At 71.1% G+C, this 57,671-nt stretch carries 45 protein-coding genes and 1 pseudogene (1 of these 46 running past the window's edge); 25 read left to right on the top strand and 21 right to left on the bottom strand.

What is annotated here, in order from left to right; translation table 11 throughout:
- Positions 1 to 627 carry the 3' portion of a phosphotransferase family protein gene (locus ACZ7L5_RS22645; RefSeq protein ID WP_471518510.1) on the top strand. 477 nt of this gene lie to the left of the window's left edge, so the window shows 627 of its 1,104 coding nt (coding positions 478-1,104); the start codon falls outside the window, past its left edge; the stop codon is at positions 625 to 627.
- Positions 628 to 663: 36 nt separating this feature from the next.
- Here the strand turns inward: ACZ7L5_RS22645 and ACZ7L5_RS22640 are convergent, their stop codons facing one another.
- Positions 664 to 1,098: a hypothetical protein gene (locus ACZ7L5_RS22640; protein WP_362381302.1), complete on the bottom strand. Its 435-nt coding sequence runs from the start codon at positions 1,096 to 1,098 to the stop codon at positions 664 to 666.
- A gap of 268 nt (positions 1,099 to 1,366) precedes the next feature.
- Between ACZ7L5_RS22640 and ACZ7L5_RS22635 the strand changes: the two genes are divergently transcribed.
- The 4 genes from ACZ7L5_RS22635 to fxsA all read left to right on the top strand — a co-directional run bounded on the left by ACZ7L5_RS22635 (position 1,367) and on the right by fxsA (position 5,439).
- Complete coding sequence (locus ACZ7L5_RS22635; RefSeq protein ID WP_328429053.1) at positions 1,367 to 1,807, top strand: Lrp/AsnC family transcriptional regulator; 441 nt, start codon at positions 1,367 to 1,369, stop codon at positions 1,805 to 1,807.
- Positions 1,808 to 1,853: 46 nt separating this feature from the next.
- Positions 1,854 to 3,458 (top strand): amidohydrolase, encoded by a 1,605-nt coding sequence (locus tag ACZ7L5_RS22630; RefSeq protein ID WP_471518509.1) that lies wholly within the window; start codon positions 1,854 to 1,856, stop codon positions 3,456 to 3,458.
- Positions 3,459 to 4,015: 557 nt separating this feature from the next.
- Positions 4,016 to 4,831 (top strand): polyprenol monophosphomannose synthase, encoded by an 816-nt coding sequence (locus tag ACZ7L5_RS22625; protein WP_471518508.1) that lies wholly within the window; start codon positions 4,016 to 4,018, stop codon positions 4,829 to 4,831.
- Between the two features lie 53 nt (positions 4,832 to 4,884).
- Positions 4,885 to 5,439 (top strand): FxsA family membrane protein, encoded by a 555-nt coding sequence (gene fxsA / locus ACZ7L5_RS22620; protein WP_363039341.1) that lies wholly within the window; start codon positions 4,885 to 4,887, stop codon positions 5,437 to 5,439.
- 158 nt (positions 5,440 to 5,597) lie between these two features.
- Here fxsA and ACZ7L5_RS22615 read toward each other — a convergent pair whose 3' ends face one another.
- From ACZ7L5_RS22615 to yczE, 4 genes are all read right to left on the bottom strand, one after another.
- Positions 5,598 to 5,972 carry an RNA polymerase-binding protein RbpA gene (locus ACZ7L5_RS22615; RefSeq protein ID WP_003977404.1) on the bottom strand — a complete coding sequence of 125 codons (375 nt, stop codon included), beginning with the start codon at positions 5,970 to 5,972 and terminating at the stop codon, positions 5,598 to 5,600.
- Between the two features lie 278 nt (positions 5,973 to 6,250).
- Positions 6,251 to 7,636 (bottom strand): MFS transporter, encoded by a 1,386-nt coding sequence (locus tag ACZ7L5_RS22610; protein WP_471518507.1) that lies wholly within the window; start codon positions 7,634 to 7,636, stop codon positions 6,251 to 6,253.
- A gap of 66 nt (positions 7,637 to 7,702) precedes the next feature.
- Positions 7,703 to 8,473, bottom strand: a complete 771-nt coding sequence (locus ACZ7L5_RS22605; protein ID WP_363039337.1) for a glycerophosphodiester phosphodiesterase family protein — start codon at positions 8,471 to 8,473, stop codon at positions 7,703 to 7,705.
- Entirely contained in the window at positions 8,470 to 9,135 is a 666-nt protein-coding gene (gene yczE / locus ACZ7L5_RS22600) for a membrane protein YczE (protein WP_471518506.1), read from the bottom strand. The genes ACZ7L5_RS22605 and yczE overlap by 4 nt, the downstream gene beginning before the upstream one ends.
- Before the next feature lie 99 nt (positions 9,136 to 9,234).
- Here yczE and ACZ7L5_RS22595 point away from each other — a divergent pair, with 99 nt between their 5' ends.
- Positions 9,235 to 10,734, top strand: coding sequence for an SCO1417 family PLP biosynthesis transcription factor (locus tag ACZ7L5_RS22595; RefSeq protein ID WP_471518505.1), 1,500 nt, complete (start codon positions 9,235 to 9,237; stop codon positions 10,732 to 10,734).
- Positions 10,735 to 11,088: 354 nt separating this feature from the next.
- Here the strand turns inward: ACZ7L5_RS22595 and ACZ7L5_RS22590 are convergent, their stop codons facing one another.
- The gene (locus ACZ7L5_RS22590) at positions 11,089 to 12,729 is read right to left on the bottom strand and encodes an ATP-binding cassette domain-containing protein (protein WP_471518504.1); all 1,641 of its coding nucleotides are present in this window, start codon (positions 12,727 to 12,729) and stop codon (positions 11,089 to 11,091) included.
- A gap of 40 nt (positions 12,730 to 12,769) precedes the next feature.
- Positions 12,770 to 12,964, bottom strand: coding sequence for a hypothetical protein (locus ACZ7L5_RS22585; RefSeq protein ID WP_004002760.1), 195 nt, complete (start codon positions 12,962 to 12,964; stop codon positions 12,770 to 12,772).
- A gap of 348 nt (positions 12,965 to 13,312) precedes the next feature.
- Here ACZ7L5_RS22585 and ACZ7L5_RS22580 point away from each other — a divergent pair, with 348 nt between their 5' ends.
- The 5 genes and pseudogenes from ACZ7L5_RS22580 to ACZ7L5_RS22560 all read left to right on the top strand — a co-directional run.
- Positions 13,313 to 13,705 carry an ankyrin repeat domain-containing protein gene (locus ACZ7L5_RS22580; protein ID WP_328429059.1) on the top strand — a complete coding sequence of 131 codons (393 nt, stop codon included), beginning with the start codon at positions 13,313 to 13,315 and terminating at the stop codon, positions 13,703 to 13,705.
- Between the two features lie 301 nt (positions 13,706 to 14,006).
- Positions 14,007 to 15,425, top strand: coding sequence for a HEAT repeat domain-containing protein (locus tag ACZ7L5_RS22575; protein ID WP_328882964.1), 1,419 nt, complete (start codon positions 14,007 to 14,009; stop codon positions 15,423 to 15,425).
- 199 nt (positions 15,426 to 15,624) lie between these two features.
- A complete protein-coding gene (locus ACZ7L5_RS22570) occupies positions 15,625 to 16,755 on the top strand; it encodes a glycosyltransferase family 4 protein (RefSeq protein ID WP_471518503.1) in 1,131 nt (376 codons plus the stop codon).
- On the top strand, positions 16,752 to 17,963 hold the full coding sequence (locus ACZ7L5_RS22565; RefSeq protein ID WP_363039327.1) for a glycosyltransferase: 1,212 nt from the start codon (positions 16,752 to 16,754) through the stop codon (positions 17,961 to 17,963). The genes ACZ7L5_RS22570 and ACZ7L5_RS22565 overlap by 4 nt, the downstream gene beginning before the upstream one ends.
- Positions 17,960 to 18,784: pseudogene (locus tag ACZ7L5_RS22560) on the top strand (SGNH/GDSL hydrolase family protein); the annotation flags it as partial. The gene ACZ7L5_RS22565 and the pseudogene ACZ7L5_RS22560, both read left to right, overlap by 4 nt.
- Positions 18,785 to 19,173: 389 nt before the next feature.
- Here the strand turns inward: ACZ7L5_RS22560 and ACZ7L5_RS22555 are convergent.
- Genes ACZ7L5_RS22555 through ACZ7L5_RS22535 form a run of 5 tightly spaced genes read right to left on the bottom strand, consistent with a single transcriptional unit; the run spans position 19,174 to position 23,608 of the window.
- Positions 19,174 to 20,043: a 5-oxoprolinase subunit C family protein gene (locus ACZ7L5_RS22555; RefSeq protein ID WP_471518502.1), complete on the bottom strand. Its 870-nt coding sequence runs from the start codon at positions 20,041 to 20,043 to the stop codon at positions 19,174 to 19,176.
- A complete protein-coding gene (locus ACZ7L5_RS22550) occupies positions 20,040 to 20,657 on the bottom strand; it encodes a 5-oxoprolinase subunit B family protein (RefSeq protein ID WP_471518501.1) in 618 nt (205 codons plus the stop codon). Before ACZ7L5_RS22550 ends, ACZ7L5_RS22555 begins: the two co-directional genes overlap by 4 nt.
- A complete protein-coding gene (locus ACZ7L5_RS22545; protein WP_471518500.1) occupies positions 20,654 to 21,412 on the bottom strand; it encodes a LamB/YcsF family protein in 759 nt (252 codons plus the stop codon). Before ACZ7L5_RS22545 ends, ACZ7L5_RS22550 begins: the two co-directional genes overlap by 4 nt.
- A gap of 31 nt (positions 21,413 to 21,443) precedes the next feature.
- Positions 21,444 to 22,277 (bottom strand): putative hydro-lyase, encoded by an 834-nt coding sequence (locus ACZ7L5_RS22540; RefSeq protein ID WP_471518825.1) that lies wholly within the window; start codon positions 22,275 to 22,277, stop codon positions 21,444 to 21,446.
- A gap of 32 nt (positions 22,278 to 22,309) precedes the next feature.
- On the bottom strand, positions 22,310 to 23,608 hold the full coding sequence (locus ACZ7L5_RS22535; RefSeq protein WP_471518499.1) for an MFS transporter: 1,299 nt from the start codon (positions 23,606 to 23,608) through the stop codon (positions 22,310 to 22,312).
- Between the two features lie 149 nt (positions 23,609 to 23,757).
- Here ACZ7L5_RS22535 and ACZ7L5_RS22530 point away from each other — a divergent pair, with 149 nt between their 5' ends.
- From ACZ7L5_RS22530 to ACZ7L5_RS22510, 5 genes are all read left to right on the top strand, one after another.
- The gene (locus ACZ7L5_RS22530; RefSeq protein ID WP_471518498.1) at positions 23,758 to 24,462 is read left to right on the top strand and encodes a GntR family transcriptional regulator; all 705 of its coding nucleotides are present in this window, start codon (positions 23,758 to 23,760) and stop codon (positions 24,460 to 24,462) included.
- A gap of 215 nt (positions 24,463 to 24,677) precedes the next feature.
- Positions 24,678 to 26,204, top strand: a complete 1,527-nt coding sequence (locus tag ACZ7L5_RS22525) for a hypothetical protein (protein ID WP_471518497.1) — start codon at positions 24,678 to 24,680, stop codon at positions 26,202 to 26,204.
- Between the two features lie 31 nt (positions 26,205 to 26,235).
- Complete coding sequence (locus ACZ7L5_RS22520; RefSeq protein WP_471518496.1) at positions 26,236 to 27,117, top strand: hypothetical protein; 882 nt, start codon at positions 26,236 to 26,238, stop codon at positions 27,115 to 27,117.
- Between the two features lie 137 nt (positions 27,118 to 27,254).
- Positions 27,255 to 31,961 (top strand): hypothetical protein, encoded by a 4,707-nt coding sequence (locus ACZ7L5_RS22515; RefSeq protein ID WP_471518495.1) that lies wholly within the window; start codon positions 27,255 to 27,257, stop codon positions 31,959 to 31,961.
- Positions 31,962 to 32,063: 102 nt separating this feature from the next.
- Complete coding sequence (locus ACZ7L5_RS22510) at positions 32,064 to 32,456, top strand: hypothetical protein (protein ID WP_365063056.1); 393 nt, start codon at positions 32,064 to 32,066, stop codon at positions 32,454 to 32,456.
- A gap of 83 nt (positions 32,457 to 32,539) precedes the next feature.
- Here the strand turns inward: ACZ7L5_RS22510 and ACZ7L5_RS22505 are convergent, their stop codons facing one another.
- Positions 32,540 to 33,076 (bottom strand): hypothetical protein, encoded by a 537-nt coding sequence (locus tag ACZ7L5_RS22505; protein ID WP_471518494.1) that lies wholly within the window; start codon positions 33,074 to 33,076, stop codon positions 32,540 to 32,542.
- 421 nt (positions 33,077 to 33,497) lie between these two features.
- Here ACZ7L5_RS22505 and ACZ7L5_RS22500 point away from each other — a divergent pair, with 421 nt between their 5' ends.
- From ACZ7L5_RS22500 to ACZ7L5_RS22480, 5 genes are read left to right on the top strand one after another with little or no spacing between them, the layout of a single operon-like run.
- Positions 33,498 to 36,347, top strand: a complete 2,850-nt coding sequence (locus tag ACZ7L5_RS22500; RefSeq protein ID WP_471518493.1) for a nitrate- and nitrite sensing domain-containing protein — start codon at positions 33,498 to 33,500, stop codon at positions 36,345 to 36,347.
- A complete protein-coding gene (locus tag ACZ7L5_RS22495) occupies positions 36,344 to 36,781 on the top strand; it encodes a roadblock/LC7 domain-containing protein (RefSeq protein ID WP_062704455.1) in 438 nt (145 codons plus the stop codon). Before ACZ7L5_RS22500 ends, ACZ7L5_RS22495 begins: the two co-directional genes overlap by 4 nt.
- Positions 36,782 to 36,790: 9 nt before the next feature.
- A complete protein-coding gene (locus ACZ7L5_RS22490) occupies positions 36,791 to 37,186 on the top strand; it encodes a DUF742 domain-containing protein (RefSeq protein ID WP_365063049.1) in 396 nt (131 codons plus the stop codon).
- 24 nt (positions 37,187 to 37,210) lie between these two features.
- Positions 37,211 to 40,861, top strand: a complete 3,651-nt coding sequence (locus ACZ7L5_RS22485; protein WP_471518492.1) for a hydantoinase B/oxoprolinase family protein — start codon at positions 37,211 to 37,213, stop codon at positions 40,859 to 40,861.
- Entirely contained in the window at positions 40,842 to 41,447 is a 606-nt protein-coding gene (locus tag ACZ7L5_RS22480) for a GTP-binding protein (RefSeq protein WP_471518491.1), read from the top strand. Before ACZ7L5_RS22485 ends, ACZ7L5_RS22480 begins: the two co-directional genes overlap by 20 nt.
- 120 nt (positions 41,448 to 41,567) lie before the next feature.
- On the opposite strand, the gene glpK is transcribed toward ACZ7L5_RS22480, so the two are convergent.
- From glpK to ACZ7L5_RS22455, 5 genes are all read right to left on the bottom strand, one after another.
- Positions 41,568 to 43,088 carry a glycerol kinase GlpK gene (glpK, locus tag ACZ7L5_RS22475; RefSeq protein WP_363039306.1) on the bottom strand — a complete coding sequence of 507 codons (1,521 nt, stop codon included), beginning with the start codon at positions 43,086 to 43,088 and terminating at the stop codon, positions 41,568 to 41,570.
- Between the two features lie 19 nt (positions 43,089 to 43,107).
- On the bottom strand, positions 43,108 to 43,905 hold the full coding sequence (locus ACZ7L5_RS22470; protein ID WP_363039304.1) for an MIP/aquaporin family protein: 798 nt from the start codon (positions 43,903 to 43,905) through the stop codon (positions 43,108 to 43,110).
- Between the two features lie 491 nt (positions 43,906 to 44,396).
- The gene (locus ACZ7L5_RS22465; RefSeq protein WP_471518490.1) at positions 44,397 to 46,049 is read right to left on the bottom strand and encodes an EAL domain-containing protein; all 1,653 of its coding nucleotides are present in this window, start codon (positions 46,047 to 46,049) and stop codon (positions 44,397 to 44,399) included.
- Between the two features lie 165 nt (positions 46,050 to 46,214).
- Positions 46,215 to 47,405: a lipid-transfer protein gene (locus tag ACZ7L5_RS22460; RefSeq protein WP_471518489.1), complete on the bottom strand. Its 1,191-nt coding sequence runs from the start codon at positions 47,403 to 47,405 to the stop codon at positions 46,215 to 46,217.
- On the bottom strand, positions 47,402 to 47,827 hold the full coding sequence (locus ACZ7L5_RS22455) for a Zn-ribbon domain-containing OB-fold protein (protein ID WP_471518824.1): 426 nt from the start codon (positions 47,825 to 47,827) through the stop codon (positions 47,402 to 47,404). Before ACZ7L5_RS22455 ends, ACZ7L5_RS22460 begins: the two co-directional genes overlap by 4 nt.
- Before the next feature lie 191 nt (positions 47,828 to 48,018).
- Between ACZ7L5_RS22455 and ACZ7L5_RS22450 the strand changes: the two genes are divergently transcribed.
- A complete protein-coding gene (locus tag ACZ7L5_RS22450) occupies positions 48,019 to 48,825 on the top strand; it encodes a M15 family metallopeptidase (RefSeq protein WP_471518488.1) in 807 nt (268 codons plus the stop codon).
- A gap of 49 nt (positions 48,826 to 48,874) precedes the next feature.
- Positions 48,875 to 49,411, top strand: a complete 537-nt coding sequence (locus ACZ7L5_RS22445; protein WP_471518487.1) for an NUDIX domain-containing protein — start codon at positions 48,875 to 48,877, stop codon at positions 49,409 to 49,411.
- Here the strand turns inward: ACZ7L5_RS22445 and ACZ7L5_RS22440 are convergent.
- Positions 49,402 to 51,780, bottom strand: a complete 2,379-nt coding sequence (locus ACZ7L5_RS22440; protein WP_471518486.1) for a glycoside hydrolase family 31 protein — start codon at positions 51,778 to 51,780, stop codon at positions 49,402 to 49,404. The two genes, ACZ7L5_RS22445 and ACZ7L5_RS22440, sit on opposite strands and share 10 nt — an antisense overlap.
- Before the next feature lie 211 nt (positions 51,781 to 51,991).
- Here ACZ7L5_RS22440 and ACZ7L5_RS22435 point away from each other — a divergent pair, with 211 nt between their 5' ends.
- Positions 51,992 to 53,959, top strand: coding sequence for an acetoacetate--CoA ligase (locus tag ACZ7L5_RS22435; protein WP_471518485.1), 1,968 nt, complete (start codon positions 51,992 to 51,994; stop codon positions 53,957 to 53,959).
- Between the two features lie 109 nt (positions 53,960 to 54,068).
- Positions 54,069 to 54,962: a hypothetical protein gene (locus ACZ7L5_RS22430; RefSeq protein ID WP_471518484.1), complete on the top strand. Its 894-nt coding sequence runs from the start codon at positions 54,069 to 54,071 to the stop codon at positions 54,960 to 54,962.
- Positions 54,963 to 55,042: 80 nt separating this feature from the next.
- Here ACZ7L5_RS22430 and ptsP read toward each other — a convergent pair whose 3' ends face one another.
- Both ptsP and ACZ7L5_RS22420 read right to left on the bottom strand, forming a co-directional pair.
- A complete protein-coding gene (ptsP, locus tag ACZ7L5_RS22425; protein WP_471518483.1) occupies positions 55,043 to 56,713 on the bottom strand; it encodes a phosphoenolpyruvate--protein phosphotransferase in 1,671 nt (556 codons plus the stop codon).
- An 81-nt stretch (positions 56,714 to 56,794) separates the two neighbouring features.
- Entirely contained in the window at positions 56,795 to 57,244 is a 450-nt protein-coding gene (locus ACZ7L5_RS22420; RefSeq protein ID WP_471518482.1) for a PTS sugar transporter subunit IIA, read from the bottom strand.
- Positions 57,245 to 57,671: the final 427 nt, after the last annotated feature.

The following is a 57,671-nucleotide window of genomic DNA, read 5'->3' as shown; positions in this document are numbered from 1 at the left end:
ACCATCGGGCTCCTGGCCCGGCTGCACGATCAAGTCCCACCGCAGAACGCAGAGTTCCTCACCCTCCCGGGTGAGGGCGACACACTGCGGCGGCATGTCGCGGCCCAACGCGGCTACTACGAATGGGTGGTTGACGGACTCGCCCGCTCACCTCTCATCGAGGACGCCTTCGACCGCCTGGAGGACCTCTGGCCGAGCGATCCGGGCGCACCCGTGCTCAACTGGGGTGACGCGCGCATCGGAAACGTCATCTACGACGGGTTCGAGCCCGCTGCCGTCCTCGACTGGGAGATGGCGGCACTCGCCCCGCGCGAGGTCGACCTCGGCTGGACCGTCTATCTGCACCGCTTCTTCCAGGACCTGACGGTCGCCTTCGGACAGCGCGGGCTGCCCGGCTTCCTGCGCCGCGACCGCGTCGAGGCCCGCTACGCCGACCTCACCGGTCACACACCACGCGACATGGACTTCCACACGCTGTACGCGGCTCTGCGGCACGCCGTCGTCATGCTGCGGATCGCCTACCGCCAGGCCTACTTCGGCGAAGTCGCCGTCCCGGCGGACCCGGACACACTGATCCTGCACCACGGCAGCCTGCGAGCCATGGTGCAGGGCAGCTACTGGGATTGAGCGATGCGGCGGTGGCGCCGCGCGAGGCGGGCGCGCTCAGGCGGCCTGGCGCCGCATGTCCGGGACCCTGATGGGACGCGAGCCCGGGCCGCCGACGTGCGAGAAGGGCTGGGTCCGCCAGTCAAGCCCCTGAGGGAGCGTCAACAGCAGGGCGGTGTCCTGCTCGTGGGGCTCCTCCGACTCGTCCGCGGAGCGGGCCTCGGCCGCCCTGCGGCCCGTACCGGCGCAGACCGTGAGGCCGAACGGATTCCACGGAGAGGCGCACAGCGCGTGCTCCGGCAGAACCTCCTCGTCCGCCAGCAGGGCGATGGGCTGCGCGCAGTCCGGGCAGATGACCCGGTACATCTCGAACGTGTCGTACGCGTCGAGTTCGTCGTCGAAGGCGTCGGGTTCGACGCCCTCCGGAGCGGGCTCGTCGACCGGCTGGAGCCGCTTGGGTGCGGTACGACCAGGGCGCTTAAGACTCTGCATTGGGTTCTCCCCCTCGAGCTGGGCCGTGAAGGCACTGCGGCCTCGACCACAGCAAGCACTTCCCGTCCGGTCTCGGCGGTAATCACGAGAACATCACGGAGCCTGTTCGAGGCCTGTGGTGTTCGTCACATGCCGCTCGCAGGTGCCCGTGGCGGCCGGTTTGTCCCTCAGTCGGCTCACAGCAGCCTCTCGGAGACATCACAAACCGGGCATGACCTGGGCCGCTCAGGTATCCGGGGAGATCAGCCGCACTGTAGGTTCTTGCGCCATGGAGGAGCTGGACCGACAAATCGTGCAGCTGCTCGTCAAAGACGGGCGGATGAGCTACACCGACCTGGGCAAGGCCACGGGCCTGTCCACGTCTGCCGTGCACCAGCGGGTGCGCCGGCTCGAGCAGCGCGGCGTCATCCGTGGCTACGCCGCGGTCGTGGACTCCGAGGCGGTGGGACTGCCCATGACCGCGTTCATCTCGGTGAAACCGTTCGACCCCAGCGCCCCCGACGACATCGCGGACCGGCTGGCGGGAGTTCCCGAGATCGAGGCCTGTCACAGTGTCGCCGGTGACGAGAACTACATCCTGAAGGTCCGTGTGGCCACGCCGCACGAGCTGGAGGAACTGCTGGCCCGGCTGCGGTCGCTGGCGGGGGTTTCGACCCGGACCACCGTGGTGTTGTCCACGCCCTATGAGGCCCGGCCGCCCAAGATCTAGTGCCCGGTGTCCGGGGCGGTCCCGGTGAGGCGCGAGACTGTTCTCCATGAGTGAGCGCAGCGCCGAACCGAAGACCGTCCTTCTCCGCCGCGGAGAAGTCCACAGCCCCGCCGACCCCTTCGCCACCGCGATGGTCGTCGAGCGCGGGCAGGTCGCCTGGGTCGGCTCCGAGGGTGCCGCCGATGCCTTCACGGACGGCGTGGACGAGGTCGTCGATCTGGACGGTGCTCTGGTCACGCCCGCGTTCACCGATGCGCATGTGCACACCACCGCCACGGGCCTCGCCCTCACCGGCCTCGACCTGTCCGGCGCTCCTTCCCTGGAGGCGGCGCTCGCCCTCGTACGGGACTTCGCCGCAGCCCGGCCGAGCGACCGCGTCCTGCTCGGTCACGGCTGGGACGCCTCGCGCTGGCCCGGCGGGCGGCCGCCGACGCGTGCCGAGCTCGACGCGGCCACCGGTGGCCGCCCCCTGTACCTCTCCCGCATCGACGTCCACTCGGCGGTCGTCACCACGGCCCTGCTGGACCTGACGCCCGGCGACGTCGGCGCGGCGGACGCCCCGCTCGTCGCCGGCGCCCATCACGCCGTACGCGCCACCGCGCTGGGCGCCGTCACCCCCGCCCAGCGCATCGAGGCCCAGCGCGCCGCCCTCGCCCACGCCACCTCCCTCGGCATCGGCACCGTCCACGAGTGCGCCGGGCCGGACATCTCCTCCGAGGACGACTTCACCGGCCTGCTCCGGCTCGCCGCCGAGGAAGCCGGCCCGCGGGTCGTCGGCTACTGGGCGGAGCAGGACGTCGACAAGGCGCGCGAGCTGGGCGCGATCGGCGCGGCCGGTGACCTGTTCGTCGACGGCGCCCTCGGCTCCCACACCGCCTGTCTGCACCAGCCGTACGCCGACGCCGCCCACACCGGCACCGCCTACCTGGACGCGGCCGCCGTCGCCGCCCACGTCGCCGCCTGCACCGAGGCCGGCCTCCAGGCGGGCTTCCACGCGATCGGCGACGCCGCCGTGACCGCGGTCGTCGAGGGCGTCCGCGCCGCAGCCGAGAAGCTCGGGCTCGCCCGCATCCGCGCCGCCCGTCACCGCGTCGAGCACGCCGAGATGCTCAGCCCCGACACCATCGCGGCCTTCGCCGAGCTGGGCCTGACCGCCTCGGTGCAGCCCGCCTTCGATGCGCTGTGGGGCGGCGAGGAGGGCATGTACGCCCAGCGCCTGGGCGCCGAACGCGCCCGCTCACTGAACCCCTTCGCGGCCCTGCTGCGCGCCGGCGTACCCCTCGCCTTCGGCTCCGACAGCCCCGTCACGCCCCTCGACCCCTGGGGCACGGTCCGCGCGGCCGCGTTCCATCACACGCCCGAGCACCAGGTGTCCGTGCGTGCCGCGTTCACGGCGCACACGCGCGGCGGCTGGCGGGCGGTCGGGCGCGACGACGCGGGGGTGCTGGTGCCGGGCGCCCCCGCCGACTACGCCGTGTGGCGCACCGACGAACTGGTGGTCCAGGCCCCCGACGACCGGGTCGCGCGCTGGTCCACCGACCCCCGCTCCGGCACCCCCGGCCTGCCCGACCTGACCCCCGGCCGGGAACTCCCCACCTGCCTGAGCACCGTCGTGGGCGGACGAACGGTCTTCGTACGGCCGGGCGAGTGATCTCCCGGGGTGGCGCGAACCGGATCGATCCGCTCCACCCCGTCGCGCGACCTGGGCATCCTCTGCGCTGACCAGGGAATTGGGCGCATTTTCGCAGGTCAAACGGCTGTTGACAGGCGGAGGCCCGAGGCCGGTAGGTTCGGCCGAGTCCACCACCGGACGCCCGACCGGGGAACCGCGGAACTTCCGGGAACCCGTCGCAACGCCGCTGGGTCAGGGACGGTGTGCCGTACCGGGGCACCGTCACTGGGAGCCAGGCTCAGTGTCCGCGCGGCGACGACGGAACGTTCCGGCCGGTCGGGGAGGTGTGACCCGGGTGGGGCCCGGGCGCTCAGTAGACAACGGCTTTCGGTCGACCCGCAGCCAGCGGGTCCCAGGTCGGCCCGAAGGGCGCCGGGCCCCCATCCGCAGGAGGCGTACCCCGGCGTACCGACGCGCAAAATCTCATGCTTACCCAGCTCTTGCGCAATCGACACCGCCATACGAACGTGCTGTCACGTCAGCGCAGGCCGCGCCCACTATGGTGGACGTCTGCGTACGGATGTGAAGGGGCAGCAGTGAACGACGGCGACGGGACCCTCGCGGCTCATGACCGGGGGAAGCGGTTCGGGCCGCTCGGCACGGCGTTGGTGATCATTCCGACCTACAACGAGGCGGAGAACATCAAGAGCATCGTCGGCCGGGTCCGCAAGGCGGTTCCTGAGGCGCACGTGCTCGTGGCCGACGACAACAGCCCCGACGGCACCGGCAAGCTCGCGGACGAACTGGCCGCCGAGGACGACCACGTCCAGGTCCTGCACCGCAAGGGCAAGGAGGGCCTCGGCGCCGCGTATCTCGCGGGCTTCCACTGGGGCATGGAGAACGGCTACGGCGTCCTGGTCGAGATGGATGCCGACGGCTCCCACCAGCCCGAGGAACTGCCCCGACTGCTGACCGCCCTCAAGGGTGCCGACCTGGTCCTCGGCTCCCGCTGGGTGCCAGGCGGCCGGGTCGTGAACTGGCCCAAGTCCCGCGAGTTCATCTCCCGCGGCGGCAGCCTCTACTCCCGGGTCGCCCTGGACCTGCCCCTGCGTGACATCACCGGCGGCTACCGGGCCTTCCGCCGCGAGACCCTCGAGGGTCTCGGCCTCGACGACGTCGCCTCCCAGGGCTACTGCTTCCAGGTCGACCTCGCCCGGCGCGCGGTCAAGGCCGGCTTCCATGTCGTCGAGGTGCCGATCACCTTCGTCGAGCGCGAGCTCGGTGACTCGAAGATGAGCCGGGACATTCTGGTCGAGGCGCTCTGGCGGGTCACGTCATGGGGCGCCCGGGAGCGGGTGGGCAAGCTGCTGGACCGCTCGAAGTCGTCGCCGCCGCCGTCGCGACCGTCGTAGCGGCCGTCGGTCCGCTTATCCCGCTCTGAGCCGCGTCCAGGCACACTGGACGCATGACGACTGGCGCTCCGCCCCCCACCTATCCCACCCGGCCCCGGCGCTCCCGGCTGCGCACCTTCCTGCCGCTGGGCGTCGCCGCCTGGCTGGTGCTGGAGATCTGGCTGCTGACCGTGGTCGCGGACGTGGCGGGCGGGCTCACGGTGTTCCTGCTGCTGCTCGCGGGGCTCGTGCTCGGGTCGGTGGTCATCAAGCGGGCGGGGCGACGCGCTTTCCAGGCACTGAACGAGGCGCTGCAGCGCGGCGGCACCCCGGAGCGCGGCGGTGGCAACGGCCTGATGATGCTCGGCGGCCTGCTGATCATGCTGCCGGGCCTGATCTCGGACGCGCTGGGCCTGATCCTGCTGATTCCGCCGGTCCAGAAGGCGCTGAGCAGCTATGCGGAGCGGACCTTCGACCGAAAACTGCGTGAGGCGGGGCAGGGTTCGTTCGGCGATGCCTTCCAGCAGGCCCGTATGCACCGGCCCGACGGCAAGGTCGTGCAGGGTGAGGTCATCAGGGACGAGCCCGGGGATGCCCCGCAGGGCCCCAGGCCGCCGCTGAACAGCTGAGGTGGTCCGGGGCGGAGCCCCGCCCCCGGCCTCCTCCATCTGCCCCTCGTCGAGAGCAAACCGAGAGCGTCGAGAGCAACGCACGAAACCGCAGGTGCCGTACGTCTGAGTGACGTACGGCACCTGCGGTTATCGGCGCTTGTTGTTTGCGGCGTCCGCTACGCGGACTTGCGGCTGTCCCGGGGATGAACCGCGATGTTCATCGCCCCGGAACGCAGAACGGCGAGCCGTTCCTCGAGGACCTCTTCGAGTTCCTCGCGGGTCCGCCGCTCCATCAACATGTCCCAATGCGTACGCGCGGGCTTGGCCTTCTTCTCCTCAGGGCCGTCGCCGTCCACGAGGAGTGCCTGGGCCCCGCAGACCTTGCACTCCCACTCCGGCGGGATCTCCGCCTCGACCGAGAAGGGCATCTCGAACCGGTGCCCCTTCTCGCATGCGTACTCCACGGCCTGGCGCGGGGCCAGGTCGATGCCGCGGTCCGTCTCGTAGCTGGTCACCACGAGGCGCGTGCCGCGAAGAGCTCGCTCACTCATGAATCGTGCCTCCCGGGCTTGTCGCCCACAGGACAGGTGTCGCTGTCGTCGTCATCCGGTCAACGTCCGGTCGGCGGTAAAGATTCCCGTCCCGTGTCCCGTTCTGGGTGATGCGTCGCCGTCGTAGCCGCAGCCTTGCTGACCAATGTCGTACCCACCGGCGCCCGGTTTGTCACATCTGCTAGCAGATGTAACCCAGCGTTTCGGCATCTTTGACGCGCAGTAACGGTACGCCTGGCAGGCCAAACGCGTACACTACCGCCCTTTGACTCGGAACGCTAAATCGTGGTCGGCACCGGATTGCCCGCGTCGCTGATCGCCCGGCGTACCGGGACCCTCGCGAGCAGGGCGAATCCGATGACGAAGAAGGCCACCAGGGAAATGATCGCGTCCCGATAGCTTCCGGTCAGCTGGTAGGTGATCCCGAACAGCAATGGCCCGAGCCAGCTCATGCCCCGGTCGCTCATCTCGTACGCCGAGAAATATTCGGCCTCCTTGCCCGGCGGGATGAGATGCGAGAAAAGGGAGCGGGACAGGGCCTGACTGCCGCCCAGGACCAGTCCGATGCCGGCCGCCAGCACGAAGAACCACATCGGCGCCCCGGCCGGCAGGAAATACCCCGCCGCCAGCGTCACCGTCCAGGCCACCAGAGAGCCGAGGATCGTCCGCTTCGCCCCGTAGATCCGCGCCAGCCGCCCCATCGCCAGCGCCCCGACCACCGCCAGCACCTGGACCAGCAGCACGGCGCCGATGAGAGTCGACTGTTCGAGGCCCAGTTCCTCGGAGCCGTAGATCGACGCCTGGGAGATCACCGTCTGGATGCCGTCGTTGTAGACGAGGTAGGCCAGCAGGAAGGCGAGCGTCAGGGGGTGGCGGCGCATGTCGCGGATGGTCGCCGCCAGCTGCCGGAAGCCCTGGATGGTGGGCTTCCCGGCCGCCTCCGCGTTCTTGGCGCTCGACTTCGCCGGATCCGCTGCGGACCTGCGGTCGCGCAGGCGGCGCAGCGGGATGATCGCGAACGTGCCCCACCACAGGCCGGCCGAGGCGAGACAGATCCGGACGGCCATGCTCTCGGAGACGCCGAAGGAGTCGTGTGCCAGATACAGGACCAGGTTCATGACCAGCATCAGCGAGCCCGACGCGTAGCCGAAGGCCCAGCCCCGGGAGGAGACCGCGTCGCGTTCCTCGGGCGGGGCGATCTGGGGGAGGTAGGAGTTGTAGAGCATCATCGCGACCGACTGCGCCGCGTTCGCGACTATCAGGAGCAGCCCGCCGAGCACATAGCGGTCGCCGTCCAGGAAGAACATGGCCGTGGTCGCAGTGGCCCCCAGATAGGCGGCGGCCGCGAGAAGGGGCTTCTTGCGGCCGGTGCGGTCCGCTGCCGCGCCGACCAGGGGCATCACCAGGACGGCCACGATCACCGACAGGGACACCGAGTAGGCGAAGAAGGAGCCCGCGCGCACCGGGATGCCCAAGGGGTGGACGAACCCGTCCGCGTCCGCCGCCTCCTCGGCGACCGACGTCAGGTAAGGGCCCAGGAAGACCGTGAGCACGCTCGTGGAGTAGACCGAGCACGCCCAGTCGTAGAAGTACCAGCCGCGCTGCTCGCGCCGGCGCCCGGCGGCATCGTCGGCCGCCTCCGTCCGCACGGTGTCGGTGCCCACCCGCGCCCTCGCTCTTCCCTTGATCCCGCGCGCGGGTGGAGTCCGGACGGGGGCAGACCCAGACGGTCAGACCCAGACGTCCCGGTCCTCCATGACCTTGCGCAATGTGTCGATGTGATCGGTCATGATGCCATCGACTCCCAGGTCCAGGAGCCGGTGCATCGCATCGGGATCATTGATGGTCCACACGTGCACCTGCAGCCCGCGCGCGTGGGCGGCCCGTACGAAGCGGTGGTCCACCACCTGGATCCCGGACTGCGTCTCGGGCACCTGGGCGGCGACCGCCGAGCGGCGCAGCGCTGCGGGCACGCCCCAGGAGCGCAGCCGCAGATTGAGCACGCCCCGGGTGCCGTACGACGTCGCCAGGCGCGGTCCGGCCAGTCGCTGGGCGCGGATGACGCGGGCCTCGGAGAAGGAGCCGACGCAGATGCGGTCCCAGGCGCCCGTGCGTTCGATCAGGTCGAGAAAGGGGTGGAGCGACGGCTCCGCCTTGAGGTCGACGTTCCAGCGCACGTCGGGGAAGGTCTCCAAAAGCTCTTCGAAGAGCGGCACCGGCTCCTTGCCCGCCACGCGCGCCTGCCGTACGTCGCCCCAGGGCAAATCGGCGATCCGGCCGGCCCCGTCCGTCACCCGGTCCAGGGTCGCGTCGTGGAAGGCGACGAGCTTGCCGTCGCGCGTGGTGTGGACGTCGGTCTCGATGTACCGGTAGCCCGTGTCGACCGCGCGCCGGAACTGCAGCACGGTGTTCTCCAGGCCGTCCGCGGCCCCGCCCCGATGGGCGAAGGGGATCGGGCCGGGGTGGTCGAGATAAGGGTGGCGTATGCGCGTGGTGCTCACGGACGCAGTATCGCGCGCCGGGGTTGCCCGGTGGCAACGACCGCGCTGCCGTCCGATGCCGACGGGACGGCGAACACGCGCAGGAAGAGCTGGGCGAGCGGGCCTATGGACACCGCGTAGAGAAGGGTACCGACGCCGACGGTGCCGCCCAGGGCGAAGCCGGTGACGACGACCACGATCTCGACGGCCGTGCGCATCAGGCGGATCGAGCGGCCGGTGCGCAGGTGCAGGCCGGTCATCAGGCCGTCCCGGGGACCCGGCCCGAAGCGGGCGGCGATGTAGAGGCCGGTGGCGACGCCGTTGAGCAGGATGCCGGCCAGGAGGAGGGGGATCTGGACGGCCAGGGTGTGCGCCTCGGGGGTCAGGGCGAGCGTGCCGTCCATGGCGATGCCGACCACGAAGACGTTGGAGACGGTGCCGAGGCCCGGGCGCTGGCGCAGCGGGATCCACAGCAGCAGCACCGCCGCGCCCACGATGATCGAGACGACGCCGATCGTCAGGCCGGTGCGCTCGGCGAGGCCCTGGTGCAGCACGTTCCAGGGCTCCAGGCCCAGACCCGCCTCGACGAGGAGTGCCGAGCTCGCGCCGTAGAGCGCGAGCCCGATGTAGAGCTGTGTCAGCCGCCGTACGAGATGCCGCTTTGTGGTTCCTTGTGCGGACAAGATGCGCCCCCTGTGGTGGTAGTGGCCTGCTGCGTGACACCCTGTGGCTTGGGAGGCATCGCCCTCCATGGCCAATTTGGGGAAGGTGGACTGGAAATCATGGTGCAGTGGACTTCTGCCGTTGGTGCCGCGCAACTGGCCCGGCTTCTCACGTCCCAGCAGGACCGCCCCGCCGGCCCCGGCAGCAAGCGCCCGCCCGCCTACCGTGCGCTGGCCGACGGTATCCGGCTGCTCGTCCTGGAGGGCCGCGTCCCGGTCGCCGCGCGGCTGCCCGCCGAGCGTGAGCTGGCCCTCGCACTGTCCGTGAGCCGTACGACGGTGGCCGCAGCCTATGAGGCGCTGCGCGCCGAGGGGTTCCTGGAGTCCCGGCGCGGGGCCGGCAGCTGGACCGCCGTACCGGCAGGGAACCCGCTGCCCGCGCGCGGCCTTGAGCCGCTGCCGCCCGAGGCGCTGGGCTCCATGATCGACCTGGGCTGCGCGGCGCTGCCCGCGCCCGAGCCGTGGCTGACCCGTGCCGTGCAGGGCGCCCTGGAGGAGCTCCCGCCGTACGCCCACACCCATGGCGACTATCCGGCCGGGCTGCCCGCGCTGCGCTCAACGATCGCCGACCGGTACACCGCGCGCGGGATTCCGACCATGCCCGAGCAGATCATGGTGACGACCGGGGCGATGGGCGCCATCGACGCGATCTGCCATCTTTTCGCGGGTCGCGGTGAGCGGATCGCGGTCGAGTCGCCGTCGTACGCCAACATCCTCCAGTTGATGCGGGAGGTGGGCGCCCGGCTGGTGCCGGTCGCCATGGCCGAGGGGCTGGCCGGCTGGGACATGGACCGCTGGCGGCAGGTCCTGCGGGACGCCGCGCCCCGGATCGCCTACGTCGTCGCCGACTTCCACAACCCGACCGGGGCGCTGGCCGACGACGACCAGCGCAGGCGGCTGGTGGACGCGGCGCGGTCGGCGGGGACGGTGCTCGTCGCCGACGAGACGATGAGCGAGCTGTGGCTCGATCCGGACATCGAGATGCCGCGACCTGTGTGCGCTTTCGACCCCGCGGGGTCGACCGTCGTCACCGTCGGGTCGGCCAGCAAGGCCTTCTGGGCGGGCATGCGGATCGGTTGGGTGCGGGCGGCTCCGGATGTGATCCGCAGCCTGGTGGCCGCGCGCGCGTACGCCGACCTGGGGACGCCGGTCCTGGAGCAGCTGGCCGTGAACTGGTTGTTCGGCACCGGAGGTTGGGAGCAGGCGGTGGACCTGCGGCGCATCCAGGCCCGGGAGAACCGGGACGCTCTCGTCACAGCCGTGCGGCGGGAGCTGCCCGAGTGGGAGTTCGAGGTGCCGCGGGGCGGCCTCACCCTGTGGGTGCGGACGGGGGGCCTGTCGGGATCGCGGCTCGCGGAAGTGGGCGAGCGGGTGGGTGTCCGGGTGCCGTCCGGGCCTCGCTTCGGGGTGGACGGGGCCTTCGAGGGGTATGTGCGGCTGCCGTTCACCGTGGGGGGCGCGGTGGCCGAGGAAGCCGCGGTGCGGTTGGGGGCGGCGGCGCGGTTGGTGGAGAGCGGGGCTTCTGGGGGCGGCGATGCGGTGAGGCCGTTCGTGGCGTGAGTGGCGTGAGTGGCGTGAGTGGCGTGGGGGGTGGGAGCGGCGTGGGGGGTGGGACGCTCGCCCGCGCTTGCGGGGTGCCTTCTGCGCCCACCCGTGCCGCCCCGGCGGCTCGACTGCCCGCAGACGGGGCAGGCGCTGCGCGGGCTACGGCGGGCGGCTGACCGGCGGCAGCGCAGTCCGCGCCGGCCGCGAGGCTTCGATGGGTGGCTGCCCGGTGGCGCCTCTGTGCCCGTTCGCTGCGGAGGCTGTGGTGAGGGGTGCCCAGGCGGCGCCTCTGCCCGCGCTCGCTGCTGAGGCTCTGGCGGGCGGCCGCTCGGCTGCACCTGTGTCCGCGCCGGCCGCGTCCGTCCACTCCTACGAGGTCTCGGCCACCACGGCCTCCGCCGGCACCGGCTCCGGCTCCGGCTGCTGTTCCGGCTTCTCCAGCTTCGGGAGTGCCTCCGCCTCGACCGGCGTCGTCCGCTCCGGCAGCAGGTCCAGAACCGCCTGCCGGTGGGCGTCGCTCGTTGCGTCGTCGTACGGGTCCGGGGTCGCCGGGACCTGGATGCGGTGGACCGCGCCCGTGCCGAGGCGGGCGTAGCCGCGGCCGGGCGGGACGTCGGCGACCGGGGTGGTGTGCGGGGGAGCGCCCAGGACCGTCCGCAGTTGCTCAGCCGTCGCGGGGCCGAGCACGACACGCGCGCGTGTGTGCTGTCGTACGGCTTCGGACAGGGCGTCCATGGCGTCCCACTGCTCGGCCACGACCACCGTGACGCCCACCGCGCGGCCGTGTCTGAGCGGGACCTGGAGCAGGGACTGCGGGTCCTTGCGGTGGTCCGCCGCGGCGAGGTGGGTGAACGCTGTCGGGCGGTCAAGGAGGATCCACAGCGGGCGCTTGGTGTCGTCCGGGGGCGGGTTGCCCGCCTGACGGGCGCGGTTCACGGCGATGAGGCGCCGCTCCGTCTCCGTCGCCGCCCACTCCACGCTCGCCAGGGCCCCCGACAGACCGCACTCGACCGCCAGGACGCCGTCGCGCCCGATCAGACAGGCGTACTCGCCGGTGCTGCCGCCCTCGACGATGACGACGTCACCGTGCTGCAGGGCCTGCAGGGCGATCGAGCGCAGCAACGTCGAGGTGCCGCTGCCGGGCTGGCCCATGACCAGCAGATGGGGCTCGGTGGAGCGGATACCGGTGCGCCAGACGACCGGCGGTACGTCGCGCTGCTCCGCGCCGTGGGTGAGCGGGAGCGTGCGCTGGACGTGGGTGGGGTCGGTGAAGCCGAGGACGGTCTCGCCGGGGGTCGTGACGAAGCGCTGGGCGGCGATGTCGGTGGGCAGCGCGGCGAGCACGGTGACCGCCAGCTCGTTGCCCTCCTCGTCCCAGGCGAAGTGGTACTCCCGGCCGCGGCCGGACTTCGCGGTCAGCAGGTGCTCGATCCGCGCGCGGGACTCCGCCTCGCCGTCGGTGAAGTAGGCCGGGTAACGGATCAGCAGGCTGCTGACGCGGCCCGTGCCGTCGAAGTCGAACTCCGGGAAGGCCTTCTCCCACTCGCCGCCGTGGGTGTACAGCGGAGCCGGGTCCTCGGCGGCCGAGAAGTACGGGACCAGGGCCTCGTAGAGCGCCCTCAGCCGCTCCCTCTGGGACTCGTCGGGTCCCTCGGGCGTCGAGGGCTTGCGGTCCCGGCCCTGCCAGGCTGCCGCCGCCATCAGGCTGATGACGGCGAGCAGCGGTCCGTACGGAACCAGCGCCACGACCAGGATCACCGAGGCCACCAGGAAGAGCAGCGGTCCGCGTTTGTCCTTGGGGGTGTCGGCCCACTTGCGCCGCCCGGCCGAGGCCAGCCGGCGCAGACCACGGGTGATCGTGATCAGTGGGTGGAGGACGTCAGAGGCGCTGTCGCCCGCCGTCCGGGCCAGCTCCCGGCTACGGGCGAACTGCGCCCGGGCCAGCTCCCGGCTTCGGGTGATCTGCGCGCTGCCTGTGCTCAGGATGCGGGGGAGGGGGCGGCGGGCCACTGCTGTCTCCTACAGGTGCGTACGGGCGGGTGGGGCGGCGTCAGAACTGGATGCCGCCCAGCAGGCTCGCCAGGCTCTCGCCGCCGGCCTTGATGCTCGGGGCGATGGCCGTGCTTGCCAGATAGAAGCCGAACAGGGCCGAGATCAGGGCGTGCGACGCCTTCAGCCCGTCCTTGCGGAAGAAGATGAAGACGACGATGCCCAGCAGAACGACGCCTGAGATGGAGAGGATCATGTGAGTGCTCCTGGTTTGGTGGGGACAGTCACCATGAGTACTTCCAGGCTCACAGGATGTATCCATACTATAAAAGGTGCAACTGGGTGAAATTCGTCAGATTTCCCCCTGTTGGCGGAGTGTCCTGAGGCGGATGAGCTTGGGTGTTGCGTCCGGCCGTGTCTGCGATGATCTTTGCCGCGAGCGCATCAGGCCATGTGCCGCGCGAGCCAGTACCCTGGCGAATCACTCGTACGGCCGAGCACCGCTCGCGGTCGCACCTGTGCTCCCCGCAGTTCCCAGCAGTTCCCAGCAGTTCCCAGCAGTTCCCCGCAGTCCCCGTGTACGTAGTGAGAGGCGGTCCGGCCGATGACTGATGCCCCCGACCCGGAGGTCGTGGAGCTGGCGACCAAGATCTTCGATCTGGCCCGGCAGGGGCAGACCGAGGCGCTCGTGGCGTACGTCGACGCGGGCGTTCCGGCCAACCTCACCAATGACCGCGGCGACTCCCTCGTGATGCTCGCCGCCTATCACGGGCACGCCGAGGCGGTGCGCGCCCTGCTCGCCCGGGGTGCCGAGGCCGACCACGTCAACGACCGGGGTCAGACGCCGCTCGCCGGTGCCGTCTTCAAGGGTGAGACGGAAGTCATCAAGGCCTTGCTCGAGGGCGGCGCCGACCCCGCCTCCGGAACGCCGTCGGCCGTCGACACGGCCCGGATGTTCGCCAAGACAGAACTGCTCGAACTGTTCGGCGCACACTGATCCGAATGTTCTGACCAGCGAAAACGCGGAAAACGGGGGAGGCGGTACAGGGCCGCCGAAATTTCGGTCGCGGCAGATGGAAGTGCCGAGTCATCATGACGTCGTGATTCACGGACGCGATGGCTGGGCAGGTGTTGCCGCACCGCGCGGGCCGTGATGCGGTCCGCATGGGCCACCGACGAGAGGCAGAGGAAGATGGTCTACAGCAAGCAGGAAACGGCGGGCGCCCCGACGTGTTGTCACGCGGCCAGGTGAAGCAAGAACCCCGGTTGCGTCGACGCTTGATGTGAGGCTGTTTCCCATGTTCGAACCGGTCATAGCGCCCAGCGGTACGCTGCTCGGCCTGCTTCAGCGGGGCCGTGGCGACGGCACACTGCACGCGCTCACCGCCCCGCGCGCCGAAGCGCTCGCGGCCCTGAACCACTGTGTGCTGCGGGACCCCCGCCACGACTGGCAGGTGGAGAACCGCTCCCTGTACTACGCCCGTCTCTACCTCGACCTGAACGGCGAGCTTGACGAGATCGAGGCGCACCTCTTCGACGTCGAGGACGCCCTCGACACCGAGGAATCACGCACGGGGCTGGCCCTCGCCGTCCTCGGCCACCTCGCCTCCTACGGCAGGCTGGACGCGCTCGCCCTGCTGCGCAGGTACGCCGCCTCGGGCTCCAACTGGGCCTGGGCCCTGGACGAACTCGCGCTCAGGGACGACGACGCGGGGCTGCGTGCCCTCGCCGCGCCCGTGCTGGCGCGGTTCCCGGCCGATCCCGAGGGCGAGGCCGAGCTGGCCGCCGTCGTACGCGATGCTTTTGAGCCACGCCCGTGGCGGCTGTGGGCCGAGGATCAGCGCGAATCGATCGCCACACGTGTGCGTGCCGCTCACGAGGCCGGCTGCTTCGACCGCTGGCAGCGGCAGATGCGACCTACCGGGCCCCGTCCGGGGTGGAGCGTGCAGGCGGTCTTCGAATGGGCCCAGCAGGGCATGGAGCGCGGAGCCGCGCTCCATGTGCCGGCCGCGCGGTGCCTCATGGCCGTCGCGGGCCCCGAGGACCGGCCCGAAATCGTCGCTGCCGCCGAGGACGGCACCGACGGAGCCCGCTGCACCGCACTGCGCTACCTGGCCGACACCAACGATCCCGGCGCCCTCGACCTGATCGAGGCGGCCGTGATCACCGGCTCTTCGGCGGTCGTGGATGCGGCCCTCGACGCCTTCGAACGGATGCGCAGCGTCGCCGCCATCGACCGCGCGCGCGGCTGGGCCCGAAGGCCCGATCCGCTCGGTGCCGCCGCCGGACGCATGCTCGCCTGCCGGGGCGGGGCCGAGGACAAGGACCTGGTCCTGGCGGCGCTGCGCGAGGCCGTACGGGGCGAAGGTCCCGACGCCCCGACCCTGTGGACCCTGGTCGACGGCACCGGACGGCTCGGCATCGCCTGCGCGGCCCCCGTGCTGCGCCATATCTACCGCGAGACGGCGTCCTCCCATCTACGGGGCCGCACCGCTCGCGCCCTCGCCGCCACCGACCCCTCCTACGCCTCGGGATTCGCCGTCGAGTGCCTCTGGGACTGCGAGGAGACCACCCGCGAGATCGCCGCCCGGCACGCCGAGACCGGTGACACGCGCGTCGTCGAACGACTGCGCCGGCTCGCCGCCGATCCGGCCGAGGAGGCCGAGGTCCAGACGGCCGTACGCAGCCGGATCGGACCCGACGCAACCACCGGCTGATCATCGGCCGGGACATGTGACCGCACGGTGAACGTCCGCGGAGATCCGCCCGCAAGGTGAACTCGGGGTGGCCGACGGGTCAGGTGTGCATGGCCGGAACCTGACCCGCTCGGTCGCGGAGCGGAACGCTCATGGGACGTTTCTTGTTTGGAAAGATCCACGTTGACGCGGCCACGTCCAGCACGGCGACAACACGGGTATGCGTGTCGTCATCGTGACCGAATCCTTTCCCCCCGATGTGAACGGCGTGGCCCACTGCGCGCTCCAGACCGCCCGACACCTCGTCGACCGCGGTCACGCTCCCCTCGTCGTCACACCCGCTCCCGCTCCCGGGAACAAGGCGGCCGCCGCCCTGGCGCCCTGCCCCGTCGTCCATGTCCCCTCCCTTCCGCTCCCCGGCTATCCCCAGGTCAGGGTCGCCCTCCCCAGCCGGCGCCTGGCCGCCGCGCTGATCCAGCACCAGCCCGACATCGTGCACCTGGCCAGTCCCTTCGTCCTCGGCGTCCGCGGCATGGCCGCCGCCGCCCGGCTCGGCATCCCCGCCGTCGCCGTCTACCAGACCGACCTGGCCGGATACGCCCGCACCTACATGGGCGCGGGCGAGGCAGCGGCCTGGCGGCGCATAAGGTCCGTCCACTCCGCCGCCGACCTCACCCTCGTCCCGTCCAGCGCGTCCATGCACGACCTCGAGGCCCACGGGGTGCCCCGGCTCAAGCTGTGGGCACGCGGCGTTGACACCGCGCGCTTCCGCCCCGAGCTGCGCGACGAGAAGCTGCGCCGGGAACTCGCCCCGAACGGCGAGGTCATCGTCGGCTACGTCGGGCGGCTCGCCCCGGAGAAGCACATCGAGCTGCTCTCCGGCGTGTGCGGCCTGGCGGGCGTGAAGGTCGTGATCGTCGGCGACGGGCCGAGCCAGCCCGCGCTCGCCGAGGCGCTGCCCGGCGCGGTTTTTCTGGGCCGCCGCGGCGGGGACGACCTCGCCCGGATCTTCGCCTCGTTCGACATCTTCGCCCACACGGGGCCGTTCGAGACCTTCTGCCAGACCGTGCAGGAGGCCATGGCGAGCGGGGTGCCGGTCGTGGCGCCGGCTGCCGGCGGTCCGCTGGACCTGGTCGACCACGGCCGCACCGGGCTCCTGGTGCCGCCGCGCGACGCCGACGCCGTACGGGACGCGGTGGCCTCCCTGGTCGCCGACCCGGCGCTGCGGGCCGCGTACGGGGCCGCCGGACACGCGACGGTCGACGGCCGCACCTGGGCGGCCATCGGCGACCAGCTCATCGCCCACTACGAGGCCGTGCTCAAGGCGCGGAGGCCGGCGGTGGCGGTATGAACTCCTCGGTGAACTCCTCAGGCAACCCGTCCGTGAACCCGTCGACGAATACCGGGCTGCGGATCGTCCGGCTGGCGAACTTCGTCGCCCCCGCCTCCGGAGGGCTGCGGACCGCGCTGCGTGAACTGGGCAAGGGCTTCAAGCTGGCGGGCCACGACCCCGTCCTCATCGTGCCGGGCGAGAAGTACAGCGACTGCGAGACCGAGCAGGGCCGAGTGATCACCCTGCCCGGCCCGATGCTGCCCGGTACCGGCGGCTACCGCGTGCTCGTCGACAAGCGGCGGGTCGCGGCCCTCCTGGAGGAGCTCGCCCCCGACCGCCTGGAGGTCTCCGACCGGACGACGCTGCGGTGGACCGGCAAGTGGGCCCGCCGCGCCCGGGTCCGCGCGGCGATGGTCTCCCACGAGACCGCCGACGGCGTGCTGCGCACCTGGGGCCTGTCGGAGAACCTGTCCCGGCGGGCCGCCGACGCCCTCAACCTCCGTACCGCCCACACCTACTCGAAGGTCGTGTGCACCACCGAGTTCGCCGAGCGGGAGTTCGTGCGGATCGGCGCCCGCAACGTCGTGCGGGCTCCGCTGGGCGTCGACCTGATGAACCGGCGGCCCACCCTGCGGGACGCGGCGCTGCGCGAGACCCACGCGCGTGCGGACGAGAAGCTGCTCGTGATGTGCTCCCGGCTCTCCGTGGAGAAGCGGCCCGGCACCGCCCTGGACGCCCTGGAGTCGCTGCGTCGGCGCGGCGTGCGAGCGGTGCTCGTGGTGGCCGGCAACGGGCCCCTGCGTGCCGGCCTGGAGAAGCGGGCGCAGGAGCGCGACCTGCCGGTGACCTTCCTCGGGCATGTCGCCGACCGCAGCCTGCTCGGCGCGCTGCAGGCCTCCGCCGACATCTGCCTGGCCCCCGGGCCCGCCGAGACGTTCGGGCTCGCCGCCCTGGAGGCCATGGCCTGCGGCACGCCTGTCGTGGCGAGCGCGTCCTCCGCGCTGCCGGAGGTGATCGGCTCCGCCGGAGCCACCGCGGCGGACAACGGCGACGCCTTCGCGGACGCCGTGGAGATGCTGCTCGACCGTCCCGAGCGCGAGCGCCGCGAGGCGGCACGCGCGCGTGCGGAGTGCTTCGGCTGGGGCACGGCGGTGGACGCCTTCCTCGCCGCGCACGAAGCGGCGGTGCCGGTACGTCCCTTCGCCCGTGCGGAGGGCGCGGCATGAGACCGCTCCGCTACGTCGCCCTCGGGGACTCGCTGACCGAGGGGGTGGGCGATCCCGTCGGGAACGGGTGGCGCGGCTGGGCCGCGCTGCTCGCCGGCGGACTGTCCGAGCCGGCTGCCGAGTTCACCAACCTCGCCGTCAGCGGGGCACAGACGCGGGACGTGCTGGAGAAGCAGCTCCCGACGGCGCTGTCCCTGCGGCCCGACGTGGCGTCCGTCCTCGTGGGCGTCAACGACACGCTGCGCAGCACCTTCGACATCGAGAAGATCGCCGAGCGCCTCGACAAGGTCTACGCGTCCTTCACCCGTCAGGGCACGGCCGTGCTCACGGCATGCCTGCCCGACCCGGGCACGATGCTGGGCCTGCCGGGAATCCTGGGCAGCCCGCTGGCCCGTCGGCAGCGGGCCGTCAACACGGTGGTCCACACGTTGTCCGAGCGGTACGGGGCTCTGCACCTGCACGCGGTCGACGACGCCTGGATCATGGAGCGCGCGATGTGGAGCTCCGACCGGCTGCACCCCGGGGAGCGCGGGCACCGGCAGATCGCCCTGCGCTTCCACGCGATGCTCGCGCACCGGGGCCTCGCGACTCAGACGGCGCCCTCACCCGATCCCGAGTTCCCGCCGCCCACCAAGTCGGCGAGCCTGCTGTGGCTCGCCACCGCGGGTACGGCCTGGATGATCCGGCGCTGCAACGACCTGCTGCCCCAACTGGTCCGCCTCGCCGCCGTCGAGATGCGGCACCGCGCGAAGGGCACCAGCGACCGGCTCGACCTGCGCGCGGCACAGTCGGTGTCCAGGGCGCTGGCCGTGCTGTCGATGCCGGACCCGATGGCGCCGGCCGGGCACTGGTCGGTGTCCGAGTCGGTGGCGTTGGCCGGGCGCGGGCAGCTGTCCGATCCGGTGGCGGTGCCCGAGCATCCGATGGCACCGGAACACCGGTCGGTGCCCGATCACCGGTCGGCGGCCGAGCACCGGTTGGTCCCCGATCGTGGGTCCGTGCCCGAACACCTGTCACGGCCGGAGGGGCTGCCGGTGCCGATGCCGGTGCCCGTGCCCGGACAGCGCTCGGTCCAGGAGCAGCAGCCCGCGCCTGAGGCGGCGTAGCGGTCCCGGGACAGGGCTCGGCCTCCGGAGCGGCATCCCCCGCCGCCTGAGGCGGGCGCAACGCACGCGTGCGTGGCGGGAGGTGGTCGGCGCAGTGGCGGGCGTCAGCGACGGCGTACGGCCACGAAGCGGACCGGCGTGCCCGGTACCGCCTGTGCGGCGGCCGGGAGGTCGGCCGCGCGGACGACGGCGATCACCGGGTAGCCGCCCGTCGTCGGATGGTCGGCCAGGAACACGACCGGCCGGCCGTCGGGCGGGACCTGGACCGCGCCCAGGACCACGCCCTCGCTGGGGAGCTCGCGGGTGAGCGCGCGTTCCAGGGCGGGGCCCTCGGTGCGCAGCCCGATGCGGTTGCTCGCGGCGGACACGCGATAGGGGTGGGAGGTGAAGGCACGCACGGCCGCCGGGGTGAACCAGTCGTCGCGCGGGCCCGGCGTCACCCGCAGGACCAGTTCGGAGGGGGGCGCCGGCTGCGGGGCGACGTCCACGCGCGCGTGCGGCTGCGTCGGCCGGCCCAGGGGGAGCACCGTGCCGTCCGTGAGAGGCGCTGGGCCGAGGCCGGACAGCAGGTCCGTGGAGCGGCTGCCGAGGACCGGCTCGACGGCGATGCCGCCGGACACGGCCACATAGCTCCGTACGCCGGACCTGGCCCCGCCGACGCCCAGAAGCGCACCGGCGGGCACGCGCACCGCAGCGCCCCAGGCGACCGGACGTCCGTCCACCGTGACGCGGCAGGGCGCCCCGCCGACCGCCACGGTCACGGTCGAACGGGGCCGTACCGCACAGCCGTCGAGCGTGGTCTCCAGTACGGCTGCCTCCGGAGGGTTGCCGACCAGGCGGTTGACCAGCGCCGCCGCGGGCCCGTCCAGCGCACCCGAGCGGGGCACCCCGAGGTGGGCGTGCCCGGGCCGGCCGAGGTCCTGCACGGTGGTGAGCGCCCCGGCGCGTACGACGGACAGCGCGCGGTCGGTCATGAGCTCCCCACCGGAACGAAGCGCACGCGCGTGCCAGGCGACAGCAGCGCGGCCGGCACACGCGTGTGGTCCCACAGCACGGCGTCCGCGGTGCCGATCAGCTGCCACCCGCCCGGCGACGAGCGCGGATACACGCCCGTGTACGGGCCCGCCAGCGCCACCGCACCGGCGGGGACGGCCGTGCGCGGCGTGGCCCGGCGCGGGACGTCGTAGCGCGGCGGCAGGCCGGTCAGATAGCCGAACCCGGGGGCGAAACCGCAGAAGGCGACACTGAATTCGGTGTCCGCGTGGATGCGGGCCACCTCGGCCGGGGAGACGCCCCAGTGCGCGGCGACGTCGGTTAGGTCCGGGCCGTCGTAGCGCACCGGGAGCTCGACGACCTCACCCGCGCGCGGGGGAGCGTGCGGCACTTCGGAGGTGGTCAGTTCACAGGCCAGGCGGGCCGGGTCGGCGAGCCCGTCGAGCAGCACCGTACGGGCCGCCGGGACGATCTCGCGGACGGACAGCGAGCCCTGCGCGCGGCGGCGCAGCAGGTCGGCGTGGAGCGCCCGGGCCTCCTCGCCCGAGGCCACCTCGACGAGCAGGGCGTCGTCGCCGACGGGCAGCGCCCTCATACGAAGGCCTCCACGCGCACACCCGACTCCTCCAGCCGCGCCCGCACCCGCCGGGCGAGCTCGACGGCGCCGGGCGTGTCCCCGTGCAGGCACAGGGAACGCGCGCGTACCGCCACGGGAACGCCGGAGTGGGAGGTGACCACGCCCGAGCGTGCCAGACCCACCGAGCGCTCCACGACGGCCTCCGGGTCGGTGACCACGGCGCCCTCCTGGCCGCGCGGCACGAGCGTGCCCTGCTCGGTGTACGCGCGGTCCGCGAACGCCTCCTTGACGGCCGGGAGCCCGGCCTTGGCGGCAAGCTCCAGCAGCCGCGAGCCGGGCAGGCCGAGCACGGGCAGCGAGGCGTCCGCGAGGAGCAGGCCGTCGACGACCGCGCCGGCCTGTTCCTCGTCGTGCACGACGCGGTTGTAGAGCGCGCCGTGCGGCTTGACGTACGACACGCGCGTGCCCGCCGCCCGCGCGAAGACCGCCAGGGCGCCGATCTGGTAGGCCACTTCGGCCGCCAGCTCGGCGGGCGGCACGTCCATCGCGCGCCGCCCGAACCCCGCCAGGTCCCGGTAGGAGACCTGGGCGCCGATCCGTACCCCGCGCTCGGCCGCCTGCTCGCACACCCGCCGCATGGTGGCCGCGTCCCCGGCGTGGAAGCCGCAGGCCACGTTGGCGCTGGTGACGACCGACAGCAGCCGTTCGTCGTCGGTGAGCTGCCAGCGGCCGAAGCCCTCGCCGAGGTCGGCGTTCAGGTCGATGGAGGTCATCGGTCCGTCGTTTCTCCTGTCGGGTGACTTCTCAGGCGATGCGGTACTGCTCGTCACGGGCGTCGGTCAGGAACATCTGGCCCGGTGCGTGGGTGATGGCGAACGGCGGCCGCGAGGCCATCACGGCGGCCTGCGGCGTCACACCGCAGGCCCAGAACAACGGGATGTCGTCCGGCTCCGCCTCGACCGGGTCGCCGAAGTCGGGGCGGCCGAGATCGGCGATGCCCAGCGCCGACGGATCGCCGCAGTGCACGGGGCTGCCGTGCACCGCCGGGAGGAGACCGGTCTCCCGCAGCGCCGCCGCCACATGCTCCGGCGGCACCGGCCGCATGGACACCACCATCGGGCCGTGCAGCCGTCCCGCCGGCCGGCACTGGCGGCTGGTCACGTACATCGGGACGTTGCGGCCCTGCTCGATGTGGCGGATCGGGACGCCGGCCTCGGCCAGCGCCCACTCGAAGGTGAAGCTGCAACCGATGAGGAACGACACCAGGTCGTCGCGCCAGTGCGCACGCACGTCCTTCGGCTCGTCCACCAACTCGCCGTCCCGCCACACCCGGTAGCGCGGCAGATCGGTCCGCAGGTCGGCGCCGTCGGCGAGGACGGTCGTCCAGGAACCGGCGTCCGTGACGTCCAGGACCGGGCAGGGCTTGGGATTGCGCTGGCAGAACAGCAGCATGTCGTACGCCCAGTCGGCGGGCACCGAGATCAGGTTGACCTGGGTGTGCCCCGCGGCGACCCCGGCGGTGGGCCCGGCGAGGCCTTCCCGGAAGCGGGCGCGTGCGTTTTGCGGGCTCCACGCGTGCGCGTGATTGTCGACGAGGGTGAGGGGGCGGTCCGCTTCGAGGCTGAGCGGACGGTCCACCGTCAGGGCGGGCGGACGGTCCTCCGTACGGTTCACGCCAGCTCCTTCCCGCGCGTCTCCGGCAGCCCGAACAGGGCCAGTGCGGCGATGCCGTAGCCGATCGCGCCGAAGACCAGCGCGCCGCCCACGCCCCAGCTGTCGGCCAGGAAGCCGACCATGGTGGGGAAGACGGCACCCACCGCGCGCCCGGTGTTGTACGTGAAGCCCTGTCCCGTGCCGCGCACCGCCGTCGGGTACAGCTCGCTCAGGTAGGACCCGAAGCCGCTGAAGATCGCCGACATGCAGAACCCGAGCGGGAAACCGAGCACCAGGAGCAGGGTGTTGGAGCCACTGGGGATGTTCGCGTACGCCAGGATGCAGCCGGCCGACAGCAGCGCGAACAGCCAGATGTTGCGCCGACGGCCCAGCCGGTCGGTGAGGTACCCGCCGGTGAGGTAACCGATGAAGGCGCCCGAGATCAGGAACGTCAGATAGCCGCCCGTACCGACGACCGACAGGTCGCGCTCGGTCTTCAGATAGGTCGGCACCCAGGTGGCGAGGGTGTAGTAGCCGCCCTGGACGCCCGTGGAGAGCAGTCCGGCGAAGATCGTCGTACGCAGCAGCCCGGGCTTGAAGATGGCCGCGAACGAACCCTTCTGGGGGCTCTGTTCACGTACGGCGACGGCCTCGGGGGCGTCGTGCACCCGGCGCCGCATCCAGATGACGAGCAGCGCGGGCAGTGCGCCGGTCCAGAACATCACGCGCCAGGCCAGGTCGTCGTCGACGAGCGAGAAGACGACGGTGTACATGATCGCGGCCAGGGCCCACCCGACGGCCCACGAGCTCTGGATCGCGCCGAGCGTGCGGCCACGGTGCTTGGCGCTCGCGTACTCGGCGACCAGGATCGCGCCGACCGCCCATTCGCCGCCGAAGCCGAGGCCCTGGAGGGCGCGGAAGACCAGCAGCCACTCGTAGTTGGGGGCGAAGCCGCAGGCGACGGTGAAGACCGCGTACGTGATGACCGTGATCATCAGCGCCTTGACCCGGCCTATTCGGTCGGCCAGCACGCCGGCGAGTGCGCCGCCGATCGCGGAGACCACCAGCGTGACGGTGGTGAAGAGGCCGGTCTGGCCGCTGTCCAGGCCGAAGTACGCGGCCAGCGCCACCATGCTCAGCGGCAGTGTGAAGTAGTCGTACGAATCCAGGGCATAGCCGCCGAAAGCGCCCGCGAAGGCGCGGCGGCCACGCGGGCCGAGGGCGCGCAGCCAGCCGAACGCGCCGTCGTCGTCGGCGCGTTCGTCGGTGCTGGCCTGGGTGTCTTTCAGAGCCTGCGGTGGAGGGGTCGTGCTCATGGGCACCTCGCAGAGAGGGGACGGGGGTGCGGAACTGAGCCGAACGGAGCTGAACTGAGCTGAACGGTGAGCAGCAAGGTAGAGGATCGTTGAACGATCCTTCAATACCCCTGTTGTTTCGTTCTCGGGTCTGCGGTTGAATTCCGGGCATGGCAGAGCAGCTGGGCGGACTGGCCGACGACCGTGCCCTCCTGGGTCGTACGAGCACGGCGGAGCGGGTCTCGGACATCCTCAGAAGCCGCATCGCCGAGGGCTACTTCGCACCCGGCACCCGGCTGTCGGAGGACAGCATCGGAGGAGCGCTGGGTGTGTCCCGCAACACACTGCGCGAGGCGTTCCGGCTGCTCACCCATGAACGGCTCCTCGTCCACGAGCTGAACCGGGGCGTGTTCGTGCGGGTCCTGACGGTGGAGGACGTCGAGGACATCTACCGCACCCGTCGCCTCGTCGAGTGCGCTGTCGTCCGCGGGCTCGGCGAACCGCCTTACCCCCTGGAGGGGCCCGCCGAAGCCGTCGCCGAGGGGCAGCGCGCGGTGCGTGAAGGTGACTGGAAAGGGCTGGGGACGGCCAACATCCACTTCCATCGCGAACTGGTGGCGCTCGCGGGCAGCGAACGCACCGACGAACTCATGCGCAGCGTCTTCGCCGAGCTGCGGCTCGCGTTCCACGTCGTCGACGATCCGCACCGGCTGCACGAGCCGTACCTCGCACGCAACCAGCAGATCCTCCGGGCCCTGGAGGCGGGGGACCGGAGCGGGGCCGAGAAGTTGCTCGCGGTCTATCTCGAGGACTCGCTGGAGCGGGTGGTCGAGGTGTACCGGCGGCGGGTGGGGGAGGGCGAAGCACTCACCTAGGTGAAGCCCTTGCTCACGTGGCTGAAGCCCTTGCTCACGGGGCTTTGTCGGCATGGGGCTGGGGGCGCGGGGCCGAGTTGACATGCGGCGCCGCCGCGACGGCGCTCCCGCCTCCACCGGCCCGCAGACGAGGGCGACCGTGGTCGCCGGGCCACCGCAGGGGGCGATCGGCGTCGTTTGGGTCGTTGTCAGACCTAGGACCTAGTCTGTGCACCGTGACTTCACCCGCATCGACGGACCGTGTTCCGCCCCAGCTCAGCGCGGGGTCGCGCCCTGCTCCGGGCCCGGCCGCCGACGAAGGGCTGGCGCGACGGCTGCGTGCGCTGGCCTGCACCGCGCCGCTGCACGACCTCGATGCGCGCAAGGCCAACCTCGCCGGGGAGTACTCGGTGTACGGCATGGCGGAGGTGGCGCTCGCCGCCATCGACCTGGTCACGCTGAACATGGACTTCGACACGGGTGCCGACCACGACCAGATAGTCGCCAGGCTCATCCCCCGCATCGCCGCCCAGGCCCCGCGGCGGCCCGTCGCCGAGCACGAGCGAGTGGCCCGCTGGGTCCTGGAGAACCTGATCAATGTCGGCAGTGTGGACCGCGGCTTTCGTGCCGTTTACGGCACGTTCGCGCCGGACGGCAGCTATGTCCGCCGTGACTACGACTTCAAGCTGATCGAGGAGGTGCCGGGCCCTGGCGGCACGGTGTATCTCCGTACGACCGACGAGGCGGTCAACGTCCTTGTCGGCGCCCTCGACACCGACGTCACCAGCGCCCAGATCGCCGCCGAGGTCAAGCTCGAAGTGCTGATCAACCGCGGGCGGCTCGCCGATGCCCAGCTGGCCGCCGAGCAGGCCCGGTACCGGACCGTGCAGTACTCGGAAACGCTCCGCAGGGCCCTGGACGCGACCCGGCGCAACGTACGGGCGGTCGACTGGCTGAACGCCGTACCGGACATGATCGCCGAGGCGCTCGACCATGTCGCCGACCGGTACCGCCATGAGAACGCGATCCTGACCAACATCCGCAAGGCGCGGGACGAGACCGAGGACCCCGAGCACAAGCGCCGTGCGGCCGAGCTCGTCGACATCGTCAAGGACTGCATCCGACGCCACACCCAGCTGCAGTCCCGCCTGCTGGAGGCCGGGCCGCTGTTCCGCGCCGAGCAGGACCGGCAGGCCTTCGCAACGCCGATGACGACATCGGGGATCGACCTGTACGGCCATCTCCTCGCCCCCGTCCTGCCCTTGCCCCTGGAGCAGTCCGTCCGGGTCACGGACGCCTTCTTCGCGCGCGGGACCGGGCTGCGTACGCCGGTGTCGGTCCGGGTGGGTGATCTCGTCGACATACTGCTGACGCCGTCCGTGGAGCGGGAGCACCTGGGCGCCGAGATGCCCGAGCCCGACCTCATCGCGACACCGGACGACAGCCGGTTCAGCGAGGAGCAGTTGGCCTCGGCGATGGAGCTGCTGGACCTGCCGGCCGACGCCCCGCGCAGACTGTCGGGGCTGTTGGCCCAGGCACGTCGGCAGGATCCCGAGCTGCCCTACCTGGTGGCTCTGCTGGCGGTCCACGCGGCCAGTCCGCCGGTCGGTACGGCCTACCGGCAGGGCGAGGAGAAGCTGCTGTTCGCCGTGGACGACGGGACGGAGCTGGAGGATCCCGAGTTCGGCGGCGCCGACCTGATCGTGGGGACGGCCCTGCTGGACGCGGCCGGGATGGCGGCGGACAGGACGGAAGCAGCATGAGTGAGCAACAGCGCAGCAAGGAGCCCGGACCGTGAGCGAGCACGCCGAGTGGAGTGACACCGAGGCCCCCGCCCCGTCGGCGACCGCCGCCGTGACTCCCGCCGACGCGGCCGACGCGGCCCGGCTGGTCGCCTTCGGGCTGCAGCCGAAGTTGCAGCCCGCGCGCGATCAGGAGTACACGGAACTGCTGCGGCGATACCGGGAAGACCCGCCGTTCGCGCGGCTCGCGGACGCCGTGGCCGCCGGGCTCGGGCTGGTGGTGCTGGAGGTGTCCCCGCGCGCGGGGATGGCCGTCACGGCCGCCGAGGACTCCGTGTTCGCCGTCCGCATGGGCGACTACGCGCGTCGTACGTCGGCCGACGGCAGCGACCGCTTCCTGCACGGGCTGGCCCATCTCGCCATCGCCGCCATGGCGTTTCCGCGGCCCGAGGACCTGGCCGACGACGGCTACATCGGGCGCGTGACGGTCAACGGCGTCGACGCCTTCGTCCGGCAGGCCTGCCGCCGGCTGGAGGAGCGCGCGGACGAGCAGGGGGAGAACACCGACCCCGCCACGGACGCGCCCGGCCTGGAGGCCGCCTGGCGAATCTGGGTGAGACGCAGCGCGACCGGCGCCACCAAGGACGCGCGCAGACTCGCCGGGTCGACGACCGGCATCGTCGGCAAGGCGGCCGCGTTTCTGACCGACTCAGGGTTTCTCCAGCGGACGGGCGACGACAGCGGCGGCACCTTCCGGACGACCGCCCGTTATCAACTCCAGGTCCGTGACATGGCGGGCAGCGCTGCCATGGCCGAACTGCTGGAGCTGGGCGTGGTCTCGGTCACCGACGGCACACCGACGCTGCTGGCCGCCGAGCACACGGACGACCTGGAGCTGGTGGCCGACGCCGGGCTGCCGTTCCATTCCGCCTGAATCTCCGAACCGGTCTGAGCTCCGATCCACCTGAATCTTCGATTCCGCCCGAAGCCCCGAAGCCCCGAAGCCCCGAAGCCCCGAAGCCCCGAACCCCCGAACTTCCCCGATCTGACGAAGACTTACGAGAGTCCGCCATGTACGAGCTGTCCCGGGTCCGCCTCTACTCCATCGGGCCGGCCGGTGCGCGCTACGCCGACACCGTGCTTGACCTGCGCGGTGTCGGCGAGCCCGTCCCCGATCCCGCGCCCATGCAGGCGGAGTTCTTCGAGGAGGAGCCCGTCGGACCGCCGCGTCGGCCCGCTCCCGCGGGGGTGCTCTTCCTGGAGAACGGCGGCGGCAAGTCGGTCCTCCTCAAGCTGATCTTCTCCGTGATGCTGCCGGGCCACCGCAACACCCTCGGCGGCGCCAGCTCCGGCGTGCTGCGCAAGTTCCTGCTCGCCGACGACTGCGGGCACGTCGCGCTGGAGTGGCAGCACACGCTCACCGGCGAGTGCGTCGTGGTCGGCAAGGCCAGCGAGTGGCGCGGGCGCCAGGTCTCCAACGACCCGCGGAAGTTCGCCGAGGCCTGGTACTCCTTCCGCCCGGGACCCGGGCTGAGCCTGGACAACCTGCCCGTCGCCGAGTCCACCGCCGTGCGGCCGCCCGCTGAGGGCCAGTCGGGCGCGCGGGGCCGGCGGCGCACCATGAAGGGCTTCCGGGACGCCATCACGGAGGCGGGCAAGACGTATCCGCATCTGGAGGTGCACTGGGAGGAGATCCACGACCGCTGGATCGAGCACCTCGGCGACCTCGGCCTCGACCCCGAACTCTTCCGCTACCAGCGGGAGATGAACGCCGACGAGGGCGAGGCGGCCGGCCTCTTCGCGGTCAAGAAGGACTCCGACTTCACCGACCTGCTGCTGCGGGCCGTGACAGACACGCGCGACACCGACGGCCTCGCCGACCTGGTCGGCGGCTTCGGCAACAAGCTGGGCCGGCGGGCCGAGCTGATCGCCGAGCGGGACTTCACCGCCGGTTCCGTCGACCTGCTCGGGCGGATCGTCGAGGCCGCCGAGGCCCGCTCACGCGCGCGTGACATCCACGCCGGGGCCGAGCGGCGCACCCGGACCCTGGCCAGGCGGCTGTCGGCGCGGGGCGTCCAGGAGCGCGTGCGGGCCGGCGACCTCGCGCAGCGGGTCACCGCCGCCGCCTCCGCCGTCACCCACGCCGAGGCGGGCCGGGACCGCAGCGCGCTGATCGCGGCCGAACTGGCCTACCGGCACGCCTCGCTGGCACTCGCGGCTGCCGAGAAGTCGGCGGCGGCGCAGAAGCGCGAGCTCGCCGACGCCCGCACGCTGCACTCGGCCTGGCAGGGCGCCGAGGCCGTCCTGCGGCACCGCGCCGCCGCCGACCGCGTCACGCGCGTGGCCGCCGCCATCCAGGAGGCCGAGCGCGACGCGGCGCCCGCCCTGGCCGCCCGCGCCAAGGCCGCCGTCGATCTCGTACGGGCCCTGCACGCGGCCGCGGAGAGTGCCGAGACCCTCGCCAACGAGGGGGAGGAGCGGTCCGCCGCCCTCCAGGAGGTCAGCGAGTCCGCGCACCGGGACTCCACCGCCGCGGCCACCGAGGCGCAGCGCGCCCGAAGTGAGGTCGGGCATCTGCGCCAGCGGCTGTCCGAGGTCGAGCAGGAGACCGCCGAGGCCGTGCGGGCGGGCTGGCTCGACGACAGCGCGCCCGACGCCGACCCCGCCCGCGCGGCCCTTGCGGCGAGCGACGCCGAGAAGACGGCCGTCGCGGCCTGGGACACCGCCCGTGAGGCCTCCCGGCGTGCTTCGGAACACGCGCGCGAGGCGGCCTCGGCCGAGTCCCGCGCCGAACTGACGGCGGCCCGCGCGGCGGACGCGGCAGCCGGCGCGGAGCGTTCCTACGACGCAGAGCGCCGCCTCGCCGAGGGGCTCGCGGCGGAGGAACGGCTCGCGGAACTGATCGGCCTGACCGGTGAGTCGGGCGCGAAGCGCCGCGCCGCTCTTGCTCCCGGAGCCCTTCCCGCTCCCCGCACGGGTGACGACGGCGAGGGGCACACGGCAGCGCAGAACGTCGCGGAGGCGGTCGCCCAGGGCTCGGTCGACGAAGGCGCCCTCACGCCGGAGGAACTGGACCGGTTCGCCGACGAGTTGCGCGAGCTGCTCGACGACAGCGTCTCCACCGCTGAGCGGCAGTTGTTCGAGCTGCGTACGGCAGCCGCCGACGACTCCCGGATCCTGGGCGCGCTCGGCGACGGCGGGCTGCTGCCGCCCGGACCGGACGTGCTGGCCACCGTGGAGTTCCTCGGCGAGCAGGGCATCCCGGCACTGCCGGGCTGGCGTTACCTCGCGCAGGCGGTCGACCCGGCCGACCACGCGCGAGTGCTGGCCGCCCGACCCGAACTGGTCGACGGCGTGATCATCACCGACCCCGCCACGCACGCGCGTGCCCGCGAGGTGCTGAGCGACGCCGCCCTGCTGCCCCGGTCCGCCGTGGCCGTCGGCACCGCAGCCGCCCTGCTCGCCCCGACCCCGGCGCCGGAGTCCCCGAGCGGCGCCTCTCCTGACGTCTTCCTCGTGCCGCCGAACCCCGCCATGCATGACGAGCACGCCGCCGACGAGGAACGACAGGCGCTGCGTGCCCGGGCCACCGAACGGGACGAGGAGATCCGCGCCCTCGCCGCACGGCTCGGCAAGGACCGGGAACTGGCGGCGCGCCTCGCCTCGTGGCGGACCGGCTGCCCGGCCGGCCGGCTGGTCGAGCTGGCGCAGGCTGCCCGGGACGCGCGCGCGTTCGCCGAGGAGTCCGAGGCGGAGCTGGCCGAGGCGCGGACCGTGCGGACCGAGGCCGACGAAGCCGCCGCCGAGGCCGCGCAGGTCCGCGACGAGCGGCAGGAGGCCGCCCAGAAGGCACGGCGAGCCGCCGACGCCCTGGCCGGGCTGGCGTTCCGGCTGCGCGAGCGGGCCGGCTGGCAGGTCAAGTTGCGTGAACTCGCCGACGAGGCCACCGAGTCCGAGGCCCGCGCGCAGACCTGCCTGGAGCGCGCTCGCGCCGCCGACGAGGACCGTCGCGCCGCCCAGCGCGCCGCCGACGACGCGCGCCGCACCGCGCGTGCCCTGCGGGCCGAGCGCTCGGAGATCGCAGGCGCCCCCGACGACGTGCCGGAAGCCGACGCGGAGGCCCCGAGGGCGTCCCTGCCCGCGCTGCGCGAGGCATACCGGGCAGCCTCCCAGGTGTACGAGAAGGTCGGCGTCGGCGCCGATCTGCGCGCAGAGCAGGCCCGCGCGGAGAGCGACGAGAGCGCGGCACGCGCGGAACTGGACCGGCTCAGCAACAAGGTCCGCACCCGGGCCGAACAACTCCTTGAGTCGACCGACGGCTCCGACGGGCCCTCCCGGCAGGCGGCTGCCTCGCGTGCGGAGGAACTCGTCCAGCTCCTGGAGACCCGGATGTCCAGCGCGAGCGAGCAGCTCGGGCGGTTTCGAGGCGAGGCCGAACGGCACGCGCCCGAGGACGGCGACACCCACACTGACCTGTCCGAGGAACTCCAGCCGCGTGACGCCGAGCACGCGCAGGTCCTGCTGCGCACGTTGACCGCCGAACTCGCCTCCCGCACCGAGGCGTTGACCCAGGCCCGCGAGGCGCACGCAGAACTCCTCGACGCCCACCGCGCCGCCGAGGACGCGGCCGGCGGCTTCGACGAGATCGCCGCAATGCTGCGCGACCTGCTGCGGGAGCACACCTCGGACGAGGAACAGGAGGCGCCGGAGCCGTACCCCGGCAGCACTGAGGAGGCCCGGCACTCCGCCGCCGAGGCCCGCCGGTCGTTGCGCGGCTGCGCCGCCGATCTCTCCGCCGCCGAGGCCGCCGTCCGCGAGGCGAGCGACGTGCTCGTGCGGCACGCCAACTCCACGCGCTACGAACAGGTCCGCACACCGGCCCGCCAGCAGATCCGCGAACTGCCCGCCTCCGCACTGCCTGAACACGCGCAGAAGTGGGCGGACGCCTTCGCGCCCCGGCTCCGCGTGCTCACCGACGAGTTGGCCCAGTTGGAACGGAACCGGGACTCCATCGTGGACCGCCTGCGCGGCCTGGTCGAGTCGGCGCTGACGACCTTGCGGTCCGCGCAGCGGCTGTCCCGCCTGCCCGAGGGCCTCGGTGAGTGGTCCGGACAGGAGTTCCTGCGCATCCGCTTCGAGGAGCCCGACCAGGCCACCCTCACGGAACGACTCGGCGAGGTCATCGACGAGGCCACGCGCGCGGCGGTGAAGAAGAACTCGGACTTGCGGCGCGACGGTATGTCCCTGCTCCTGCGCGGCGTTGCCGCGGCGCTTCAGCCCAAGGGTGTCGCCGTCGAGATCCTCAAGCCGGACGCCGTGCTGCGTGCCGAGCGGGTGCCCGTCGGGCAGATGGGCGACGTGTTCTCCGGCGGCCAGCTGCTGACGGCTGCCATCGCCCTGTACTGCACGATGGCCGCCCTGCGGTCGAACGACCGGGGCCGGGACAAGCACCGCCACGCCGGCACGTTGTTCCTGGACAACCCCATTGGACGCGCCAACGCCACCTACCTCCTGGAGCTGCAGCGAGCCGTCTCGGACGCCCTCGGTGTCCAACTCCTCTACACGACCGGCCTGTTCGACACGACCGCCCTGGCCGAGTTCCCGCTGGTCATCCGACTGCGCAACGACGCCGATCTCAGGGCGGGCCTGAAGTACATCAGCGTGGAGGAGCACCTCCGCCCGGGATTGCCGCAGCAGCCCCAGGCGGGGGAGGCGGTGCGCAGCGAGATCACGGCCACGCGGATGTTCAAACGCCCGGCGGCGCCTGCGACCCCCTAGCCCCGCGGCCGGAGCCGGGAAAACAAGCGGTGAAGTCCCTTTCCTCTCAGGTAGGTTCAGGCAATCGATCAGATGTCCGAAGAGAGGAACCTTGCCTTGCGCATGACCTACCGTCGTCTGACGACCGTTCTCGGGATGGCTGCGGCCTCCGCGTCGGTTCTCGTCCTGGGAACCGCGCCGGCACAGGCCGCCGGCAACATCTTCGACGCCTACAACGCGATCAGCTCACCGAGCGCGAAGACCGAGTTCGCCGAGGACGGCGAGCTTCTCTCGGCGCTCGACCTGAAGCGTGACGGCCATGGCGTCGCCGCCCAGTGGCGCTACAACTCGAGCTCCGCCACCCACTCCTACTACCACGGCGGCGGCTACGCCACCGTCGGGAAGTGGAACCTCTCCTTCGCGGAGGGCACAACCCTGCAGATTCGTGCCTGCCTCCAGGACACGTCCAGCGGGACCCCGTACAGCTGCGGCGGCTGGGAGTACGCCAGGGCCTGACCGTCACAAGTCGGTGAACAGGCGGGCCTTCGGGCCCGCCGCTTTCTCTATCGCGGCCTACTGCTCGTCTGCGTCGGCCACCACTAAGGGTGCGACAACTGCCCCGTCCCGCCTTGCCGGCGTATGCGCTCCTGAGCCCGCTCCACAGCGCGCGCCTGCCGTCGTGCCCTGCGCCGCTCGCGCCGCAGGGACCGGGCTGTGCTGCTGGGCGCCGACACCACGCCGTTGCGCTGGTTCCACACCTGGCGCGTCACCCAGACGTCGAGCGCGGCCCATGTCGCCACCACGGTGCTCGTCACGCTGCTGATGACCATCGGGAACGCCAGCCATGATCCCGCCAGCGTGCACAGGAACGCCACCATTGCCTGGATCAGCGTCAAGGCGATGATCAGAACGGCTCGGACCGCGGCTGTACGCACCGGATCGGGCATCCGGCGCCGCCGCGCGGGCTCCTCGATCCACAACGGCTGGTAATGCGGCTGATCCTGAGCCGCGGCACTCCCGAAGGTCCCGCCTCCGGGTGCCGGAATGTCGCGATCCAGTGCCTCGGAGTCCTGTCGCGCTGTCCGGCGCGCCGCCTCGCCGTCCTCAGGCGCCACGCGCCGCTCCACCGTGTCCATCACCGTGCCACTCCCCACCGTCAGCAGACCGCTCGCACGCATCCGAAGACTCAGCTCCCCAGCGGTTGCCCGGCTTGCGCTGTTTTACGCTGCCCGGGGGCTGGATGCGGCTCCTGTGGCCCAATCCATCCCCATTTCCCGTAGAGAAGGACGATCGGCACGTCCTGAAGATTCCCAAGGAAGGTAGATTTCCGGCCAACTGGCCGGACAGACCGGCCTGATCCGTCCTCCGGGGCGCCCCGGGTTTGCGGGAGGCAATCTCCCGCAATGGCCGGACAACTCCGCATGTCTCGTCACCAGTGCGGAAGTTCAGATTCCGGTTCTCTCTTCGAGTTACGTGTGCGTCGGTAGTAGGCTCGCGCCGATTGTTGACGCACATGTGTGCCCCCTGTCCGGGTGGGGGTTTGAGCTGGGGGAGGCCATGCGCTTTCGCGGGACGTCGATCCGCCGGAAGATGGTGGCGCTACTTCTCGTGCCGCTGGTGTCCCTCACCGCGATCTGGGGTTTCGCCACGGTAATCACGGGGCGGGGTGCGGCGCAGCTCTTCACGGTGTCGTCCCTCGTCGAGAAGATCGGCTACTCCACTGAGGACGCCGTCCGCGTTCTCCAGCAGGAACGCCGCCAGGCGCTGGTCTATCTCGCCGACCGCCGGGCCTCGGACGCGCTGTCCGCACTGCGGGTCACCCGCAACGCGACCGACGCCGCCGTCGCCGAGATCCGCAAGAACGCCAAGGACCCCGACGTCCGCGACGGGCTGGACCAGGGCGACAGCGAGCGCCTCACCGCCGTGCTGGACGCCTTCGACGGCATCAACCCCCTGCGTCGCAGCGTCGAGGACGCAACGGTGAGCCGCGCCGACGCCCTCCACCAGTACAACCTTCTCGTGGACCCCTGCTACACCCTCCTGGCCTCACTCGACGGCGTCGACAACGTGGCGATGGACAAACAGGCCCGCGCCCTCCTCAACGTCACCCGCGCCCGCGAACTGCTCTCCCGCGAGGACGCGTTGCTCAGCTCCGCCCTCGTGGTCGGCAAGCTCTCCGGCGACGAGATACGCGACGTCTCCGATCTCATCGCCCAACGCACGCTCATGTACGAGGTCAGCCTGACCGACCTGCCCTCGGCCGAGCGCGCCCGCTTCGAACGCTTCTGGAAGAACGCCTCCACCGCCCCGCTGCGAGTCGCCGAACAGGACGTCATCTCCTCCCAGGCGGGCAGGCCCAGCGCGGTCGACGCAAAGCGCTGGGACACTGTCGCCGGCAGCGTCCTGGATGAGCTCAGCAAACTCAACGACGAGGCGGGCGCCCGCTATCAGGACCGCGTCAGCCCCGTCGCGATGAGTGTCATCGTCAAGGCGGCCGTCGCCGGGGTCCTCGGTCTGCTCGCCCTGTTGTTCTCCCTCTTCCTCTCCGTGCGCATCGGCCGCAGCCTCGTCCGCGACCTGCGGCAGCTGCGCCTGGATGCCCACGAGGCCTCGGGCGTACGACTGCCCAGCGTGATGCGCCGCCTCTCCGCCGGAGAACAGGTCGACGTGGAGACCGAGGTCCCGCGTCTGGAGTACGACAAGAACGAGATCGGCGAGGTCGGACAGGCCCTCAACACCCTGCAGCGCGCCGCCGTCGAGGCCGCAGTCAAGCAGGCCGAACTGCGCGCCGGGGTCTCCGAGGTCTTCGTCAACCTCGCCCGCCGCAGCCAGGTCCTTCTCCACAAGCAGCTCACCCTCCTCGACACCATGGAACGCCGGACCGAGGACACCGACGAACTCGCCGACCTGTTCCGCCTGGACCACCTGACCACCCGTATGCGCCGGCACGCCGAGGGCCTGGTGATCCTCTCCGGCGCCGCCCCTTCCCGGCAGTGGCGCAAGCCCGTGCAGCTCATGGACGTCGTGCGCGCCGCGGTCGCCGAGGTCGAGGACTACGAGCGCATCGAGGTCCGCCGCCTGCCCCGCGTCGCCGTCACGGGCCCGGCCGTCGCAGACATCACCCACCTCGTGGCCGAACTCCTGGAGAACGCCACGGTGTTCTCCCCGCCGCACACCGCCGTCCAGGTGCTGGGCGAGCGCGTCGCCAACGGCTTCACCCTGGAGATCCACGACCGCGGCCTGGGGATGGCGGCCGACGTGCTGCTGGACGCCAACCTCCGACTGGCCGAGACACCCGAGTTCGAGCTGTCCGACACCGACCGGCTCGGCCTGTTCGTCGTCAGCCGGCTCGCCCAGCGGCAGAACGTCCGCGTCTCGCTGCAGCCCTCGCCGTACGGCGGCACCACGGCCGTCGTGTTCATCCCCGACGCGCTGCTCACCGACGACGTCCCGGACACCAACGGCATCGGTTTCCGTCTCGACCGGCCCACGCCCGCCAAGGAGGCCGAGCTGGAGGAGTCGCGCCGGACCGCACTCTCCCAGGTGCCTGCCCGCCTGCCCGGCCTGCCCGCCGCGCTCCTCGACGGCCCGGTCGAGCTTGAGGCCCCGGTCGATCTCGACGCCCTCAGTGACTTCCCGGACACCCTCGGCGACGAGGACGGCGAACGCGGCGGCCTCTTCCGCCCACGTCGTACCCTCGCCCCCATGGAGGACGAAGCGACGGTCCCGCCCGGCACACAGCACCCGGTCTCCGGTATCCACGGCGGACCGGACCACGCCGAGCCGGACAACGACCCGAGCGCGCCTGTCCCGCTGCCCCGCCGCGGGACGCCCAAGCTGGTCAGTTCCCACGGACGTCCGGTCACCGAGCAGCGCTCCCGGTGGGAGAAAGCAGACGCGGAATCGCCGACAGGCGCGACCCGTCCGCAGCCGAACGGCCTCGCTCCGCTGCCGTCCCGCCGCCGCGGAACGGGACCACATGGTGAGGGAGCGGGCGCGCCCGACCGGATCGGTGACCACACCGACGCAGCGCCCTCTGCCGGGTACGACCACGCTGAGCCGTCGGAGCCCCCGGCTCTCCCGAGGCGCACCCGGCGTCCCGCGATCGCCTCGAGCAACCCCGGCCCGGCCCCGAATCCGACCGACCCGCCGAAGGAGGCCGGCTCCGGCGCGGGAGCGCTGCCCCGGCGCGTACGCCAGGCCAGCCTGGCTCCGCAGCTCAAACAGGGCCCGGCACCGCGCTCCGAGGAGAAGCCGGAGCTCGCCGAGCGGGACGCGGACGAGGTCCGCAGCCGCATGGCCTCCCTCCAGCGCGGCTGGCAGCGCGGCCGCCAGGAGAACGCCGCGGGCGACGACGCCCACAGCGGCACAGCACCACAACGAACGACTAAGGGGGACGGTCGATGACCGCACCGAAGGCGACCGGCCACACCGCGACCAACCAGTCCGGAGAGCTCAACTGGCTCCTCGACGACCTGGTGGACCGGGTCGCCAGCATCCGCAAGGCCCTCGTGCTCTCCGGCGACGGCCTGCCGACGGGGGTGTCCAAGGACCTGACCCGCGAGGACAGCGAGCACCTGGCCGCCGTCGCGTCCGGCTTCCACAGCCTTGCCAAGGGCGTGGGCCGCCACTTCGAGGCGGGCAACGTCCGGCAGACCGTCGTCGAGCTCGATGACGCCTTCCTGTTCGTGACGGCCGCCGGTGACGGCAGCTGCCTCGCGGTGCTCTCGGACGCCGACTCCGACGTCGGTCTGGTCGCGTACGAGATGACCCTCCTGGTCAAGCGTGTCGGCGTGCATCTGGGTACCGCTCCGCGCACCGATCTGCCCGCGGGCGGGTAGTGGGATGGCATGAGCGCTGACGGTCAGGGAAGAAGCCACTGGTTCGACGACGAGGCCGGCCCGGTCGTCCGTCCGTACGCCATGACGCGCGGCCGCACCAGCAGTGCGGCCCAGCACCGCCTCGATCTGATCGCGGTGGTCGTCGCGGAACCGCAGGCGGACGATCCGGAAGCGGACTCGACGCTGTCCCCGGAACACGTGGACATCGTCGGACTGTGCCGTGACGCCCCGCAGTCCGTGGCCGAACTCTCCGCCGAGCTCGACCTGCCCATCGGCGTCGTACGGGTCCTCGTCGGAGATCTCGTGGACTCGGAATTCGTCCATGTGAACCGGCCGGTACCGCCTGCCGAGATGGTGGACGAGAGTATTCTGCGCGACGTGATCAACGGCCTGCGGGCGCTGTGAGCGGCGCGGAAGCGGGGTAGTGACGTGACAGGCTGGCAGTTCTGGGTCGACCGAGGCGGCACCTTCACGGACATCGTCGCGCGACGCCCGGACGGCCGTCTGCTGACGCACAAGCTGCTGTCGGAGAATCCGGCGCGATACTCCGATGCGGCCGTGGCGGGCGTGAGTCAATTGCTGGACGGCTCCGAGGACCCCATCGAGGCCGTCCGCATGGGCACCACGGTCGCCACCAACGCCCTCCTCGAGCGCAAGGGCGAGCGGACCCTGCTCGTCATCACCAGCGGCTTCCGCGACGCCCTGCGCATCGCCTACCAGAACCGCCCGCGCATCTTCGCTCGCCGCATCGAGCTGCCCGAGCTGCTGTACGAACGAGTCATCGAGGTCGACGAGCGCATCGCGGCCGACGGCAGCCTCCTGCACGCTCCCGACCTCGACGCCCTCACCGGCCCCCTCCAGGAGGCCTACAACGACGGGATCCGCGCCGTCGCCGTGGTCTGTATGCACAGCCACCTCCACCCCGCGCACGAGCAGGCCGTCGGAGAGCTCGCCGCCCGCATCGGCTTCCCGCAGATCTCGCTGTCCAGCGAGGTCAGCCCGCTGATGAAGCTGGTCCCGCGCGGGGACACCGCCGTCGTCGACGCCTACCTCTCGCCCGTCCTGCGCCGCTATGTCCAGCACGTCGCCGACGAACTCGAAGGCGTGCGGCTGATGTTCATGCAGTCCAACGGCGGCCTCGCCGAAGCCGGACAGTTCCGCGGCAAGGACGCCATCCTCTCCGGGCCCGCCGGCGGCATCGTCGGCATGGCCCGCATGTCGCAGCTCGCCGGCTTCGACCGCGTCATCGGCTTCGACATGGGCGGTACGTCGACTGACGTCTCGCATTTCGCGGGCGAGTACGAACGCGTCTTCACCACGCAGATCGCCGGTGTCAGGCTGCGCGCCCCCATGCTGGACATCCACACCGTCGCGGCCGGCGGTGGCTCGGTCCTCCATTTCGACGGGTCCCGCTACCGCGTAGGGCCGGACTCGGCGGGCGCGGACCCGGGCCCTGCCTGCTACCGGGGCGGCGGGCCGCTCGCGGTCACCGACGCCAACGTCATGCTCGGCCGCATCCAACCCGCCCACTTTCCCCAGGTGTTCGGACCCGACGGGGACCAGCGCCTCGACGACGCCCTCGTCCGTGAGCGCTTCACCGCCCTCACGAACGAGATCCGCGAGCAGACCGGCGACGACCGAACGCCCGAGCAAGTCGCCGAGGGCTACCTGCAGATCGCGGTCGCCAACATCGCCAACGCCGTGAAGCGGATCTCCGTCCAGAAGGGCCACGACGTCACCCGCTACACCCTCACCACCTTTGGCGGCGCGGGCGGCCAGCACGCATGCATGGTCGCCGACTCGCTCGGCATCCGCACGGTCCTCGTGCCTCCCATGGCCGGCGTCCTCTCCGCGCTCGGCATCGGCCTCGCCGACACGACGGCCATGCGCGAACAGTCCGTCGAGGCACCTCTGCGAGCCGCCTCGATGCCCGGGATCCTGAAGACGGCCGACGACCTGGGAGCTGTCGCCCGCACCGAACTCCTCGACGAGGACATCCCCGAGGACCGCATCCAGGTCACCCGCCGCGCCCAACTCCGCTACGACGGCACCGACACCACCCTCACCGTCGAGCTCACCGAGCCCGATGCGATGAGGCACGCCTTCGAAGAACGTCATCGCGCCACGTACTCCTTCACCCTCGACCGCCCGATCGTCGTCGAAGCCCTCTCCGTCGAAGCCACCGGCATCACTGAACCCCCCGATCTCTCCGCTCTCGCCCCTCACGAAGCCGCCCCTGAAGGCAGCCCGGCCACTCCGGGAACCGTCCGCCTCCACACGGGCGGCACCTGGCGCGACGTACCCCTCCACCGCCGAGAGCACCTGCCTCCCGGCGAAACCGTCACCGGCCCGGCGATCATCACCGAGGCCAGTGCGACGACCGTCGTCGACGACGGCTGGCAAGCCGCGACGACCGACGACGGACATCTGGTCATGGAACGCGCGGCGATTACACAGAGTTCCGATCTCGACACGAAAGCCGACCCGGTTCTCCTTGAGGTGTTCAACAACCTCTTCATGTCCATCGCCGAACAGATGGGCGCCCGCCTCGAATCCACCGCCCAGTCCGTCAACATCAAGGAACGCCTGGACTTCTCCTGCGCGCTCTTCGACCCGGACGGAAACCTGGTGGCCAACGCCCCGCACATCCCCGTCCACCTAGGCTCGATGGGCACGAGTGTCCAGGAGGTCATCCGGCGCCGCGGCTCCCGGATGCGTCCCGGCGACACCTACGCCGTCAACGACCCGTACCACGGCGGCACCCACCTGCCCGACGTCACGGTGATCACCCCGGTCTTCGACACGACCAGCCCGACGAACACGGAGGGTGAGCCGGAGATCCTCTTCTACGTCGCCTCACGCGGCCACCACGCCGAGATCGGCGGCATCGCGCCCGGCTCCATGCCCGCCAACAGCCGCACCATCGACGAGGAGGGAATCCTCTTCGACAACTGGCTGCTCGCCGAGAACGGCCGCTTCCGCGAGGAGGAGACGCTCGGCCTGCTCACCCAGGCGCCCTACCCGTCGCGCAACCCCCAGACCAACCTCGCCGATCTGCGCGCCCAGATCGCCGCCAACCGGAAGGGTGTCGAGGAAGTCGCCCGGATGATCGACAACTTCGGCCTCGACGTCGTCCAGGCGTACATGAAGCACGTCCAGGACAATGCCGAGGAAGCGGTGCGCAGGGTCATCGACGCCCTGGACGACGGCGAGTACGCCTACGAGACCGACTCGGGGGCGATCATCCAAGTCCGCGTGCGCGTGGACCGCGAGAACCGCTGCGCCACGGTCGACTTCACCGGCACGTCCCCGCAGCTGACCACGAACTTCAACGCCCCCTTCTCGGTCGTCAACGCGGCTGTCCTGTACGTCTTCCGCACTCTCGTCGCCGACGACATCCCGCTCAACGACGGCTGCCTGCGCCCTCTGGACATCGTCGTGCCGCCCGGCTCCATGCTCGCCCCGGAACCCCCGGCAGCGGTCGTCGCGGGCAACGTGGAGACCTCCCAGGCCATCACCGGCGCCCTCTACGCCGCGCTCGGCGTCCAGGCCGAGGGCTCCGGCACCATGAACAACGTCACCTTCGGCAACGAACGGCATCAGTACTACGAGACCGTGGCCTCCGGGTCCGGAGCGGGCGACGGGTTCCCCGGCGCACCCGTGGTCCAGACCCATATGACCAACTCGCGGCTCACCGATCCCGAAGTGCTGGAGTGGCGACTGCCGGTACAGCTCGACGAGTTCGCCGTACGGCGCGGCAGCGGCGGGGCCGGGCAGTGGCGGGGCGGGGACGGCGCCGTGCGCCGCATCCGCTTCCACGAGCCCATGACCGTCTCCACCCTCTCCCAGCACCGCAGGGTCCCGCCGTACGGCATGGCGGGCGGAGAACCCGGCGCGCTGGGAGCCAACCGCGTCGAGCACGCGGACGGCACGGTCACCGCGCTCGGCGCCAGCGACTCGGCTGACGTCGGAGCCGGCGACGTACTCGTCATCGAAACCCCTGGCGGCGGAGGCTACGGCCCACCGTCGCGCGACCCCCATCAAGCAGGAGAAGAGATCGATGATCTTCGGGCGTTCTGAGCGCGGGAAGCCTCCGGTCGAGCCCGTCACGCTCAAGATCCTGGTGGCCGGCGGCTTCGGCGTGGGCAAGACCACCCTCGTCGGCGCGGTCAGCGAGATCAGGCCACTGCGCACTGAGGAACTGCTCACGGAGGCCGGACGGCCGGTCGACGACACGAGCGGTGTCGAGGGCAAGCGCACCACCACCGTGGCCATGGACTTCGGGCGCATCACCCTGCGCGAGGACCTGGTGCTGTACCTCTTCGGCACGCCCGGCCAGGAGCGGTTCTGGTTCATGTGGGACGAGCTGTCCGAGGGTGCGCTCGGCGCCGTCGTGCTCGCCGACACCCGGCGTCTCGAGGACTGCTTCGCGGCCGTCGACTACTTCGAGCGGCGCTCCATACCCTTCCTCGTCGGCGTCAACTGCTTCGAGGGAGCCGACCGTTACCCGGCGGAGGACATCCGGCAGGCCCTCGATCTCGACGACGGCGTACCGCTGCTGCTGTGCGACGCCCGCGACCGGGAGTCCGTCAAGGAGACCCTCATCGGTGTCGTCCAGCACGCGATGGCCTACCAGGCCGACCACCGGCAGACCGTGGCCACCTGACGCCCGGACGACGGGCACGGCCCGTACCCCCGCCGACCGGGGTACGAGCCGTGGGTCATGGCGGCTCGCGCGTGCCTCACGCCGAGTGCACGCACGCGTGGACCGCTTTGAAGGCGGCGGTCAGCTATCGCCGTCCTCCAGCCAGCCGAAGCTCTTCTCCACCGCCTTGCGCCATTGGTGGTACTCGCGGTCCCGCTCCTGGGCGGTCATGCTCGGCGTCCACTCGACGTCCTTCGCCCAGTGCGCCTTGAGCTCGTCCAGGTCGTTCCACACGCCGGTGGCCAGCCCCGCCGCGTACGCGGCACCCAGGCAGGTTGTCTCGGAGATCTTGGGCCGGATCACCGGCACGTCGAGCACGTCCGCCTGGTGCTGCATGAGCAGGTTGTTCTTCGTCATGCCACCGTCGACCTTGAGGGTCGTGATCTGCACGCCGGAGTCCTGGTACATGGCGTCCACGACCTCGCGCGTCTGCCAGCTCGTCGCCTCCAGCACCGCGCGCGCGAGGTGCGCCTTGGTGACGTACCGCGTCAGTCCGGTGACCACTCCGCGCGCGTCGGAACGCCAGTACGGCGCGAAGAGGCCGGAGAAGGCGGGCACGATGTACGCGCCGCCGTTGTCCTCGACGCTCGCCGCAAGGGGCTCGATCTCGTCGGCGGTGCGGATGATGCCGAGCTGGTCGCGGAACCACTGGACCAGCGCGCCCGTTATGGCTATTGCCCCCTCCAGGCAGTACACGGGCGCTTCGCTGCCGATCTTGTAGCCCATCGTCGTCAGCAGCCCGCTCTTCGACGGCACCGGCCGGTTGCCGGTGTTGAGCAGCAGGAAGCTGCCCGTGCCATAGGTGTTCTTCGCGGTGCCGACGTCGTAGCAGGCCTGCCCGAACACGGCTGCCTGCTGGTCGCCCAGGGCCGAGGCGACCGGCACCCCGGCCAGCTGTCCGACGGCGGTCCCATACACCTCCGAGGACGACTTGATCTCCGGGAGGACGGCTTCGGGGACGTTCATGGCCGACAGGATGGAGGGGTCCCACTGGAGGGTCTCGAGGTTCATCAGCATGGTGCGTCCGGCGTTCGTCACGTCGGTGACGTGCTGCCCGCCGTTCGTGCCGCCCGTGAGGTTCCAGATCAGCCAGGAGTCGATGGTTCCGAAGGCGATCTCGCCGCGCTCGGCGCGGTCCCTGAGGCCCGGCACGTTGTCCAGCAGCCAGGCAGCCTTGGGGCCGGAGAAGTAGCTGGCCAGCGGCAGCCCGGTCTGCTCACGGAATCGGTCCTGACCGTCGGAACCCCCCAGCTGGTTGCACAGCGCCGCCGTACGGGTGTCCTGCCACACGATCGCGTTGTGCACCGGCTTGCCCGTCGCGCGGTCCCACAGAACCGTCGTCTCGCGCTGGTTGGTGATCCCGAGCGCGCTGAGCTGGTCGGCACGCAGGCCGGCCTTGGCTATCGCGCCGGCGACCACCGCCTGCACCTTGGACCAGATCTCGGTGGCGTCGTGCTCCACCCACCCGGGCTTGGGGAAGATCTGGCGGTGCTCGCGCTGGTCGACGGCGACGATGGCGCCGCTCTGGTTGAAGACGATGCAGCGGCTGGAGGTGGTGCCCTGGTCGATCGCGGCGACGTACTTTTCGGCGTTGTCCGTCATGGCTACCCCTTGGGCTGATTCAGAAGGCTGCGTTGTAGATGAGGCCACCGAGCAGGCCGCCGATCAGTGGACCGACCACCGGGATCCACGAGTAGCCCCAGTCGGACGTGCCCTTGTTCGGGATCGGCAGGAAGGTGTGGATGATGCGCGGTCCGAGGTCACGTGCCGGGTTGATGGCGTACCCGGTCGGGCCACCCAGCGAGAGGCCGATACCGACGACCAGCAGTGAGACGAGCAGGATCGCGATGCCGGAGCCGTAGATGCCGTCGGCCTGACCCGCGATCTGCCCGATGCCGATGCCCTCGACGTGCCTGTTGTTGCCGACCAGCGCCAGGAGGGGCAGCACCAGGGCGATGGTGGCCAGGATCTCGGTGATCAGGTTGGCGATCGGGTTCCGGATCTCCGGGATCGTGGAGAAGATGCCGAGGGTCGGAACCGGTTCGTCCAACGTACCTTCTGTGGTGCCCGTCTTCCGCACGTTGGCCTGGAACTGGGCGAAGTACGTGAAGTAGCACAGCACCGCGCCGATCATGGCGCCGGTGATCTGACCGAGCAGATAGACCCAGACCTTGTCCCACACGCCGGTGTCGACGGCGAGACCGAAGGTGACGGCCGGGTTGAGCACGCCGCCGGAGAGCGGCGCGGCGGTGTAGGCGCCCGCCAGCACACCGAAGCCCCACCCGAACGCGATCACCACCCAGCCTGCGGCGCGTGCCTTGGAGAATCTCAGGGTGACGGCGGCGCAGACGCCGGCGCCGAACAGGATCAGGATCGCCGTGCCGATCATCTCGCCGACGAATATGTCTCCGTTGGTCATGGCGGCTCCTTGGCCGTGGCCCGGGGTGATCGACCCCGAACCTCCGTGCAGGGTGCGTTTCCCTTGGCTACTTCAGCCGAAGGCAAAGGCAGGGAAGGGTCCCGCGCCCCGCCCGGCGTCCGTGACGAGCGTGCCGTCGCAGCCGACTCGCCCGTGGGGAATGGGCTCTGGTCCAGGCGCAGCCGCGTGGCGCAGTGCGTGGATACGCCGAGAATGTACGGCGATGTCGACTGACACCGGGAAGTGTTCACCGGCGTCCAGGGGGCGTCAAGGTCGCGGACGTCAACGGTTGAGGGCGTGCCCACGGTCACGGACCGTCGTCGACCGGGCTCGCGGCACGTCCACTCGCGGGCGGGACGGGTTCCGGGGTCCCGCTGAGGCCGGCAGGGAGGCCAGTTCCTGCTGGTCCCGACGGGGCCGATGATGATGTTTTGCGGCTGAGGCCGTACGGACACCGCCTCGGCCTCCGCCGACCTGGTAGGAGAAGCGTCTCACCCTCTGCCCGGCTCCGCCACCGCCCACTCGGCGGGGGCCGTCGCCTCGTCCACCCCGCGCAGGATCTCGTGCCCGGGGAGCCCTGCCCGGCCCAGCACCCAGCTCGCTCCGCTCAGCGACTTCGCGGCCTTCTTCAGTGGCGCCAGACAGGCGGCCGCCTGCCGGTGGTCCGTCACGCTGCCCGGCTCGCACAGGACCGTGGCCAGGGACAGCGTGATGGCAAGTCCACCCGCGGACCAGGGCGCGTCCAGCACCGACGAGGCCAGCGGGTCCAGTCCCTCCGGATCAGCCAGCACCAGGAAGTCGTCCCCGCCGATGTGGCCCACGCGGGTACTGTCCGTAGCCGCGTGCTGCAGCACCCGTCCGACCGACCGGATCAGCTCGTCGCCCGCCGCGAACCCGGCGCCGTCGTTGACCTGCTTGAAGTGGTCCACATCCAGCCAGCTCAGCGCGAACCTCCGGCCGTCCGCGATCCGCCGGTCCACCTCACCGGTGATCGCGTCCGAGCCGGGCAGCCGCGTCAGCGGGTTGAGCGCCGCAGCTTCCTCGACTCGATTCTCGGCCAGTGCCCGTACGAGGTCCGCGAGCCGTACGACGCCCACGCAGCGGCCGTACCGGTCGACCACCGCCACGTCGTCGGACGTACGGTTACGGCCGCCGTCCGCGACCACGTCCAGCACCTCCCACGCGGTGGCGTCGACGCCGACGGTGCGTGGGGGATCTCCGAGCTTGGCCGCGGGCCGGTCCGCGTACAGGGCATGGCCGTAGCGGCCCGACATCGACAGCAGGAAGCGGGAGCGGTGCACCGACCGCACCGGAACGCCGCTCCGGTCCACCAGCAGCACCCCGGACACCTCCGGCGACCCGGTCAGCAGCGCCCGCACCTGACCCGCGGACGCGGTGGCGGGTAACAAGGCGGCCGGCCGCACGAACTCCCGTACCGAAGGTCCTGACCGTGGCGTCACCGACAGTCCGGGGGAGCGTGGCGGAACGTATACCTCCGCGGCGGGCAAGCGAGCCGGCGGGGCGAACAGCTCACCCTGAGCCAGCTGCGCACCGGCCGACCGCGCGGACGCGCACTGGAGCTCCGTCTCCACGCCCTCGACGCACAGGAGTGCTCCCTGCTGCTCGCAGAGCGTCCGCATCGCCCGCACCGCGGCCGGCCGCGCCAGCAGGGACATGTCGAGTTTGACTAGATCCGGCGCCATGTCCGTGAGCAGGCGCAGCGGGAGGTCTCCGTCTCCGACGCCGTCCGCGCTGATACGGAAGCCCTGGTTCCGTAGCGCGCCGATCGCCTCCAGCAGCGCGTGCTGCGGCACGTGCGTGTACGGGGGACCGATGTCGATCGTCACCTCCCACGGCAGGCGACCCGCCGCGCGCACGGCATCGTGCAGCGGAGTGAGCCCGCCGAGGTCGGCGAGGGTGCCGGCGAACACGTTGACGTACAGGGGCAGCAACGTCTCCTTGCGTGCCGCCGCACGGAACGCCAACACGGCGAGCCGGCCGTCGAGTTCGGGATCGCGGCGCGCCTCGGCCAGGACGTCACCGGTCTCCGGGCGGGCGAGTATCTCCAGCCCCGCGACTCCACCGGTCGTCAGATTGACCACCGGTTGGAAGGCGAAGCGGAGAGTATCCGTCCAGGAGTCCACGGGAGCATGATGGCGCCGCCGAAGCTGGCCCGAGCCCAGTTCATGAGACGTTCACGCAGGATTCCGGCTTGCTCACGGAGTGTAGAAACGCCACGTCGTCCGTGGTGGTACGACGGTGACGCCACCCTCACAACCGCGTGTCCGGGCCCGACGAGCCCTCACGACTCATCGCACCGCGACCACGGCCGAGCCGTGCCCGAACAGTCCCTGGTTGGCGGCGATTCCCACACGTGCCCCGGTGACCTGCCGGTCGCCTGCAACGCCTCTCAACTGCCAGGTGAGTTCGCATACTTGGGCGATCGCCTGGGCCGGAACCGCCTCCCCGAAGGAGGCAAGACCGCCGCTCGCGTTCACCGGTATTCGTCCACCCAGTGATGTAGAGCCCTCCCGCAGCAGCTTGGCGGCGTCTCCCTGGCCGCACAGCCCCAGATCCTCGTACCACTGCAACTCCAGTGCGGTGGACAGGTCGTAGACCTCCGCGAAGGAGAGATCATCGGGGCCGATGCCGGCTTCCTGATAGGCCGCGCGCGCGATCGACTCCCGGAATGTCTCGGCCGCCGGTTGCACTGCCACCGCCGAGTCGGTTGCGATGTCGGGCAGATCCAGGACGGTGTTGGGGTAACGCGGTGTCACGGTGGACACGGCCCGGATCCGCACCGGATCACTGACCCCGTGCCGACGTGCGAACTCCATGCCGGCCAGCACCAGCGCCGCCCCTCCGTCCGAGGTCGCGCAGATGTCGAGCAGCCGCAGGGGATCGGCGACCACCGCGGAGGCGGCGACGTCCTCGGCGGTGACCGGTTTGCGGTAGCGGGCGTAGGGATTGAGCGCACCCACGGTGGCGTTCTTCACCTTGACCTGCGCGAAGTCCTCCGGTGTGTCCCCGTGCACGGCCATCCGCCGACGCGCGTACAAACCGAAGTACGTCGGATTGGTCGCACCGAGAACCCGGAAGCGAAGCCAGTCCGGATCGTCGGGCCGATCGCCGCCCGCAGGCCGGAAGAAGCCTTTGGGAGCCGCGTCGGCGCCCACCACCAGCACCACGTCGGCGAGTCCCGAAAGTATCTGCGCCCGCGCGGTGTTGATGGCCTGCGCCCCGGACGCGCACGCTGCGTACACGCTCGCAACCCGGGCCCCCTGCCAGCCGAGCGCTTTCGCGAACGTCGCCCCCGCCACGTACCCCGGATAGCCGCCCCGCACGGTGTCCGCACCGACGATGGACGTGATGTCCCGCCACTCAAGTCCCGCATCGGCGAGTGCTGCGCGAGCCGCCACCGCACCGTACTCGACGAAGCTGCGCCCCCACTTGCCCCACGGGTGCATGCCCGCGCCCAGCACCGCCACGTCGTCCGTCATGCCGTCACCCCCGCCGGCCGCCACTGCCACGTCGTCCAGGTCGTCTCCGCGTCCTCGTGCAGCACTGCCGGGACGACCTCCACCTCCATGCCCACCGTCAGGTCGGCGACGGTGATCCCGGGAACCGTCTGTCCCAGCACCACGAGGCGCTCGGACTCCAGCTCCACAGCGATCAACGCGTAGGGCTCCCAAGGAAGTTCCGGGTTGGTCACATAGGGTGACGGAGGCCGGTATCGGCTGTCCGTGTACGACCACACGCGCCCCCGCCGCGAGAGCGGAACCTCCTCCAGGTCACCGCCCGGGCAGTCGGGGTTGCGGCAGTGAGCGTCCTCGCGCGGAAAGAAGACCGACGTGCAGGCCGAGCAGCGGGTGCCGAGGAGGCGGAAGTCGGTCTCGTCCCCGGCGAACCACCCGGCGACCACCGGTGTGCGCGTGCGTGGCATAGCCCCTCCCGATCGTCAGATCTGACGGAACGTCAGAAGTCTGCCATGGTCGACGGAAAAGCGGCAGGGTCGCCCGGACTCACCGGCGGCGGCCTTCCTGTCCGGCTTTCGGGGTGGAATGCATCAGATCGCTTCCGCGACGGAGCAGACTCCTGATAGATGCAGGAGACATGACACGACTCTCGACCGCGGTACGGGGACTGGTCACCACCCTCGCCACCCTCCTCGCCGTGACCGCCGCCCCAGCAGCTGCCCAGGCGAAGCCGGAGCCCAAAGCGCCGAAGGACTTCGTGGCGCTGAGATCCGTGGACCCGACCATCCTTCAGGAGATGCGCTACTTCACCCCGCACAACTTCGTGGGCGAGCGCATCGACGGCTACCGACAGCCCCTGTGCATCCTCACCCGACCCGCCGCGGAGGCCCTCCACAAGGCCCAGAGGCGGCTGTTGCGCCAGGGCTACACGCTCAAGGTGTACGACTGCTACCGCCCGCAGCGCGCCGTCGACCACTTCGTGCGCTGGGCCGAAGACCTCGACGACGAAGCAATGAAGGACGAGTTCTACCCGAACGTCGACAAGACCCTTCTGTTCGCGGACGGCTACATCGCCGAGAAGTCCGGGCACAGCCGCGGCTCGACCATGGACCTGACGATCGTCGGACTGCCGGCGAAACCCACCAGGCCGTACGTACCAGGAGAGCCCCTCGTACCCTGCTTCGCAGCGCGGGCCGAGCGCTTTCCCGACAACTCCGTCGACATGGGCACCGGGTTCGACTGTTTCGACACTCTGTCCCACACCCTCGACCCGCGCATCCAGGGCGAACAACGGACCAACCGGCTGCTGCTCAAGAGCACCCTCGAAGCCCTCGGATTCGTGAACCTCGCCGAGGAGTGGTGGCACTACACGTTCAAACCGGAGCCCTACCCGGACACCTACTTCGACTTCCCCGTGTCCAGGAAATCCCTGACCAGGCACTAGTGACGCCCCCCGGAAGACGCCCCTCCACTGATCGGATACAGTCCGCAGCGTGTCCGAAACTCAGCACTCCGCCCCCAACTCCGCAGCAGATTCCCACTGTTCAAGCTGCGGCGCGCCCTACGGAGAGGGCGTCTCCGGCTGGCCCCGCACCTGCTCTGCGTGCGGCGCCGTGGCCTACCGCAACCCGCTGCCGGTAGCGATCGCGCTCCAGCCCGTGTACGACGAGCAGGGCACCGCCCTGGTCGTCATCACCCGAACCGTCGCCCCCGCGCGCGGAGGCATCGCCCTGCCCGGTGGCTACATCGACGACCGCGAGGACTGGCGGCAGGCCGTCGTCCGCGAACTCTGGGAAGAGACCGGCATCGACGCGGCCGGCCGCGACGTACGTCTCGTCGACGCGATGAGCTCTCCCGACGGCCACCTGCTGCTGTTCGGCCTCCTTCCGGAACGGCCGGCCGACCGACTGCCGACCTCGGCCGCCACGGACGAGACCGAGGGCTGGCACCTCCTGCGCAGGCCGGAGGAGCTCGCCTTCCCGTTGCACACCGTGGCCGTCAGGGCGTTCTTCGAGGGCCGCTACATCTGAGCCGAACCCTGATCGAGCCCTCGTATGCGCACCGGACGGGGCGAGGCGATCATGCCGTCCTCGCGCTCCAGCTCGACGACCAGCTTTCGGCCTTCCCAACGGGTGGCATACCGCTCGATCTCCGGTTCGTCCTCGCCGTCACCCGTGTCCGGCACGACCAGCCCGCCCCCTGTGCGTCCGGGGGCGGGTGCCCACACCTCCAGTTCCAGCCCGCCGTCGTCGGCGCGCACGGGGACGACGGCACCCGAGCGCGCCAGCACCGGCAGCCGCGACATGGGCGCGTCCAGCAGGATCTGCCCCGGCCCCTCGTACGCCCGCCCCGTCGCCGTGTCGTACCAGCGCCCTCGCGGCAGCTGCACCGCACGTCGGTCGGCGCCCGGATCCAGCACCGGCGCCACCAGCAGACAGTCGCCCAGCAGGAACGCATCCTCGCAGTCACGCAACGCGCGGTCCTCCGGTGCCGACCACCACAGCGGACGCACGTACGGCGCCCCTGTCCGCCGGGCCAGATGCGCCAGCGTCACGAAGTAGGGCAGCAGCCTGCGACGCTCGACGAGCGCCACGCGCGCGTGCTCCAGCACCTCGGGGCCGAACTCCCACGGCTCCCTGCGCCCCGCCCGCAGACTCGCATGCGTACGGAACAGTGGCAGATACGCGGCCAGCTGGAACCAGCGCAGATACAGCTCCGGTGAGGGACTCCCGTCGAATCCGCCCACGTCCGGCCCCGAGTAGGGCACCCCGCACAGCCCGAGACCCATGACCAGCGAAAGCGACGCCCGCAGCCCGGGCCAGCCTGTGGCCAGGTCCCCGGACCACGTGCCTCCGTAGCGCTGCATGCCGGCCCATCCCGAGCGGGAGAAGACGAAAGGCCGCTCCCGGGGCGCCAGTTCGAGCAAGCCCTCGAAGCCGGCCCTGGCCATGCACAGACCGTAGACGTTGTGCGCCTCCCTGTGGTCCCCGCCCCGCCCTTCCAGCGCGTGCCGGGCCGAACGCGGCAACGTCGACTCTCCGAAGGCCGCGAACGAAGTCGGCTCGTTCATGTCATGCCAGAAGCCTGAGAAACCCTGCCCCACCCGCTCCTCGTAGAGCCCACCCCACCACTTGCGCACGCGCGCGTGCGTGAAGTCCGGGAAGACCGCTTCCCCGGGCCAGACGACTCCCCGCACGAGTTGTCCCAAGGCGTCCCGCACGAACGCGTCCTCCGCCGTCCCGCTGTCGTACACGGCATTGCCGGGCGCGGCCTTGACTGCCGGATCGACGATGGAAACCAGGCGGACCCCGTCCCGGCGCAAGTCCTCGGCGAGCTGCGGCAGCTTGGGGAAGGCGTCCTGATCGACCGTGAACACCTGGTGCTCGTCGTAGTGGTCGATGTCCAGGTGAACCGCGTCCAAGGGCAGGCCGCGCTCCTGGTAGCCCGAAACGATCCGCCGGACCTCGTGCTCGCTGCCGAAACCCCATCGCGCGTGATGGTGGCCCAGCGCCCATGCCGGAGGCAGAGCGGGCGCACCGGTGAGTGCGGCCCAGGCGCGCAGCACACGCGCGGGGGTACCCACCATGACCCAGCAGCGCAGCGGACCGCCGTCCATCCGCATTTCGCACGTTCCCGCCCGGTCGTGCCCCGACCCAGCGCCCTCCTCGCCCTCCCGCAATGTCACCGTGCCGTCCCACGAGGTGTCGTGGAACACCAGGTGCGTGGCCGCGTCGGCAACCACCACCTGCACGGGCATGGTGATGTAGAGCGGGTCGTCAGCAGGACCGAACGCAGGGCCCGGGTCGGTGTTCCACAGCCGATACGTTCCGTCCTTCAGCCGGGGGCCGGACGCACGCCCCCCGAGCCCGAAGAACCGCGCGTCCGCGGCCACCTCCGACCGCTGCATCCACCGCGCCGCCCCACCGTCGACGGGCTCCCACCAGCGCGGTGGCAGGTCGCGGCGCAGCGTCACGCCACCGGGCGTCTTCACCTCCACGGCGCCGTGCCGTGAGATGACGACCGTGACCCGCTCGGCCACGACCCGCCAACCACCGTCCTTGTCGGGCTCCAGCACCGCCCGCGGATCCGGTTCCGGACAGCTGCCCGCGAGCGCGTACGACGGCTCCGGAGAGACCCCGTCCCAGCCCCAGAACACCGCGCCGTTCACGGCGACGGTGACGCGCAGCTCGGACCGGCTGAACCGGACGACACCACCGCCAGGACCGGGCCGCACCTCCTGCACCGGCCCAGGCACCCGGGCACGCTCCGCACCCCGCGGCGGCAGTCCCACAGCGTCGGCACGCCTCCTGCGCCACGCCGCTCGCACGGTACGCAACCCCTGGGCCGCTCCCACAGAACCGACCACCTTCATCGAACGCACCAGGTCACGACCGTTCATGCTGCTCAGCCTGCCACCGACCGCCCCACACGCGTGTGTCGTTCAACTTCCGTTCACCCGTGCCGGGACCACATCTTCACGACACGGACTGTGTGGGGGGCACCCTGGTGTAGAAGTCGATCACATGGCATCGTCCCTGTCAGCCGCGTAGCGCGCACACCCAGCCGTGCGCGGAAGACGCACACGACGCGCACAGTCCGGGAGCCGCCCCATGTCGATCGCGAACCCTCAGCCGCTCTGGCAGCCAGATCCCCAGCGCATCGCCGGGGCTCAGGTCACCAAGTTCCAGGCCTGGGCCGCCGAGCACCACGGCGCCCCCTCCGAGGGTGGCTACGCGGCACTGCACCGCTGGTCGGTCGACGAACTGGACACCTTCTGGAAGGCCGTCACGGAGTGGTTCGACGTCCGCTTCTCCACCCCCTACGCGCGCGTGCTGGGCGACCGCTCGATGCCGGGCGCCCAGTGGTTCCCCGGCGCCACCCTAAACTACGCCGAGCACGCCCTGCGCGCCGCCGAGACCCGCGCCGATGAACCCGCACTCCTGTACGTCGACGAATCCCACGAGCCCCGCCCCGTGACCTGGTCCGAGCTGCGCCGCCAGGTCGGCTCCCTCGCCACCGAGCTGCGCGCCCTCGGCGTGCGTCCCGGCGACCGCGTCAGCGGCTACCTCCCGAACATCCCGCAAGCCGTCGTGGCCCTCCTCGCCACCGCCGCCGTCGGCGGAGTCTGGACCTCCTGCGCCCCCGACTTCGGCGCCCGCAGCGTCCTCGACCGCTTCCAGCAGATCGAACCGGTCTTGCTGTTCACCGTCGACGGCTACCGCTACGGCGGCAAGGAGCACGACCGCCGCGACATCGTCTCCGAGCTTCGCCGCGAACTGCCCACGCTGCGGGCCGTGGTGCACATCCCACTCCTCGGCACAGCGGCCCCCGACGGTGCGCTTGAGTGGTCGGACGTCACAGCCGCCGACGAGGAACCCGTCTTCGAGCAGGTGCCCTTCGACCACCCGCTCTGGGTGCTCTACTCCTCCGGCACGACCGGCCTCCCCAAGGCCATCGTCCAGTCCCAGGGCGGCATCCTCGTCGAACACCTCAAACAACTCGGACTGCACTGCGACCTGGGCCCAGAGGACCGTTTCTTCTGGTACACGTCGACGGGCTGGATGATGTGGAACTTCCTCGTCTCCGGCCTCCTCACGGGCACCACGATCGTCCTGTACGACGGCAGCCCGGGCTACCCCGACACGGGCGCCCAATGGCGAATCGCCGAACGCACAGGAGCCACCCTGTACGGCACCTCCGCCGCGTACGTCATGGCCTGCCGCAAGGCCGGCGTGCACCCCGCGCGCGACTTCGACCTCACCAAGATCCAGTGTGTCGCCACCACCGGATCACCACTGCCGCCCGACGGATTCCGATGGCTGCACGACGAGGTCAGCGACGACCTCTGGATCGCCTCCGTCAGCGGCGGCACGGACGTGTGCTCCTGCTTCGCGGGAGCCGTGCCCACCGTGCCCGTGTACGTCGGCGAACTCCAGGCCCCAGGCCTCGGCACCGACCTGCAGTCCTGGGACCCGAGCGGCGGACCCCTCATCGACGAGGTGGGTGAACTCGTGGTCACCAACCCCATGCCGTCCATGCCGATCTACTTCTGGAACGACGCCGACGGCGAGCGGTACCACGACAGCTACTTCGACACCTATCCGGGCGTATGGCGCCACGGCGACTGGATCACACTCACCTCACGAGGCTCCGTCGTCATCCACGGCCGCTCCGACTCCACACTCAACCGCCAGGGCGTCCGGATGGGGTCGGCCGACATCTACGAAGCGGTCGAACGCCTCCCCGAGATCAAGGAATCCCTTGTCATCGGCATCGAACAGCCCGACGGCGGCTACTGGATGCCCTTGTTCGTTCACCTGGCCCCCGGAGCCGTGCTCAACGAAGCGCTCCTGAGCCGCATCAAGCAGACCATCCGCGAACAGCTCTCACCGCGACACGTCCCCGACGAGGTCATCGAAGTCCCCGGCGTTCCCCACACCCTCACCGGCAAGCGCATCGAGGTCCCGGTCAAGCGCCTCCTCCAAGGCACACCCCTGGAGCGAGCGGTCAACCCCGGCTCCATCGACAACCTCGACCTCCTGCACTTCTACGAGGAACTGGCCCGCAAGCGCGCCTGACCGGACACCCGGCCTCGGATTCGTCGAACCACGGCGAGCCGGGGCCGTTGTCAGTGCAGCCGGTTACTGTGAGTGAGCATTGATCGACTGTGCACACACAGGGGGAAACATGGCGCACACCGACCACCAGACGATGCGGCGCGTCCTGCGCCGCGAAATCGCCGGCACGATCGGCCTGCTCACCGACGAGCACGACTTCCGTGCCATGCGGCATTACCGCAGCTTCACCTTCGACGACCACAAGATCTATCTGCAACAGATGGAGGCCCTCCTCAGGACTCGGGCCTCCCAAGGCAGCCATACGACGATTGCGCTCTTCGATCCGCAGGAGTACGCCGAGTTCTGCGCGGAGACGGGCCTCGACCCCGACAACGCGGCGAGCCGCACACGCTTCACAGCCGAACTCGCGACCACGGGACCTACTGTCCCCTACCAGGGTCAGCCCCTCGCAGACCTCGTCCCGACCCTCGTCGACGAAGCCGTCCGGCAAGCCACGTGGGAGTACGCCTCCACACTCCTGGCACGTCTCGGCGCCTGCGCCACCTGCGGCGAGGACATCGGCCGTTCGGCCTTCGTGCGCGCCTCGAGCCTGCTCGTCCGCATCCTCGACACGGCCCAGCCGGGCAGCCGGCACCTCGTCTGCAGCGTCACGGGGACCCCGGAAGCACTCGTCTCCGTCCTGCACGCCGACGAAGACACCGAGGGCGCCACGCACCTCGACGAGGCCGAAGCCCTGGAGTTCACCACGGTCCTCGCCGTCGGCCTGGCCACCCGGAGCCCCGGTGGACTCGTCATGCGGACCAGCGCCCCGGGCACGTCCGACCGCATCTACGGATGGCGCCTGCGCGGAGACGGACTGGCACCCCTCACCGCCGGCGAGGTCTTCGACGCCTACTGCACCGACATCGAATCGGGAGACCTCATCTCCCCGGAATCCGGCGTCGACTACTGCGTGCCACCGGACCTCGGTAACGAGGAAGCACCTCCGGGACACCACCACTGAAGCGGATGGGGCGCCCCACCAACCGGTGGAGCGCCCCATCACAACGGGCCGGCAGCCATCGCGCAGATGTCCTGTTCCGACTACTCGCCGGACAGCACCGCCTGAGCGGCGTTGCGTGCCTCCTCGGCGCTGTCCGCGGCACGCGCGGCCGCAGCGGCACGCTCGCACTGCGCCAGCGTGTACTTCGCCAGCGTCGCCCGGACATATGGAATCGATGCAGAACCCATGGAAAGGGAGGTGACACCCAGACCGGTCAGCACACACGCCAGCAGCGGGTCGGACGCGGCCTCACCACAGACGCCACAGCTCTTGCCCTCGGCCTTCGCCGCCTCCGCGGACAGCGCGACCAGGTCGAGCAGCGCGGGCTGCCACGGATCCTGCAGTCGGGACACCGCACCCACCTGACGGTCCGCGGCGAAGGTGTACTGCGCGAGGTCGTTCGTCCCCAGCGACAGGAACTCGACCTCCTGAAGGATCGAACGGGCGCGCAGCGCGGCCGACGGAATCTCCACCATCGCACCGAACTTCGCCTGCAGCCCGGCCGCACGGCACGCGTCCGCGAACGCCTTCGCGTCGGTCCGGTCCGCCACCATCGGGGCCATGACCTCGAGGTAGACCGGCAGTCCCTCGGACGCCTTCGCCAGGGCCGTCAGCTGAGTGCGCAGCACGTCGGGGTGGTCCAGCAACGTCCGCAGCCCCCGCACACCCAGCGCCGGGTTCGGCTCATCGGCCGGCGTCAGGAAGTCCAGCGGCTTGTCCGCGCCGGCGTCCAGAACACGTACGACGACACGACCCTCGGGGAAGGCCTCGAGAACCTGCCGGTAGGCCTCGACCTGCTTCTCCTCCGACGGTGCCTTCTTGCTGTCGTCGAGGAAGAGGAACTCGGTCCGGAACAGACCGACACCCTCGGCGCCCGCTTCGACAGCGGCGGGAACGTCGGACGGTCCGCCGACATTGGCCAGCAGTGGCACCTTGTGGCCGTCGGCCGTGGCGCCCGGCCCGGTGGACGCGGCGAGGGCGGCCTTGCGCGCGGCAGCAGCGCCCTCCAGCTCCGCCTGCTTCTCGTCGCTCGGGTGCACGAAGACATCGCCCGTGCTGCCGTCCACAGCTACGACCGTACCCTCGGCGAGCTCACCGGCACCCGGCAGCGCGACCACGGCCGGCACACCGAGCGCCCTCGCCAGAATCGCGCTGTGGCTGGTCGGCCCGCCCTCCTCGGTAACAAAGCCGAGAACCAGGGCGGGGTCCAGCAGCGCCGTGTCGGCCGGCGCGAGATCGCGGGCGACAAGGACATAGGGCTCGTCACTGTCCGGGACACCCGGCATCGGAACCCCGAGCAAACGAGCGACGATACGATTCCGCACGTCATCGAGGTCGGCCACCCGACCGGCAAGGTACTCACCGGCACCGGCCAGCAGCTCCCGGTATGCGGCGAAGGCGTCGTACACGGCACGCTCGGCCGTGCTGCCCACGGCGATACGCCGGTCCACATCTGCCATCAGCTCGGGGTCCTGGGCCATCATGGCCTGAGCCTCGAGCACAGCCTGCGCTTCGCCCCCCGCCAGATTGCCGCGCGCCATCAGGTCGGCTGCCACAGCTTCAACGGCCTGGCGGGCGCGCCCCTGTTCGCGCTCCGCGTCCTCGGCCGGAATCTGCTTGGCAGGCGGCTCGAGGACCGCCGTTCCCATGTGCCGAACCTCGCCGATCGCCACACCGTGGCTCACGCCGACGCCTCGCAGCGTTGTCTCCATCTCACCGTCTCCGCTAGTGCGGCGGGCCAAGCCGCCGCAGTGGTTGTCGTCCCTACGTGCCGCCATGCGACGGCACCGAAGTCACTTCCAGCCGAAGAGACTGTCGCCGGCCTTCACATCGCCGCTGTCACGCAGTTCGGAGAGGGCCTCCGCCGTTGCCTCAAGGGCCACTACCGGGCACACCGGAGACTTGCCGGCTGCCTCGACGGATGAGGGGTCCCATCGGACGATGCTCTGGCCGCGCGTCACGGTGTCGCCCTTGTTCACAAGCAACTCGAAGCCCTCGCCGTTGAGCTGCACCGTGTCGATGCCGAGGTGGGTGAGGACACCGTGGCCCTGCTCGTCGACGACGACGAAGGCGTGCGGATGGAGAGAGACGATGACTCCGTCCACAGGGGACACAGCCTCGGACGGTTCACGCACCGGGTCGATCGCTGTGCCCGGGCCGACCATGGCCCCGGAGAAGACCGGATCCGGCACGGACGCCAGTCCAACGGCGCGTCCTGCCAATGGGGACGTCACGGTGGTCATGGGAAGCCTCCCAGGGGTGGAGATCGGTATGGCCGTCGCTGCCTGTGCGAGACGGCACACTGTTCAGCAGGGTATGTCACACGAAGTGCCGGTTCCGCGCGAGCAGACCGGAGTGGTCTAGACCATACCCCAAATCGATTTGCACCCGCTCCGTGACCGCGTGTACTGTCGTACTCCTGCTTGGGGCTGAGCGACGCGACTACGCAACCTCGCCTGGCAGAAACAAACTTGTCAGATCCTATCTCGGGGTCACCTTCTGCATGCTCGCAGGGCGGTGGTCAGAGGGCCGGAAAAACCCTGATAGAGTTTGGAAACACCGAAGGGAAGCGCCTGGAGGAAAGCCCGAGAGGGTGAGTACAAAGGAAGCGTCCGTTCCTTGAGAACTCAACAGCGTGCCAAAAATCAACGCCAGATATGTTGATACCCC

Source organism: Streptomyces sp. NPDC107528 (genome assembly GCF_055639295.1).
The sequence above is the reverse complement of the archived record's forward strand: the minus strand, read 5'-3'. Positions and strand labels throughout refer to the sequence as shown.

Coding starts and splice junctions, on each gene's coding strand:
- ACZ7L5_RS22635 (WP_328429053.1), top strand. CDS start 1,367: ATGGAGGAGCTGGACCGACAAATCGTGCAGCTGCTCGTCAAAGACGGG.
- ACZ7L5_RS22550 (WP_471518501.1), bottom strand. CDS start 20,657: ATGAGGGCGCTGCCCGTCGGCGACGACGCCCTGCTCGTCGAGGTGGCC.
- ACZ7L5_RS22490 (WP_365063049.1), top strand. CDS start 36,791: ATGAGCGCTGACGGTCAGGGAAGAAGCCACTGGTTCGACGACGAGGCC.
- ACZ7L5_RS22530 (WP_471518498.1), top strand. CDS start 23,758: ATGGCAGAGCAGCTGGGCGGACTGGCCGACGACCGTGCCCTCCTGGGT.
- ACZ7L5_RS22480 (WP_471518491.1), top strand. CDS start 40,842: ATGATCTTCGGGCGTTCTGAGCGCGGGAAGCCTCCGGTCGAGCCCGTC.
- ACZ7L5_RS22580 (WP_328429059.1), top strand. CDS start 13,313: ATGACTGATGCCCCCGACCCGGAGGTCGTGGAGCTGGCGACCAAGATC.
- ACZ7L5_RS22420 (WP_471518482.1), bottom strand. CDS start 57,244: ATGACCACCGTGACGTCCCCATTGGCAGGACGCGCCGTTGGACTGGCG.
- ACZ7L5_RS22430 (WP_471518484.1), top strand. CDS start 54,069: ATGGCGCACACCGACCACCAGACGATGCGGCGCGTCCTGCGCCGCGAA.
- ACZ7L5_RS22615 (WP_003977404.1), bottom strand. CDS start 5,972: ATGAGTGAGCGAGCTCTTCGCGGCACGCGCCTCGTGGTGACCAGCTAC.
- ptsP (WP_471518483.1), bottom strand. CDS start 56,713: ATGGAGACAACGCTGCGAGGCGTCGGCGTGAGCCACGGTGTGGCGATC.
- ACZ7L5_RS22595 (WP_471518505.1), top strand. CDS start 9,235: ATGGTGCAGTGGACTTCTGCCGTTGGTGCCGCGCAACTGGCCCGGCTT.
- ACZ7L5_RS22460 (WP_471518489.1), bottom strand. CDS start 47,405: ATGACGGACGACGTGGCGGTGCTGGGCGCGGGCATGCACCCGTGGGGC.
- ACZ7L5_RS22535 (WP_471518499.1), bottom strand. CDS start 23,608: ATGAGCACGACCCCTCCACCGCAGGCTCTGAAAGACACCCAGGCCAGC.
- ACZ7L5_RS22565 (WP_363039327.1), top strand. CDS start 16,752: ATGAACTCCTCGGTGAACTCCTCAGGCAACCCGTCCGTGAACCCGTCG.
- ACZ7L5_RS22545 (WP_471518500.1), bottom strand. CDS start 21,412: ATGACCTCCATCGACCTGAACGCCGACCTCGGCGAGGGCTTCGGCCGC.
- glpK (WP_363039306.1), bottom strand. CDS start 43,088: ATGACGGACAACGCCGAAAAGTACGTCGCCGCGATCGACCAGGGCACC.
- ACZ7L5_RS22630 (WP_471518509.1), top strand. CDS start 1,854: ATGAGTGAGCGCAGCGCCGAACCGAAGACCGTCCTTCTCCGCCGCGGA.
- ACZ7L5_RS22555 (WP_471518502.1), bottom strand. CDS start 20,043: ATGACCGACCGCGCGCTGTCCGTCGTACGCGCCGGGGCGCTCACCACC.
- ACZ7L5_RS22570 (WP_471518503.1), top strand. CDS start 15,625: ATGCGTGTCGTCATCGTGACCGAATCCTTTCCCCCCGATGTGAACGGC.
- ACZ7L5_RS22585 (WP_004002760.1), bottom strand. CDS start 12,964: ATGATCCTCTCCATCTCAGGCGTCGTTCTGCTGGGCATCGTCGTCTTC.
- ACZ7L5_RS22505 (WP_471518494.1), bottom strand. CDS start 33,076: ATGGACACGGTGGAGCGGCGCGTGGCGCCTGAGGACGGCGAGGCGGCG.
- ACZ7L5_RS22435 (WP_471518485.1), top strand. CDS start 51,992: ATGTCGATCGCGAACCCTCAGCCGCTCTGGCAGCCAGATCCCCAGCGC.
- ACZ7L5_RS22510 (WP_365063056.1), top strand. CDS start 32,064: ATGACCTACCGTCGTCTGACGACCGTTCTCGGGATGGCTGCGGCCTCC.
- ACZ7L5_RS22450 (WP_471518488.1), top strand. CDS start 48,019: ATGACACGACTCTCGACCGCGGTACGGGGACTGGTCACCACCCTCGCC.
- ACZ7L5_RS22575 (WP_328882964.1), top strand. CDS start 14,007: ATGTTCGAACCGGTCATAGCGCCCAGCGGTACGCTGCTCGGCCTGCTT.
- ACZ7L5_RS22640 (WP_362381302.1), bottom strand. CDS start 1,098: ATGCAGAGTCTTAAGCGCCCTGGTCGTACCGCACCCAAGCGGCTCCAG.
- ACZ7L5_RS22500 (WP_471518493.1), top strand. CDS start 33,498: ATGCGCTTTCGCGGGACGTCGATCCGCCGGAAGATGGTGGCGCTACTT.
- ACZ7L5_RS22515 (WP_471518495.1), top strand. CDS start 27,255: ATGTACGAGCTGTCCCGGGTCCGCCTCTACTCCATCGGGCCGGCCGGT.
- ACZ7L5_RS22470 (WP_363039304.1), bottom strand. CDS start 43,905: ATGACCAACGGAGACATATTCGTCGGCGAGATGATCGGCACGGCGATC.
- ACZ7L5_RS22440 (WP_471518486.1), bottom strand. CDS start 51,780: ATGAACGGTCGTGACCTGGTGCGTTCGATGAAGGTGGTCGGTTCTGTG.
- fxsA (WP_363039341.1), top strand. CDS start 4,885: ATGACGACTGGCGCTCCGCCCCCCACCTATCCCACCCGGCCCCGGCGC.
- ACZ7L5_RS22495 (WP_062704455.1), top strand. CDS start 36,344: ATGACCGCACCGAAGGCGACCGGCCACACCGCGACCAACCAGTCCGGA.